The organism is Saprospiraceae bacterium, assembly GCA_016712145.1.
In the GTDB taxonomy this organism is placed as follows: Bacteria; Bacteroidota; Bacteroidia; order Chitinophagales; family Saprospiraceae; genus Vicinibacter.
Genome location: JADJRO010000001.1, coordinates 1,845,486 through 1,903,156, shown reverse-complemented (window position 1 = coordinate 1,903,156; position 57,671 = coordinate 1,845,486). Strand labels below are relative to the sequence as shown.

The window sequence follows — 57,671 nt, the reverse complement described above, 5'->3', positions numbered from 1 at the left end:
ACGGACTCAACAATGACAATCAATCATTTATTTATAAAGAAGAAACGCGTAAGGTATTCGATCAATATTGGTGCAATCCACAAGTAGCTGACCAGGGAGGGATTTATACCCGGTTTAGTTACAATGATGTTGATTTTTTTTTAATGGATGACCGCAGTTTCAGGACTTCGGATTACATGAAGGACAGTATCAACGGCCAACCAAATCCAAATAAAAAGATGTGGGGGAAACAACAGTTGAATTGGCTTAAAAATCAATTACTGACCAGTAGAGCGCCTTTTAAGATTATTGCAAATGGTACACCAATTCTGAATCAATACAACAACCATGATTGCATGGTCCATTTTGTTTTGGAACAACAGGAATTATTACAATTTATTGAAGACGAACAAATCAATGGGGTGATTTTTTTAACCGGTGACAGGCATCATAGCGAAATTTCCAGAAAAAAATTGAAAAATGGATATTACTTGTATGATATTGTCAATTCTTCCCTTACTGCAGGACCGCATATTTTAAGCGAAAGGGAAATTAATAATCCGGATTTATTAGCTGATAAAACGGTCAATCAAAATAACTATACCCGTTTTCTTATAAATGGAAAACCTAAAGAACGAACTTTAAAATTAGAATTTAAAGACCTTAATGGAAATGTATTAAAAGATTGGCTTGTAAATGAAAATGAATTAAAATTTATTACTGAATCTAAATAATTTTTAATTGTGTATTTTATTAAATAGCCTGCGGAAATTTTTCCTGATACATAATAAAACTATCCAGGATAATTTGTTTTGCCAGTGTATGGTCTAGAAAATCCTCTACCAAAACTGTTTTATGTTCTAATTTCTTATAGTCTTCAAAAAAATTGCGCAATTCAGAAATAAAATGTTTTGGTAATTCAGAAATGTCGTTGATGTGATTTACACTGGGATCACCCGCACACACCGCAATTATTTTATCATCGGCATCGCCCTGATCCACCATGCGCATGACTCCGATTACTTTTGCGGAAACCAAACAAAGTGGTACAAATTCTAATTGGGAAAGTACCAATATGTCTAAGGGATCTTTGTCTTCGCATAAGGTCCTGGGTATGAATCCATAATTTGCAGGATAATATACCGAGGAATACAATACACGGTCTAATTTTAATAACCCGCTGACTTTATCAATTTCATATTTTGCGCGGGTCCCTTTTGGGATTTCGATAATACCATTTACAAATTCCGGTGTTTGTTCACCAGGACTTACGTCGTGCCAAGGATTCATTAGTCAATTACGAATTTTCAATTACGGATTACGAATTATAAAGGTACATTTAAATTATTGATAAATAATACCTTGAAATAAAACTAATTGCAAAGTATAAAGATATATTTATAATAGTAATGGAAAGGAATCTTGAATTAATCCCCATTCGTAATTCGTAATTGAAAATTCGTAATTCTATTTAAAGGGCAGCAGCATCTGATATCCAATACTTTGTTTGGATTCATCTTTTAATTCAGTGAGGCCATATTGAATTGTTTCTGGGTTGGTCGGTTTCCAAGTGCCGAATATGCGATCCCAGAATGTAAAAACATCTCCAAAATGTGAATCCGTTAACGGTCGATCGTCACTGTGGTGAATTTTATGCCAGCCGGGTGTAGCGATAATATATCGTGCTGGTTGTTCGATCCAATCCGGCCATTTGACATTGCTGTGTTGTAAAATAATTAGAGGCAATGCAATGCTTCCATATACGATAAAGGTGGTCATAGATATGCCAAAAACAGCAACTGCCGTTGCTTGATAAATGCCTTGGGTTAATACGACTTCAAACGGATGAAATCGCAGCGAACTGGTAGCATTTAAATTGGGATCGGAATGGTGGACCCGGTGAAATCTCCACAACAAGGGGATCCGATGGGAAAGATTGTGCACGCCATAACTCCCAAGATCAATCAGAAGCAATCCAATCAGGATCTCTGACCAATTCGGTAAATTGACTTGATTTAATAAGCCGAATTGATGGCTGGCTGTCCATTCGACACTTGCCAATACGCCTAAACTAAGCAATCCATTAAATACAAAACTGATTAGACTCATTCCTGCATTTCTAAGATCATGTTGTTTTTGGTTGGGGGCTTTTTGTAAATAAGGACGCATGTTTTCAATACCATACATCAGGATTAACATACCTACGAGTATCAGCGGTTGCAAGTTTGCTAAAAGTTCTATCATATATTTTTATTTGATAGACAAACTTACGATGTAAAGATATTTTTGGATTTTTAGTGCTTATAAATTCACATGATTATGGGATGAATTCACGCCATTGCGATTGGCTAATTTCATACCAGTTTTCATGCACCTCGTTTTCAAGATATTGGTTTATTAATTTCATTCCACATTTTTTGAGAACCTTGTTGGAGGCGATGTTATCAGCTTGAGCAGCAGCACAAATGGTCTCTAAATTCATTTCGCCAAATCCATAGTTAAGAGATGCTTGAGCGGATTCAGTTGCATATCCTTTACCCCAATATTTTTGTATGAGACGATATCCTACATCATAATAATTGCTTTGTTGATTCCTGGTTTCTTTGACAAGTTTTAATCCTGACCAGCCTATAAATGCATTGGTTTTTTTCTCGATGACGGCCCACCGACCTATGCCATTTTCTTCATATTGCTTACGTACAAACTGAATGATAGGTGGGATCTGGTTTATTTCTTTTATTGGATTGTTTCCTAAATAACGATGCACTTCCGGATTGGAATCCAATTCATACATCCCTTCCACATCCGATTCTAGAAAATCACGGAGGATGAGGCGATCGGTTTCAATATAAAATTTCATAGCCTGTTTATCAGCTTGGAATCGATCCGTTGCGGGCTTAGGCTATGATTTCTTCTTCGGTAGCCATTTCAGTATCGGCACTGATTTTATCCAGATCGACTCGAAGATTTTCGATAATAAAATCCTGCCGATCCCCGGTATTTTTACCCATATAATATTCCAATATTTTTTCAATGTGTGAATCTTCATGAATGATAACCGGTTCTAATCGAATGTTTGAACCAATAAATCCTGCAAACTCATCCGGACTGATTTCTCCCAATCCTTTAAATCGGGTAATTTCTGCTTTCCCTCGAAGGGCATTGATGGCATCGGTTTTTTCCTTCTCAGAATAACAGTAAAAAGTTTGTTTTTTATCCCGCACCCGAAATAATGGCGTATCTAAAATAAATAAATGTCCATTGCGTACCAATTCTGGAAAAAACTGTAGAAAAAACGTCAATAATAAAAGTCGGATGTGCATGCCATCTACATCTGCATCGGTAGAAATCACCACCTTATTGTATCGGAGATTTTCGATTCCATCTTCAATATCCAGAGCATGTTGCAATAAATTGAGTTCTTCATTTTCGTAAACGATTTTCTTGGTCATTCCAAAACAATTCAGTGGCTTGCCACGCAAACTAAACACCGCTTGTAATTCTGGATTTCTGGATTTGGTAATCGAACCGCTGGCTGAATCTCCTTCAGTAATAAACAGGGTAGTGTTTTCAGCGAGTTCTGGTTTTAATTTGGTATCCGTCAGATGGTATTTACAATCGCGTAATTTTTTATTGTGCAAATTGGCTTTTTTTGCACGCTGGTTTGCCAATTTTTTAATTCCTGCTATTTCTTTGCGCTCGCGTTCGGACTGTAATATTTTACTGAGTAATTCTTTAGCAGTTTCTGTATTTTGATGTAAATACAAATCCAATTCTTTACAAACAAAATCTGCGATAAAGTTGCGCAGCGAAGCTCCTTCCGGACTGATCCCGGTCGAACCCAGTTTGGTTTTAGTCTGAGATTCAAATACGGGTTCTTCAATGCGAATGGCTACAGCCCCAATTGCCCCGGCATGAATGTCTTTGCTGTCAAAATCTTTTTTGTAAAAATCGCGAATGGTTTTAACAATGGCCTCTCTGAAATAATTGAGGTGGGTACCCCCCTGAGAAGTAAATTGACCGTTTACAAAACTGTAATATTGTTCGCCGTATTGATTGCCATGAGTCAACACACATTCAATGTCCTCGCCTTTTAAGTGAATGATTGGATATTGCAAATGCTCGCCATCTGTGCGGCGTTCCAACATATCTTTCAAACCATTTTTTGAAATGTAGGTTTTGCCATTAAAATGGATGCGCAATCCGGCATTGAGATACGCATAATTCCAGATGCGACTTTCTACAAATTCCTGAACAAAACGAAATCGGGAAAATATTTTTTCATCCGGTTTAAAACTGATGATGGTCCCATTGACTTCATCGGTTGATTTTAGATTGTTGTCCTTGATTAAATTACCACGCTCAAATTCTGCAATTTTGGTTTTACCATCCCGGATGGATTGCACCTTAAAATAATTCGAGAGTGCATTTACTGCCTTGGTACCCACACCATTTAATCCGACCGATTTTTTAAACGCTTTGCTGTCGTATTTTCCGCCGGTATTAATCTGGGAAACGCATTCAATTACTTTGCCCAATGGAATTCCACGCCCATAGTCGCGCACCGTTACAATGCCATCTTTGATATCAATATCTACTTCCCGGCCATATCCCATGACATATTCATCAATGCAATTGTCTATGACTTCTTTGAGTAAGATGTAAATCCCGTCATCAATAGTGGTGCCGTCGCCCAATTTGCCAATATACATCCCCGGGCGGAGGCGAATGTGTTCTTTCCAGTCGAGGGACCGTATGTTTTCTTCGGTATAATTATGGGCTTGAGCCATAGGATGCTATTTTCTGATAAAGGGTAAAGATAAAAACATATTATGATTAAAATTAATTTGATGATCGCAGTTGAATTTAACTTATCTAATGAGATTTCAGGGCGCTATAGCGTTTTCTATTATGGATTTTTGTATTAGATAAATGGTTAAAATTTAAATGCCGTCATTGTTTTTTCTAGACGTCTAGGTAGTAAATAGGTTTAAGTAAGCAATTTTTTCAAGGCTTGATGAATGATAGGCCCAATTGAACAAATCCAATTAGCTATTCTAAATTCAAAATCAGTACATATTATTTTATATAATATGTAAAAATCAATTATTTAGTTAAATAGATATTATATAAATATTAATATGTTAAAGTTTGAAAATAAATCATAACAAATATTCGTTTTTTTTTTTTTTTTTTGTTATTATATTTGTCTTAGTAAAACAATAACAATATATATATAAAGTCAATTGATAATTGACGGAATTTATGAATGATTATTCTTAGGAATAACCATTAATGCCTTTGTCGAAATTTTAATTTATTGAATATCAATTTTAAATTATTGAATTGATAAATAGAATAGCCATTGAATTCTAAATGAATTTGTATTTAAAAATGGTGTTCATGATATTCTGTCTTTGTTGAGCAATATTATTAACTATAAATTAGATATTATGCACTTAAAAATTCTAAAACTAAAAAGATTGTTCTCTTTAATGTTGATACTTTTGATAGGGCCTATAGCGGTTTTGTTATGCTCATTTATAAGCAGGATTAGTACTCCGGATATTCCATATATTAAACAGGTTGAGTATGATGAATTAATAACAACGGATTTTGCAATTTCAAACAATACAATTCTTGATTCATTTGAGAACCTCGATGTAACAAGAGTAAGGAATTTTTTGCAGTATAAAAAAGTGACAATTAGAATTGAACTTGACTCATCAATGACGGTTATAAATCAGTATTACGAACCGGCATTTAATCCTGATAATTGGTCAACAAAAGTATTCAAGAGTATTTCTAATAAATTGGGCACTTTTTTATACGATACTAATGATGTACTAATCTATACATCTTTAAATGAAAATGGTATTACTAATGTGTTTGATGATGAGCTGTTTGATTTAAATGGTTTTGGAAAAGAAGACTCAATTCCTTCGTATCAAACGGTAATTTCCAATGGGTATATGTTGGAAGGTTATAATTTATTGGAATTGGATAGCAATCGGTATATAGTGTCCAATGATTCGATTGAGTATGTTTTTGATCCAATAAATCAAACGGAAGAAACCAGATATTATATCAATGATAGTCTTGACAATATCTTTTTTGAAAGAAAAATGAAGCTTGAGAATGGTTTATATATTCCTTATCAAAAAATAAATTTCAGTTACATCCAATTAGATTATGGTGGTATACTTAGAAAGGCTGAGCGTTCAGAAATTTCAAACTATAAAATAAATGGGCTAAGCTTAGGAAGTCCCATGCAGTTGTTAGGAAAAGATAAATCTAAAGAAATTAAACAAGAAATTCCTTCAAATTTAAATATTCAAAGATTTTCAGATAATGAAATATTTCCAGTTTCAAAAATATTTGTGTACCCAAATCCATCGAATGATTTTATTTGGATACAGTTACCACAAATAGCCAATTTAATAGATGTAGGTGATTTAAAAATTAGTAATTCAGAGGGCAAACTATTTTATTCTGAAAGTAAATTGAATTTCATTAATTCTATTAAAATCAACATTCAAAATTATCCAGAGGGTATTTACTTCATTGAGTATAAAAATACAATGAATCAGTTCAATAGTAAATTTATTAAATTATGAGTATCATGAGAAATTTCATTCTATTTTATTTTGCAATAAATTTATTTAATAACAATTTCTTGTTTAGTCAATCTACACAAGGGAGCAATACTTTTAACAATAATGTTGGAATTGGCTCTAGTTCAAACCAGTCATTTGTGCCAAACTTATATAATAATGGAACTCCAGCAACTGAGAATGATCCCACTACTGATGACGAACGGTGGGTATTTTGGATTCATGGACTTAATGGTGATTTAGGCACATGGGCAAGAGCCAAAACGGCCTCTTCTGATTTTGTGAGTCCCTTATTAGATCCAAGAAAAATGAAGGGAGATCTTGCAGATTATGCCGATATACAGAATGGAGGTACATTATTTGAAGCAGGCGCATATGTAAGAGATCAATGGATGGAAACCAGAAGAGCTCAACAATTGGCATTGGGTGAAGACCCAACAAGGAATTTTATGGTTTGCCACAGTCAAGGCGGAGTTGTAGGCAGAGCAACTATGCATTTGGACTTATGCTTAGGTAATAAAAGTAAAGAGGATTTGGCTTATGGAGGTCTCGTAACTTTTGGATCCCCACATCAAGGGGCCAGATTACTTAATAATCAAGCTCAATTTTTTGATTTAGCAGATGATCTATGTAAAAATTTATCAGCGGGTCCAATCAGTGAAAATAGTATCCTTTCCTTTAAAATTTGGATATTCAGAATAAATATAAATATTTATGAGTATATAAAGGATTTAGTTCCAAAAATTTGTGAAAGTTTAACCCAGGATATTTTACCATATTTAACTGCTCAACAGACTCCTTTTATAACGGAAAGTTATAAAGTTGGGGCAGCTCAATTACAATCAATTAATGGATGTGAAGATCAGGAATTAGCTGAAATTCCAAAAGTAGCTTTTTATGGAGTTGAACAAAAGGATGGATTAATGTTTAGGACATTAAAATATTTTAATATACCAGTCGGGCAATCAGATTATTTTATGGCAGACCCTGATCAGGATGTAGTCGATAAATTTAATGATAATTACTTGAAGTATGTTGCAAAAGTAGAAGAGCATAATGCGAAGTATCTTTATTGGGATAAATTATATAAAGATGGGAACTGTCATACATTTTTCAGATACCCAAGTTATGATTGTAAACGAATTAGAACATTTAGAGATTATTTTTTAAGAAATCGCCAAGAATTTCAAAAGGGTGTAGAAGTTCTATCTCGCTTGGATGATGAATATAAAAAAATTATTGGAGCATTGGAGTTTGTAAGAACACAACAGTTATTTTGTCTTTGTCTAAATAAAAATACAAATGAAGAATCCAAAACTGCTATTTCTAATCCGTCACAATGCATTACACCTGGATATCCTTGGATATGCGGGACAGTTACAGAATCTACTTACAATCGTGTCGAGAAGGATTCCGATGGAGTCGTTTTAGCCGAATCCGCATCTAACCTTCCAGGAGGTATTACAAATGGTCCAACCCGATTAATGGACAAATCTTCTCATATGCAAATGCGGAATGACCATAATACCGCGGCAAAATTAAAGTTATTGTATAATGGAGAATTTGACAAGTTTTTTAAGACCGCTCCAAAGTAATTTTAAAAGATTATAGAAATTATTTTAATTTTGTTAAATGCATATATTTTATGAGCAAATTTATAATCTTATTTATTGTATTAGGGATTTTTGCAGGTTGCGAATTACAAGAGCCACCCATACCTCCTGGACCATGTATTTCTTGTCCGGGAAAAGATACTTTTAAATTAGATCCAAGTTTAAATTGGCAGGTTTCCATTCATCCAGATTCTGCTTCCGATTTTATTGAGTCTGGGATGGTAATTAGTCAAGGTAAGTTAATTTACATTTCAGAATTTTATTTACCAGTGCGCCCAATTGTTTGTAGAAATATTGCGGATGGTAAAGAATTATGGAGGTGGATTGATCCGGATGGAAGACTAGCTGGAGGAGGTGGTAGAAACAATACTGGACTTAGAGAAAATTTATGGGTCACCACAGAAGCTCACAATATTATTCTAATGAATTTAGAAAGCGGTCTGCTCCATAAAAAAATCAACATAGGTCAAGACAATGCGGGTTCTCCAAGAAGCAGAATTAATGGAAATTGTTTATATCATACATTCACTTCTTATCAGAATGGTGCAGATGAATATATGGTAAGAATCAATTTAGACCAACTTACACAATGGGATACAGTTTTTAAAGCCACGAAGGAGGATAAATTTGAACCATTTTTGGAGCCGCCCTCTTTATGGATTAATCCTCAACTAGATTCATGTTTAGTTTTTTCATTGGGATTTTATAATTTTAGTAATCATCAAGCACGCGAGCGGTTTATTGTTTATAATTTAAAAAAAGACGAACTTGAATGGACCATTGAAGATTATGTGGATGAAGGTCAATGTTCAACAAATCCAATTTTAATTCATGAAAATAAAGCCTACGTGCAGGGACAAAGGTCTTTTCATTGCATAGATTTATTGCAAAAGAAGGAAATCTGGAAACGTAATTTTTATAACAATGGTTACAATCTGAGTTTTTCAATCTGCAATGCAATTATTGCAGAAGGCATGTTAATTACTAAAAGTGAACAGGAAGATATCCGCGCTTTGGATTTATTGACTGGTCAAACAATCTGGGAAAACCTAAATACAGGAGGAGCAAGTCCATATAATATGGAATATTTTAAAGGCAGAATTTATTTTGCCGGAAGTTCAAAAATCTGGGGAATCAGGGCATCCGATGGGCATACCGATTGGGTGTACAGTTCTCCAAATGAAAAAATCAATTCAAATGCAGGGTTTATCTCAGGAGGCATTGTAATAGATAAAGAAAATGAAGCAATTATTTCTAATGATAGTTATTTTATAATGTCTATTAAATTACCCAAATAGACAAATAAAGTTAGAATCAAAATGTTAAATGGTATTTCCTTTTGCTAATTGAAAGAACATCTTTTTATTTCTTCCCCGTCTCCTTTTTCATCAATTCAATTTCCGCTTTCATTTCTGATTTGAAAGCTATAAAATCTGCGGCAATTTGCGGATAAATTTCAGGTTTGGTGTCTTCATCAAAACTGGCAATAGATGCCAATTTTGTGAGGATGTTTTTTTCATTCTTAACAACCGTAATGTAATTGCTTAAATATTCAGATTCTACTTTTTTAGCCATGATATCGGCTTTATTGACCCGGTTGATCTGATCTTTCAATTCGGGGTTATAAACTTTAGGTTGGTCTTCTGAACTCACTGTTGTTGGTGGCATCAGGGCTTTGCTTCTGGATGAAACCCGGTTGCTTAATTCGCTGTGTTCTTTTTGAATGCTTACCAATGTTTTACTAAACAGCGAATTCATATAATCCGGATTGTTGGATTTAATGGCCTTATTCCATTCCTTGATCTGTTTATCCAGGTTTTTTACATCCTGCATTTCTTTTTTAAGATCTTTCTTGCTGTATTTTATTTTTATAGCATAAGAAGAATCTTGAAAATTCGTATTCGCAACTAAATGACCAACAAAAATGCTGGCTAAAAGAAATGGGAGTATAAAACGCATGGTATATTAATTGCAATATTGAGAAAATGCAGCACTGAGGTTATCGGCAATCATTTGTGCAGAGCGACCCTCTATCTGATGTCTTTCTAACATGTGCACCAGTTGGCCATCTTTAAACAGGGCAATGGATGGAGAAGAAGGAGGATAAGGCAACAAGTATTCTCTGGCTTTAGCAACGGCTTCCCGGTCCACACCCGCAAAAACGGTCACCAACTGGTCTGGTTTATTTTCATTGTTAAGGGCAATGCGTACACCCGGACGGGCATAAGCGGCTGCACAACCACATACTGAATTGACAACCAACAAAGTGGTTCCTTTTTGTTCCTTAAAGGCCTGGTCCACAGCTTCAGCACTTTCTAGGGAATTAAAGCCGGATTCAATCAGCTCTCGGGTCATTGGGATGGTTAATTCTGGTGGATACATCATAAATTGTTTTATTCAGATAGCTTTAAACGTTAAAATGGGCTGCTTTGTTCTATTTTTGATCCATTATTTCTGCTCTAAATGGGACAATTTGAAGCCATGGAGTCCTAAAAAAAATACCAGAATTGCAGTTTTTGTCGTTTAATTTTCTAATGAATTTCGATCGTCTGTTGTCCCATAATAAATTGAATTGATGCGTTTTACCCTGATCCTTGGTTGCTTATTGGTTTGTAGTCTGATTGGAAATTCACAGCAAACAGAATTTGATTTGAGTCCGCAGGATACCGTTTATGACAATCGGGTAAAGACCATTCAATTTTACAGATATAAGCCGGAAGAAGAATTAATGCCTTTTCTTGTTCTGAATGTCAAGGAGCATTTGCAGTTAACTTTTGATATGCTGGAAGGATCTCCCAGTGAATTGTATTATTCTTTCTTTCATTTTGATCAAAATTGGCTGCCAACAGATTTGCGACCTGAAGAATACTACAAAGATTTTCAAGAGCAACGAATTACAGAATACGCTTCCTCCAGAAAGACCATCATTCCGTATATCCATTATACCTTGCGTGTGCCCAGTGATGGATTTTTGGTCAGTGGAAATTATTTAATCTGTGTATCAGATCGTTTTAAAAATGTTTTATTCACACGGCGTTTTTTTATTTCTGAAAATAAAGTTCTGGTGAGCTTGAAAGTGAAAGATCCTGTTAATGCAGAAATTTACAGAACCCATCAGGCATTGGAACTTGCGATCAATACGAATAAATTGGCCATTCAAAATAACGAGCAGGAATTGCAGGTTCAAATATTCCAAAATGGTGATCCCAATACACGCCTGGTGCGGAATAAACCAAACAGCGTATTGGGTGATTTATTTTATTTTAATAAACCGGATGATATTTTATTTTCGGGCAAAAAGGAATTTAGACACAAAGACATTCGTACAATTCAATCCACTACCCAGGATATTTTATTTTGGGACGAAATTGACCAGGTGTATCATTGTTGGTTAAAGACCGATGAGGTCAGAGCGCAAAAATTATATTTATCGGATGATGATATCAACGGACGGTTTTTAATTTTAAACAGGGATCAGGATCAGGCAGAAGTCACTTCTGATTATTTTAAAGCTCATTTTACATTAAATAGGACGATTCCTTTTGATGAGCCCGTCTATGTTTATGGTGGTTTGTCGGATTGGCAATTAAAACCGGAATTTAAAATGGAGTACGATCCCAGTCGCAAGGCTTATTTTGCTTATATCTGGTTGAAAATGGGCTATTATAATTTTATGTATGCCCTGGAAGATGACAAGGGTAAACCTGATACCGGTCCACTGGAAGGCGATTGGTACGAAACTGAAAACGACTATTATGTGTTGGTTTATTATAAAGTCTTAGGCAGCCGCTATGATCGATTGTTGTTTATTGGGGAATTTAATTCCAATCGATAAGGGCGGTCCATCCTTAAAAGCTGGTTTTTCGTCCGAAATATTCGTTAATTACTCGATTCTATGGACGAATGCTTGTAAACTCCTTTAATTTTGCTATCATTTTATATAAATGCGCTATACCTATTTAATCTTATTTAGTTTTCTGTTTCAGGGACTTCAAGCTCAGGAACAATGGAATCTCGCCAGCTGTGTTGAACATGCATTAAAAAACAATGTAGGCTTGCAACAAAGCAAAATTTCAGTCGATGAAGCGGCTTTGACTGTAAAAGAAAATAAACACAAGCAAATACCGGATTTAAATGGAAGTATCAATGGAGGGATCAGCTTTGGTCGAAACATAGATCCAACCAGCAACAGTTTTACAACCGAAAATATTATTTCTGCCAATTATACATTGGCCTCCGGTGTGACTTTATTTCAAGGCGCATTGATTCGCAATTCGATAAAACAAAGTAAACTGAGCCTGGATGCAAGCACCAAAGAATACCAGCAAGCAACCAATGATCTTGCTTTGACCATTGCGACCTATTATTTAAATGTATTATTGAATGAGGAGCGATTGGAAATGGCGGAAAAAAACACTGAGAATGTTAAACTGCAATTAATCCAAATGGAAAAAATGATCCAGTCGGGTGTTAAACCGGAAGCGGATGCCATTGAAATTAAATCGCAATTGGCCAGAATGGAACAAACACAAGTCAGTGCAGAAAATGGATTGGATATCGCTTGGTTGACTTTAAAGCAAGCGATGCGATTGGATCCTTCAAAGAAATTGCTTTTAGAACGTCTTACTGAAGAGCAATTGAATGGCGTTCAACTTGAAAATTATACTTTCGAGTCCCTATCCGAAACAGCTGCGCAATCCCAATCAGGCTTGCAAGCTGCCTATAAACGATTGGAGGCAGCCAGAATGGGCGAAAAGATTGCAAAGGCTTTGTATTATCCTTCGCTTTTTTTAAATGCAAGTATTGGTTCCCGTTTTTCAGATGCTGCCATTAGACCCTTAGATTACAGTACTTCCAGAATTTTAGTTCCAGGGATTTACATAGATGGAAAATCTGTATTATTCGAACAAGATTATCCAACAGTTAAATCAACCGAGGTCATTCCATTTAAAGATCAATACGATCAATTTTTGGGATATGGAGTCGGATTAAATTTGAATATCCCAATTTATAATCAGCGAAGTACAAAAACGAGGGTACAAAAAGCAGCATTGGCTACTAAGTCGTCTGAGCTGCAAGCTGAATTGCAAAAAGAAAAATTAAATCAAGATGTATACCAGGCGATTGCCAATGTCCGAGCAGCTAAAAAAGAGTTTGAAGCATCCAAACGCGCTCTGGATGCAACGAGCTATTCCGCTGACAAAACGCAAAAGCGATTTGAGCTGGGACTTGCAAATGTATTTGAATTAAATTTGAGTCAAACAAATTTGCAAAATGCACAAAGCACCCTGGTCATTGCAAAATATGATCTGGTTTTTAAACAAAAGGTTCTGGATTATTATGCCGGAAAACCAATAAAACTTTAAACGTATGAATCAGAAAAAAGGCCTGCGCTGGTGGTGGTGGTTAGCAATTATTTTAATTCCAGTTTTAATTGTTGCTGCTGTTTTTAAAGCAAAAAGCAAACCAAAAGGCGAAGAAGTTAATTTGGAAAAAGTACAAATCCGGGATCTGGTTGAGACAGTTACAGCAAGTGGTAAAATTTTTCCTGAAACTGAAATAAAAATTTCATCGGATGTTTCGGGGGAAATTGTTGAGCTGTATGTTAAAGAAGGTGACAGTGTAAAAGTGGGACAAATTCTGGCTAAAGTCAATGCAGATGCTTATACCTCAGCAGTGGAAAGAAGTTCGGCTGGTGTTAACATTGCACGTACACAAGCAAGTTCCAGTGGCAATTCCATTGAAAATGCGAAGCAACAAAAGACACAAGCAAAATTGCAATATGAGAATGCAAAAAAAATGCATCAGAGAAATCAGCAATTGTTTAAAGATGGAATTATTTCTTTAGCAGACCTTGAAAATTCGGAAACTACTATGAAAAATCTGGAAGCAGGTTTTAAAGCTGCAGAAATCATGGTTGAAAATGCAATCAAAGGATCGGAGTCTGCTGGATTTCAAGTAAAGGATGCTGAGGCCTTGTTAAAAGAACAGCGCACCAATTTAGGTCGAACGATTATTAAAGCACCTGCAACCGGTATTATATCAAAATTAAACGTTGAACGCGGTGAACGGGTCGTTGGAACCATTCAAATGAGTGGGACGGAGTTAATGCGCATCGCAGACCTGCATGCAATGGAAGTTCAGGTTGAAGTAAGTGAGAATGATATTGTGAATGTAAAAACGGGTGATGAAGCAACTATTGAAGTAGATGCATATCAGAATAAAAAGTTTAGCGGGCATGTGACCGAAGTGGCAAACAGTGCAAATAATATCAGTTCGATAGCAGGCAATTCTTTATCAACAGATCAGGTTACTAAATTTGTGGTTAAAATTCGCATTGAGAAATCATCCTATGCAGAATTAGTTGTAAATAATCGGGCACCGTTTCGACCTGGAATGTCTGCAACTGTAGAGATCAATACCCATGAAGTTAAAAATGTTTTGAGTGTACCCATTCAGGCAGTCATTGCTTATGATCCCAATGAGGAAGTGAGGAAACAAAAAGAAAAGAATGACCGGGAAAATAAAATTCAACAGCCAGCAGCTCAGACGGAAGCAAAGGAAGTTGATGATTCACCTTATCGGGAAGCATTGTTTGTGGTGCATGGCGATACGGTTTCACGAGTTGATGTAGAAATTGGGATTCAGGATGAAAATTACATCGAAATTAAATCAGGAATTTCTGAAGGAGATGAAGTGGTTATTGGACCCTATGTGGCATTATCCCGCAAACTTAAAAATGGTTCGAAGATTCATCGAAAAGTAGAAGACACTAAGAAAGAATAAATTGTCAGTAGGATCTTTTAAGTAGTTGTCTTTAAAATGAGATTAGATAAATTTTTTCAATTCGTCCAGATATTCCCGATGATTGGCAAGTCTGGGTACTTTTTGTTGAGCGCCAATTTTATTTCGTGATTTCATCCAATTAAAAAAAGTTGATTTGGGAGCTATTGATAATTTTAATCGTTCAAGAGCCAGATCATTGAAACGTTTGGCTTCGTAATCGGAGTTGACTTTCTTAAGATTTGCATCCAAAGCTCTGGCAAAAGCATCCGGATCTTTTGGGTCATTTTCAAATTCAATAATCCATTCATGTCCGCCTTTACCGGAACCGGTTAAGAAAATTGGTGCTACAGTATATTCTACCATGTTTACGCCAAATTCTGCGCAGGTTGTAGTTAATGCAGCATCGGTATTGGCAACCATCACTTCTTCACCAAATACATTGATAAATTGTTTGGTGCGTCCGGTAATCACAATTTTGTATGGATATTTTTGAGTAAATTTTACTGTATCTCCAATTTTATATCGGAACAAACCGGAATTGGTGGTTATGACCATTGCATAATTTTTATCCAATTCCACCTCTTCAAGAAAAATTGTTTTTGGATTTTCTTTATCCCATTCTTCCATTGGAATAAATTCATAAAACACGCCATTGTCTAATAAAAGCAACATGTCGTGTGTGGATTTGTCATTCTGAACAGCAAAATATCCTTCAGACGCGTTGTATGTTTCAATATAAGTAAAAGAATCTGACGGAAAAAATTCACGAAAAGGTTCGCGATACGGAACAAAACTTACAGCCCCATGTACAAAAACCTGCATTTTAGGCCATACTTCAAGCATGTGTTGTTTTCCCGTTTGTTCTAATATTTTTTTAAATAACACAACGGCCCAGGTAGGTGTTCCGGCTACCATTCTGATGTCTGCATGGATGCTTTCTTTGGCAATGATATCCAGTTTTTTTTCAAAATCCGGAAGCAGGGCGATTTCTTTTTCTGGAAACAGCCGATTCACTGCAAGTGGATTAATCCGTTGATAAATAATCGCTGAAACATCACCTACCGTACTTCCAGGAAACTCTGGTAAATCGGAGCTATAACTTCCAGAAAGTAAAATGCTTTTGCCTTCTATAATTTTGCAGTCTTTGACATTGTCATAAATGGCTGCAAGCAATCTCCACCCTCCTCTGGTGTGACAATCTTTATGATTTGGATCGGTTATAGGAATGTATTTGCTTTTATCGCTGGTAGTACCGGATGACTTTGCATAATATTTTATTCGCCCAGGCCATAATACATTTTGTTCTCCGGTCATCATCCGATGAATATCATGTTTTATGCTTTCATAATCTTGTAATGGAAGCATGTTTTTCCAGTCTGAAGTTTTTTTATACTTATTAAATCCATATCGAATTCCCCATTCAGTCTGTTCGGTTGCTTTGACTATTTTTTTAAGTTGATTACTTTGGACTTCAATAGGAAATTCCATGAATTTCTTCATTTCTGAACGTGGAAGTTTCAGATATTGACTCCATAAGACATTGAGAAGCTGACTCATTAATTTACAAATGCTGAGGGCAAAAATAGTAAATAGAGAGCGTAAGGAGAATGGTGTGCAAAAAAGAAACATAATTTATTGATAATCAGTAATGTATATCAAAGAGGAACGAATTCTCGCAGAGACGCAAAGACGCAGCGAAGAGGAATTTACTCAAAGGAGTAAAGACCCAGGGAAGAGGAATTCACGCAGAGACGCAAAGGCGCAAAGTGGATGAGTATAGAGTAAAAGCTTAGGAATTAAAGCTTGTTTACGATTTTTGAAATACCATATTTGAGTAGAGCTTCATTAAAATTAACCAAGAGGCCAAGTTTTATACCTGTTATCTTTAAATAAGTCAGAAGCTGTTTTTTATGGACAGGAGCTATGGTTTCAACTGATTTAATTTCAATAATTTTTTTATTTTCAATTATAAAATCTGCTCTAAAACCAATATCCATTTTTAAATCTTCTCAAAATACTGGAATTGATTTTTGCCTTTGAACATTTAAATTTAGTTTTGCGAATTCATAATCAAGAATTTCTTCATAAACAGACACAAATTAACCAGGACCCAATGAAGTGTGCAATTTAAACAGACATCAATAATTATCGAACTGATTTCATTTTCGTTCATAGTGTAATTATATTTTTAGGTATTAATAATTATATATAATTGGAACTCAGAAAGAATTCCTCCTCTTAGCGTCTTTGCGTCTCTGCGTGCAATAAACGCTTCGGATGATAAATAAAATTATTCTTGTTGTTTGTATAAATTCCGAAAATGCTTATTTCGGAATTTTAATGGAATATTTTTTCCATTGGCCACTTGTAAATCTGATTTGATCAACCAGGGATTATACAATTTTAGTTGGCGGTACGTAATGTTATGTTCATGAGCAAAATCCGCTAAATCTGGGATGGAAGAACTTACTTCCACCAAATCATATTTTGTCAATTCCGGATAACATTCATTTTTACGACTGTAGAATCCAAATTTTTCAGGATTTGCCATAATTTCTTTCATAGCAACAATACGAAAAACATAGCGATTGGTTTCTTCACTTAAATTCAAGTCGTAATAATTGTTTTCTTTTTGTTCGGCCAAAGCTTTTTGGAGTGCGGTTGGTCCCATATTGTAAGCAGCTGCAGCCAATGTCCATGTACCAAAGCGTTCTTTCATTTTTCGCAAATATTTACAAGCAGCCAGGCTTGCTTTTTCAGGATGATTGCGTTCGTCAACATAGGCATTTATTTCAAGGTCTAATTCCTTGGCAGCTTCTTCTTTAAACTGCCAGATTCCTTTTGCTCCAGCATAAGATACTGCATTTCGCAAAGAGCTTTCAGCAACTGCCAGGTATTTCATATCATCAGGAATTCCCTGTTCTGCAAAAATCCGTTCGAATAGTGGAAAATATCGTTGTGCCAATTTTAAATGCAAGAGTGTATGACTGTGCATATAGCTATTTAGCAATAACTCCCGTTCCAATCGTTCAGATACATCAAAATAATCTATTGGCATGTTTTCTCCAGCAAAGTCATACTTATCAGCCAATTTAATCGAATGAATGGTCTGTGGAAGGGGATCGTAGCGATTGTTAAAAGGCAAATCCTCTGAGCTGTGTAACATGAATACAGCCAGTGCTCCCAAGAGCATGCCTCCTGCTACAAGACTTATTTTAATCCAAACCGGTTTTTGCATAAAATTTAAACGTTGGGTTTATAAAGATAGGTATTTACCAATGAAACTAAATGTTGAGATCTTGCAATTAGATGGATTCCGGAAGGGTATAGCTTCTTCCTTTATTAACTTCTTTTAAATACGTCATCAATGGTTCAAAGTAGCGCAGCATCGCTTTCGCATTTAAATCCTCTCCTGTATTGTCTTTCAATAATTTTTTCCAGTCTTCAATTGCACCTTTTGAAAGAATGTGGTGTAAGAATTTGCCAATTTCTTTATTGCCAAAATAATTAGTAGCCTGCGGCTCTTGCTTTAATATAGTTTGAGCTATATGGTCGTGCATTTGAAATAATAACACAAAGGACAATGCATAATCATAATATTGAGCTGCATCATCATTGATATGTGTTTTCGTTGCGGCATCACAATAAATTTCATCACGTGCAGCAGGAGGCGCAATTCCCTGAAACTTTTGGACATAATCCCACCAACTTTTATTCCATTGATCAGGAGACAAATTGTTATGATATAAATCGTGTTCAAAATGCGTCATCACACCGGCACTCCAAGGAATAAACACAATGTAGTTTAAGGCTTCTTTTAATAGAATTTGCGTTTGATCAATTTTTGTTTTTTCATCTACCAGGCCCAGATTTTGGAGAAAGGGTTTTTGCATAGCAGCCAAACCCATCATGCTTCCAATTGCTTCATGATATGCGCGATTGGCTCCTTTCCGCAATACGAATGGAATACCAGGCTTTGCATATTCTAAATAATAATAGATATGACCTAATTCATGATGGGTGGTTTCATACCATTCGGAATTGGCTTCAATGCTCATTAAAGAACGAACATCTTGATTAAGATCCAAATGCCATGCAGATGCATGTGTATTTTTTTTGTATTGTGTACCGGGAGCTAAGGCATAGAGATCAGATTTTTGATAAAATGATTCAGGTAGGCTGTCAAAACCAAGACTTACATAAAAACGTTCTGCTTGTTCCACACACCATTTATCTCCTTTGGCTTTTATGATTTTGTCAAGATCAAATCCTTCCACAGCTACCAGTGCAGACCAATCCTGTCCCCAACGATTAGGAAGCCAATGTGCAGGCAAAAGATCCGGTACATTTTTTTCTTTGTATTTTTTTGCAAGCTCGTAACGTGCATAGGTATGCAATTCCCGATACAAGGGCCAGGCATCCCGAATCATGTTTCGACAATCAACCATCATCTGATCTGCATCCATGCCGTATTCTGAAACCTGATAATTAAAATAATCAGAATATCCAATAGCCTGTACCGTTTTATTTCTAAGATCCCTGAGATTAATCAATCCCGGCTTAAGCGCTTTACCCAGTTCTTTGCTTGCATTCCAGGCAGCGAGTCGTTCTTTGAGATTGGTATTATCTTTTAAAATATCATCAATTTTGTTAGGGTCAACTTCTTTTCCATTGAGTTGAAATTTAAACCCATACATTTTTTCAGTTTGAGCAGTACCCGCTGCAATTCGTTGTGCTACCAATTCTTTTGCAACAGCGGGATTATCACCTGCAGCATACAAAATGGCTTCTAGCTGTGTTATTTGTAGTGTTTCCAAGGAATCTTTTAATGCTAAATATTTTTTACACGCGTTGATGTTTTCTTCGCTCCCGGTAAATTTTGCTAATGCTTCATTGGCTGCTTTGGTCCGAGTCGCATTGGTTGTATCTCCTTCAACAATATGTGTTTGAGATATCCACTCTGCTTCAGACGCGATGGTATATAATTTTTGAAATTCTGTATTATAGCTATCTAAAAAAGACTGTGCTTCCTCTTTGACGGGAGGAGCAACAGGTGTCTGAACAGTTGGTTTGCATGAGCAGATTGCAAGAATTGCGATGACCGCGATTTGAAGTTTCATTTTGTTTGATTTAAAATCTAAAAATTGAAATAAATATAAATGAATTTACTAAATTATGGAACAGTTTCTTTCTCTTCGGATAAATATTTATTAAATAACAAGTAAACCTACCTTTAAATCCATTTTACAATTGCAGGAAATATCTTCAAGGTTCCTAATAATTGAAATTTGTAATTGGCTATTGGTTTACATGTTCATCTTTGCTTTCAACCTTTGTAAAAATGGAGAGGCAAAAATGAATCCCTGTAAAATTTCATTTTTACTGCTTAATACTTCTTCCTTTGTACCAGTCCAGGCTAATTGACCTTCATGAATTAAAATAATATTGTCACCTATTTCCATTACACTGTTCATGTCATGGGTATTGATTACGGTAATAATATTTTCCTCTTTGGTAATTGCATAAATCAATTCATCAATTACCAGGGATGTTTTTGGATCTAATCCTGAATTGGGTTCATCGCAAAATAAATATTTTGGTTTCAACACAATGGCTCGTGCAATTCCTACCCGTTTTTGCATGCCTCCGGATAACTCCGAAGGATATTTTTTATTATTTCCGGTAAGGTTTACCCGTTCGAGACAATAGTCAACGCGTTTGTCTTTTTCTTTACGCGTCATGTTGGAAAACATATCCAATGGAAATCGAATATTATCTTCCACATTCATAGAATCAAACAATGCAGACCCTTGAAACAACATGCCAATTTGCATGCGCAATTCACGAGTTTGTTGTTTGTTTAATGAATAAAAATCAATTTGATCATAAAATACATTTCCAGCACTGGGTTTAATAAGTCCGATCAGTATTTTTAGCAGGACCGTTTTTCCTGCACCGGACCGACCAATAATCAAATTGGCTTTGCCTTGTACAAATGTGCAAGACACATCATTGAGTACAACTTGTTCGTTAAAATTTTTAAAGATGTGTTCGGCTCGTATCATGAAGTCATCAGCATGGCAATGATATAATCTGAAAGTAAAATGAGAATATTGGAATATACAACCGCTCTGGTACTGGCATCTCCTAATTAAATGCTTCCCCCTTTTACAAAATAACCTTGATAGCATGGTACGGTTGTTAAAATAAATGCAAAGACAATGGCTTTAACAAACATCATCCATACATTATAGGGCACAAAAAATGAACGCAATCCACGAATATATTCTGCATGAGAAAACCAATTGGTAGGAACCACTGCAAGATAACCACCTATAATACTTATAAAAGCGCCAATGCATACCAACATTGGGATTACAATCAATGCAGCGATGACCTTAGGTTGCAATAAATAAGACGCAGTATTTACCCCCATGATTTCCATTGCGTCGATATGTTCTTTTTGACGCATGCCTCCAAGTTCAGCTGCAAGATTCGATCCGACTTTTCCTGCTAACAGCATACATGAAAAGGTTGGAGCCAATTCAATAATCGTCATGTCGCGAACGATGTAACCAACATAATATCTTGGGATCAGGGAATCACCCATTTGGTAAGCAAATTGAACAGCCGTAACTGCACCAATAAAAATTGAAATGATTCCAACAATGACAACAGAGCCGATGCCAATGCTATTCATTTGCCGAAGCGTTTCCTTCCAATACATGGAATAGCGTTCCGGTTTATGAAAGGCTTGTCCCAACCATTGGATATATCTCCCAAAATGATAAACAGCTGAAAACATTAAATGGGGTTTGAATTATAATTGATACAAACATTTTTAGGTTCGGTAAAAAAACGCATCGCTTCAAATCCGCCTTCTCTACCCACTCCGGAATCATTCATTCCACCAAAAGGAGTTCGTAAATCCCGTAACAGCCAACAATTAATCCAAACAATGCCCGTATGAATTTGTTCGGCCATTCGGTGGGCTCGGTTCAAATTAGTGGTCCAAAGAGTCGATGCCAATCCGTAGTCACTTGCATTTGCAAGCGCCAGAGCTTCTTCATCCGATTTAAACGATTGTAAGGTAACCACAGGCCCAAAGATTTCTTCCATGTTGGTTCGACAAGCAGGTCCCAAACCTTCGATTACACAGGGTTTTATAAAGGCTCCTCCTTCACACCTACCGGCTAATTTGATTTGATTTCCTCCAGTTAGAATGGTCCCGCCCTCTTGTTTTGCCAATTCAATATAATTTAAAACTTTATTCAGATGGTCCTTGGATATGAGAGAACCCATTTTACAATCAGACTCCAAAGGATCTGAAGGGAACATTTTATCAACCTTTCCTAGAAAATCTGTTTTAAATCGGTCGTAAATGCTTTCTTCAATTAAAATCCGACTGCCACATAGACAAATTTGTCCGTTATTTGAAAATGCCAAACGGACGACTTGCTTCAGGGTGTGTTCATAATCACAATCAGCAAAGACCAGACAAGGATTTTTACCTCCTAATTCAAGACTTAATTTTTTAAATCGGGGAGCTACCTGAGCGGCAATGTGGTTTCCCGTTTTTGTTCCACCGGTAAATGAAATTGCTTTTATTTCAGGGTGTTGAATCATGGCTTCTCCAGCTTCCGTGCCATAACCGTGAATTATATTTAAGACACCATCCGGTAAACCAGCCTCTTGACAAATTTTACCTAAAAGATAAGCAGTTGTCGGACTCAATTCAGAGGGTTTTGCAATTACACAATTTCCGGTAGCGAGTGCTGGAGCAATTTTCCATGTAAAAAGATAGAGTGGTAAATTCCAGGGGGAAATACATCCCACGATGCCAATAGCTTGTCTAAGCGTATAATTAATAGCCCGATTTGGCATTTCATGAGCTTCAGATGCAAATTGCATGGAAGCCGTTGCAAAAAATCTAAAATTGGATGCAGCTCTTGGAATATCTATTTGTAATGAATGGCTGATTGCTTTCCCGGTATCATTCGTTTCAGCCTGTGCCAATGCTGTTAAATTTGATTCAATGCCTTCAGCAATTTTGTTGAGAATTAAAAAGCGCTGTTCCTGTGGGCATGCAGCCCATGTAGGAAAAGCAGCGTTTGCTGCCTGGACGGCTCTGTCTAAGTCGTTTTTATTGCTTCTTGGAATTTTTGAAATGATTAATCCGGTAGCCGGATTCACATTGTCTAAATACGCTGAATCAGCAGGGGCACAATACGATCCATTAATAAAATTTTCAATAAACTGCATGGATAGCAAAGATAGTTAGCGACGCCGTTTCTTGCGCCACTTATCCCGCCACTCGTCAAAACGATCTGTTAAATCATCGATTTCTTCTTCTACTTTATTTGCAATATTGTGAATATTGATGGGTTTGCCTTTCATCGCAAGGCGATCCGCTGCGGTGACTGCTTCAGGCACAATAAGCATCAAGATAAGATAAGTCACAATTCCAAATCCGGCAAAACCTAATAAAACAAAGGTCAATCTTACCCAAACAGGATCATCAACGCCTATATAATGCGCAATTCCAGAACAAACACCGGAGATTTTTTTATCGTATGGATCTCTAAATAGCCGTTTACCAAGACGGTATTCACCATATGCAGAAGTCCGGGGTTCTTCATAATCAGGCTGCCCTTCAAAACGTTCTTCGGTTCCCATGACTTGAATCATTTGGTCTACATGCTGAAGGGTTACAATGGACATGCCTTTCATGTATTCTTTAAAAAGCTCTGCAATCCGGGATTCAATATCTCCCATGATTTCATGATGGCCTTCCGATTTTGAAAAATGGCGATCCAGCTGAACCAGGTATTGATCTAATTTGAAATAGGCATCTTCATTGACAGCAAATGGAAAGCCTCCGACATTGATGTTATGTATTTTGTTCATTTTCAGTTTTTATAATTGTAATAGATTGATTGACACTTTGTACAAATTGATGCCAGCTTTGTAGCAACACATTTAATGCTTGTTTCCCTTCTTCCGTAATGGTAAAGTACTTTCTGGGTGGTCCGGCATTGGATTCTTTCCAATGGTATTCCAGCAATCCGCTATTTTTTAACCTGCTTAAAATTGGGTAAAGGGTGCCTTCTACTACGATCAGATCAGCTGATTTTAAGCGATTAATCATATCAGAAGGATAGGCTTCTTCTTCATTGATAATGGAAAGAATGCAAAGATCCAGAACTCCTTTTTTCATTTGTGCGATGGCATTTTCAATTTTCATACTGCAAAATTAATATTATAACAGGTACTATGTATAACATAGTTCCATTTTAAGCACAATTTTTTTATTTTTTTTGAAATAAAAATAAAGTGCTGATATTCAATTACATATAAAAAATAAAACTTGCATTGTTCGTTTGGAAGTCTTTCTAAGTCCTTCAGCAAATACCTAAAAACTGCCTAAAATCTTGAAATTGAGTTTTGTAAGTTTATTAATTAGTTGCCTCAGCTTTTGTTTTTTAAGATAATTTTGACGCTCTATGCAATTTGAAGTCCGAAAATTTCTATTCATCATCAATCCAAAATCTGGTGCACAAAGACGCTATGATTGGGAGTACATGATTGAAAAACATTTAAAAGCAGATTTATTTCTCATTGTAGAATCGGTAAGTCCGGCTCATAGTGACGAATTGGTACGTCAATATTCAGAAGATACCAACGTTTGTGTTGTAGCAGTTGGAGGCGATGGTACTGTCAGCGAGCTTGCTAAAATGGTTTATAAATTTAATTTGATGCTCGGCATTATTCCAATTGGTTCAGGAAATGGATTGGCAAGGCATCTGAAAATTTCAACCAGTCCGGCAAAAGCACTCGCTCGATTGACAACTGGAAAACCAAAACATATTGATCTAATTAAAGTAAACAATCGGTATTGCTGCAATACCACTGGAATTGGATTTAGTGGATTGATCAGTCGTTATTTTGGAAATAAAGGCAAACGCGGATTTACGACGTATTTTAAATTGGCTTTCAGATTGCATAAAGAAAGCAAGTGCTTTGATGTGGTACTTAATGACAAATTATTTAAAGACGTTTGGTCCATCGAAATTGCAAATTCGTCTCAACTTGGAAACAATGCCATTGTATCTCCTTTAGCATCCGTAAGTGATGGAATCATGGATGTATTAATTATGAGCAAACCAAAATCCTGGCAAATTCCCGGATTAATTTACATGGTATTCAGTCGGAATATTTTAAAATCCAGTTTAAGTCATTTTATACGTGCCAGTGAATTAATTGTAAAACTACCTGTTGAACAGGAACATCATATAGACGGAGAACACCGGGGATTAATTTCTGAATTGGAAGTAAAAATACTTCCTTCTGTATTAAAAGTAATTTTATAAAACATGTCAGATTTACTTTGGGGAATTGATTTGGGCGGAACAAAAATTGAAGGGGTTGCGATTGAAATAAATCCCGAATTAAAAGTGGTTGAAAGATTGCGTGTCCCAACAGAAGCAGATCAGGGTTATGATCACATCTTATCTCAGATAAAAAAGCTAATTAAACAAATTGGTGAAAAGACAAATTCATATCCAGCTTTTCTTGGTATAGGGACTCCAGGCATTGTAGATCAGGAAACCCATCTCATTAAAAATAGTAATACGCTTGGTTTGATTGGCAGACCAATGAAAGAAGATCTTGAAAATCTTTTGGGTATAAAAGTTACGATGGCAAACGACGCAAACTGTTTTGCAATGGCTGAAGCACAATTGGGTGCCGTACCGGATTATGTTAAAAATCCGGAAGTCGTTTTCGGTGTTATCATGGGTACAGGTGTTGGAAGTGGCATTGTGGTCAATGGCAAAGTAATTCATGGCAAACACGGAATCGGTGGAGAATGGGGTCATAATGTGTTGGATGAAAGCGGTGATTTGTGCTATTGCGGCAAAAAAGGCTGTGTTGAAACGTTTATTTCCGGGCCGTCTTGTGAACGACATTATGAAAAACTCAGTGGTGAAAAAATAAAAATGGCAGAAGTCTATGCACGATATCTACAAGGAGATCATTTTGCAGTAGAAACCATGGAGCGATTCGTCTATTATTTTGGCAAAGCAGTTGCAGTAGTAATTAATATCATTGATCCAGAAATTATTGTATTTGGCGGTGGATTGGGAAATTTAGATATACTTTATAACCAGGGCCGTGAAGAAGTCAGAAAATATATTTTCAACTACGAATTGAAAACACTCTTTGTAAAACCCAAACTCGGTGACAGTGCCGGGGTTATTGGAGCCGCTTTGCTTTAATGCAATGCTGCGATGCTGCAATTTTCCAATGTTAAAATTTAAATGAATTAATAAAAATTTCAAATGATAAGCAATAGTTGCCGAAGGCGTCCCGCCGAGGCGTGAGGGGAGTTGCTCACACATGGGTAAAAAGAAAGGAAGTCTGTAGGTTTTATTAAACTCCAGACTTAATAGCCTAATAGCTTTTCAGCTTTAATCCTACAGTTTAATTATTTTTTCGGTAAACCGTTGATTCCCGATTCGAATATGAAAATAATACAAACCACTTGGTAATGTATTAGTAGAAAATTCAAATTCGCTTTGGCCTTGCAAGTCGTTATTTGAATTTATAACATGCTGTCCTACTGAATTGATTAGTTGAAATGAAAAAAGTTTGTCATTCGCTATTTTTAAAACGATGGATTCAACAAATGGATTAGGATAAATTCTGTATCCGTTATATTTTAAATCTTTGGTTAAAACCACGCAGGTATTTTCTTTATTGAAACTGGGAAGGCTGGTTGTAATCCAGTTAATTGGACAATAAGCATACGACTGATTATCTGGAATTTCCGGGAAACTAATTGAATCAACCAGGCTGCTGTCGGAATTAGAAATATAAACTTGTTCGCCGGATTTAGCCAATTTAAAATTTGCATGCAGTCCGGGATCTTTACCATCTTCATCTGCCCATATAATCAAATAAGATTTGGCAGGAATGCTGGTATCAGGAAAAGCCCATTTTAATTTATTATCTGCATTGTCTGAAAAATATAAACCTAAGCATTTGATTTCTGAATCAGTGGCATTGTATAATTCAATCCAATCTTCAAAATTACCAGATTCATCCGCTACAAAATCTGTATTTGAAGCCATAAGTTCGTTTATACGCAAAGCACCAGCTGGAATATTTGTTACCGAAACGTTTAAATTGTAAAATTCATATTCTGCACGAACCGGTGAAACACTTGCGATGAATTCATTTTCTGCATACAAATAATATTGGATATTCAAATGATTTCCAATATTCATGGTGGCGGCATAAATACCATCGCCGGCAGCGCCATCCAAATGCAAACCATCATCGTACATGGGAAGTTCGATAAATTTTTCTGTTTTATCAAAGCGGTAAAATAGAGAGGCGGCTGTGCGGTTTTGTATTCTTGCTGATATGGTCACTGGTGAATTTAATACAAGAACCGATGGGCTATTTGAAATTTCTGAAATAACCGGTTTAATAACGTTTAATGCAACATGAGAATTTAAATAATTGATACGCGCATTGGTCAATGAAATTAAACCCGGATAAGTTTTTGCCATTCCGGTACCTACTGAATAATCTGAGTACAAATTGGAACGGAAGGCTGCATCTGTAAAAAACTTATTCTTATCATTTGCAACAGACGATGCAATCAAATTTTGGTAAGCTAAACCATCTGATTCGTATCCATTGCTTGCTTTTGCTTCTTCGAGTATTGTGTATAAGTGTGCCAGGTAGCGTTTCTTAAATTTTGGAATGGAGAATAATTTCGAAATCAAAGGTCTTTCTGAATTTGTAAGATGAAGCAAAGGATCCAATTGTTGCATTTGCAATACGTTAAGTGAAGTGCCTGTACCGGCATTGGTAAATGCGCCAAAAAATTCATTGAAGTCCCAGGGAATGGTATTAAAACGTCCAATGGCATTTTGATACACCAAATAATTGTGTCCGGAACCGGAATAGCTATCCAGGTTGACATAAAAATTATTGAGCGCCAGCATCCATAAGGCACGGTCAACATCCAGTAAGGATTCGATGTTTGAAACATTTTGCCCCAGAACTTGCATCATTGAAATAAATTCTTTCCAACCGGAGGCAGATTCTTTTTCGTAACTGTTTGCATAACATTCGGAGTCAGGACTAACATATTTTAAAGCAGATCCGGTCATTCCCGGCGGACAGGTGCCAGGCAATTGAACCTGTTTGTCAGCCCGGTCGCATTGAAAAAATGAACCTGTTGTTGAATAGAAATGATTTGATAAAAAGGCATTGTCCACATCTTCGACATTGGTGTAGAGTCCTAATAAAACATCATTCACATAAATATTGATAAAATTAGCTTTAGGCGCAGGCAAATATTGACGTGCAATTTGATAACCCAATACTTCTCTTAAAAAACTAGGATCCATAAATCCGCTGGAAAGTTTGAGTGTATTGTAGCCTTCATATTTTTGATCAAGAATATAATCTAATTTAATATTAAACGGATTTTTAGCACGTGTTGGATTGTAACTGCTGTTTCCTTTGTATCGAATACCCACACTGTCAAAGGAAATTCCATTGAGTAAGACTTTTGTAGCTAACAATCGGGCATCTGAATCAGCAGCACGCAATGAATCCAGTTTTTGATCCCAATTGGAATACGGAAAATATATTTTTAATTCCTGGATTTGATTGGGGGCGTAAAATGACTGTGAATTTATCCTTAAAGCAATTAATAGGAGGAAAGTGAAGATGCATTTCATATTGGAAGATAAGTACATTGGACTTTATTTTTATATTGAGGTTTAAATTTTTTATTATTGGTATGATTAAAAAATAGGGGATCAGAAAATACGATAAATTAGTTTCTAAATATACTTTTCCGATTCCAAACAGTTTTTAAGACACGCAAACTTTCACCGCATTATACCCTACCAAACTGCATTACCTCTATCCTTATCCCATTTTCCTTAAAATTTCTGACAACGGTTTTCTATTTGGAACCGGAGCTTCATAATCCGACCAACCCATAAAAAACAAACCCAGGCAAAATTCATTTTCTGATAAACTCAGAAATTCCTTCATATGATGGATGGCATCCGGACTGCTCCAATAAGATCCAATTCCTAATGCGGTACAACTCAACCAAATATTTTGAACTGCACATGCCAGTGCTGCTGTTTCTTCCCATTCCGGTATTAGGGTTGCAGGACTTCTTTGGATACATATTGCAAGTACTGCTGCTGATTGCAATGGTTTTTCTCCGGCTTTTTTAAATTTTACCGGATCAAAATTTTCAGCACTCGTATTGAGTTTGTATCGATTCGAAAGAAATTCAGACAAATCTTTTAATGAGTCATTTTCAATCAGAACAAAGCGCCAGGGCTCTGTTTTCTTGTGATTGGGCGCCCAACGGGCATTTTCAAGAATGGACTCGAGGATTTCAGCTGAGATCTTGCCCGGTTTGTAATTCTGTGGAAAAATCGCCCGGCGGCTATGTATCAATTCAGTTAAAAGTTCAAATTTTTCATTCATCTTTAAAAATTAATTTGGTCTTATTTAATATTTATTTTAGTTTTGTCTAAAATTTCATTTTATGTTTACCCAGGCTGAAGAAAATTACCTGAAAGCAATCTATAAAATTACTCAAAATACTGCTGATCAAACAGTTAACACAAAGGCCATTGCAGATGAGTTGGGTACAACCAGCGCATCAGTAACGGACATGATTAAGAAACTAACAGACAAATCGCTCTTAAGTTATGAAAAATATTACGGGGTTAGTTTGACCAAAGAGGGTCAGAAAATGGCCATCAAGTTGTTGCGGAAGCATCGCTTATGGGAAGTGTTCCTTCATGACAAATTGGGATTTAATTGGGATGAGGTCCATGAAGTTGCCGAACAATTGGAGCACATTCAATCTCTGTTATTGATTGAGCGCCTGGATGCATTTCTGGATTATCCCAAATTTGATCCCCATGGAGATCCCATTCCCAATGAAAATGGAAATTTTACCTATCGCAATCAGGTTAGTTTGTCTTCAATCAAAGAATCCGGTAAACAACTAACCATGTTGGGTGTAAAACGACACCATTCCGAATTTTTAAAATACCTGGATAGCATTCACTTAAAACCCGGCGCCCAACTTAAAATTTTAAGTATCCAGGAATACGATCAATCGATCAAACTTCGTGTAGAAGACCGGGATGAAATTTTAATAACGCAACAAGTTTCCCAGGATATTTTAGTAAAACCTTGAATGAATTTAAAACATGAAAAAATAAGCATATATCTTTTTTTATTGTGCGTTTTCAGTGCACTTGATGCAAAACCAAAAATTCTGGCTACCGCTTCTATGTGGGCTGATATGTCGCGTGTTATTGGAGGCGCCTACATTGATGTAGAAACAATCGTTCCGATTGGATCAGATCCTCATTTGTATGAACCTACTCCAAATGATGTACGCAAAGTCAATGAAGCCGACCTGATTTTTATTAATGGATTTACATTTGAAGGTTGGCTTCAAAAATTAATTAATTCTTCCGGAACCAAAGCAAAATCTGTAATTATTACTGAAGGGATAAGTCCCATCACCAATCCACATTTTAAAAATTCTACCGATCCACATGCCTGGATGGACGCTTTGCATGGAATTATTTATGCCGAACACATTGCCAAATCCTTGATTGCATTTGACCCTGAACATGCAGCAAACTATCAAAGTAATTTTGAAGCATATAAAAAGAATTGGAAGCATTGCATCAATACATCCTCGATAAAATAAATTCCATTCCACCGCAGCAACGAATTTTAATTACCTCGCACGATGCCTTTCATTATTTTGGAAATCGCTATGGATTGCAAGTAGAATCTCTTATCGGGACTTCAACTGAAGCGGATGTTCAAACCGGTGATTTTATGCGGGTCAATCAGCTGATTAAAGATCGTAACATTCCTGCAATTTTTATTGAAAGTACCATCAATCCAAAATTAATGGAACAAATCAGTCGTGAAAACAATATCAGCATCGGAGGAAAGTTATTTGCAGATTCTCTGGGAGATGAAAATAGTCCTGCAAATACGTATATTAATTTATTAAAAAACAATGCCAATACCATTGCAGATGCTTTGAGTAAGAATCCGGTAGCGACCAACCTCAATAAGTCTGGTGAAAAATCAAAAACCAGCATTTGGTTTTTTCTGATACCCTTTGCAATCATTGCGTTGGCACTTTTTGTAGTTTTGAAAAAAAGATCGAACTGATGTATTCAATTGAAATCAATGGCTTATCAGTTGCCTACGAACACAAGCGGGTTCTCAGCAATATTTATTTAAAAATCGAACCTGGTTTTATTTATGGTTTAATTGGTCCAAACGGGGCAGGAAAATCAACTCTTTTTAAGTCAATTTTAAAAGAAGTCGAACCGAATGCAGGAGAAATAAAAATCTTAGGTTCTGTGTCAAAAGACATGCTGACTAAAATCGCGTATGTCCCTCAACGGGATGAGGTAGATTGGCAATTTCCTGCAACTGTTTACGATATTGTTTCTATGGGGAGATTTCCACATAAACGTCTTTTAGACCGACTCAATACAACTGACCGAACCATTATTCTTGAAGCATTGGATCAACTGGATATCATGAAACTCAAAGATCGCCAGATCGGAGAGTTATCGGGTGGTCAACAACAACGGGTTTTTTTAGCAAGAGCATTATGTCAGCAATCTGAGATCCTCTTAATGGATGAACCTTTTGTTGGGGTTGATATCAAGACAGAAAATAAAATCATTGATATTTTAAAAGATCTCGTTTCAAAAGGGAAAACTGTCTTAGTGGTGCACCATGATCTGGACAGTGTAATGATGTATTTTGATCGGGTCATTTTGATCAATCAAAAATTGATGGCCTATGGAGATACCAAAACCGTGTTTACAAAAGAAAATATTTCTGCCACCTATTCGAGTCAATCCAATTTATTGCAATTCTTAAAAACGGATTCATTTTAAGTCCAGCTACTAAAATTCCTGAAAGGCAGGGTTTAAACCTTGCCTTTCAGGAATTTTAGTAATTTCCTTGAATTGTCAAATTTCGAATTCTTTCTCTTCACTCTCTAAACCAACGGCGAAATTGCAGTATATTTCGACCTCAATTGGGATGTATGAAACAAAACCTTAATCTGGCTGTATTTCTGGTAAGTTCGCTGTTCTGTTCAAGTCTGTTTTCTCAAGATTTGCACTTTACGCAGTATGAATTTGCCCCTATTCATGTAAATCCGGCCAATACCGGAGGTTTTTTTGGAACGTTTAGATTAAGTGGCATCTACCGCGACCAGGGCGCTTCTATTGGAAGTGCGGGTTCTTTATACCGAACGCCGCTCTTTGGAATGGATGTCAATTTTGGCTTTGCATTCCGTGCAAAAGACTGGACCTCGTTGGCGATTTCGTTTTTTCAGGATCGTACCGGTGAAATTAATCTTGGAAAAGGTGGATTTCTAGCATCCGGAGCCTATCACCTTGGAATTGGAAAAGGGGATTTAGCAATTGGAGCACAATTTGGAGGAGTTAGCTTAAATGCTAAGAATCCAGAAAAAGCAAATTTTTGGATGAATTAGATTCTGGAGCATCCAGTTCTCCGGATGATTCTAAATTGCAATCCGGTAAAGCAAATTATCAAGATATTTCCGGTGGCTTGGTTTTTACAACACCCATTTCAGCTAAAAAACATTTATTTAAAGTAGGATTGTCGTCTGCGCATATTACACAACCTAATTTTAGCTTATCCGGCGGAACGGGTTCTTATAAATTAAAAATGCTTTGGTCTGCACATGGATCTTTAGAATATCACCTCAATGAAAAAGTGGATTTAACACCCATGTTTTGGTTGAGAAATCTGGATAAATTTAATGAAACGGTGGCGCAATGTATGGCCAGTTATTTATTTAATGTTGAAAAGAAAGTTCGTCTGAATGCCGGTCTTGGATATCGGTTTGGTGATGCACTCCAAATCATGGCTGGAATGAACTATGGTAAAATTAAAGCACAAATCGGCTATGATAAAACGGTCTCCGATTTGACAAAAGCGCAGGATCCATCTGGTTTTGGTGCTATCGAATTGGGGATTATGTACACGGGCAACATTACTAAAAAGCCAAATCCTAAGCCTAAAGTTTTCTGCCCACGTTTTTAATTTAGTTTATAATTGAAACCTATGAATCCAGTTAAAATATATTTCAGTTTAATTGTTTGTGGTCTGTTGTGGGCGGTCAATCCATCCTATGCACAACCTGCAACCGGAAATACTAAAGATGCATTAATCAAATCAGGAGACGAGCAAATTGAGAAAGGTCAGTATTACAGGGCATTGGAACAATATGAGAAAGCTTATAAAAATGCAAAAGAAAAAGAGATCGCAGTTAAAATAGCTTATGCCCATTTTGTGTTAAGAGATTATGCAAAAGCTTGTAATTGGTATAATCGGGTGCTTGCGCGTGATAAAACAAATAAGTTTTTGAATCTCGTTATCACTATGGTCGTGCATTAAAAATGAATGCATCTTATACGGAGGCTTCGGAAGAATTTAAAAAGTATATTGAATCCGGTGCAGATGAGAATTTGAAAATGTTATCTCAAAATGAATTAAAAGGGATCGAGTTATTGGCTACCCTAAAAGAAGATCTCAGCTTAGAAGTTAAAAACGCAGGAAATGTCATCAACACGCCTGAAAATCAAAACGGACCCGTAACGGATAATACCGGAGTATTGTATTTTAGTTCATTGGAAGGAAAAACAGCTAAGGCATCTGCAAAAGATGCAAAATCCGGAGGTGAAGGCAAAGAAAGTAAAGATGAAAAGAAAGAAGAACCCAAAGAAGAATCTGATTTTTCATTGGTTTATAGCAGCAGTTATACAGAAGGCAAGGGCTGGGATAAACCGGCTGCTTTAGGTGAATTAATCAATCGGGTGGGCTACCATACCGCCAATGTAAGTTTTTCAAAAGATGGCAATACGATGTATTTTACCCGTACGATATCCGATGGGGGTCATATGGAAGAAAGCAAAGTGTATGTTTCAACACGAACAGCAACAGACTGGAGTCCAGCACTGGAAGTAAAAGGCGTCAATGGAGACTATCTGGTACGTCATCCTGGTGAAGGAGAACTGTATGGAGCCAAAGTTTTAGTGTTTTCAGCAAATATTCCTGGGGGCAAAGGCGGGTTTGATTTATACTACTCCAATAAAATAAGTGATACCGAATTTTCTGCTCCTGTAAGTTTGGCCAGTTTAAATACACCGGGCGATGATATATGCCCTTTTATGCACGAAGGCAGCTTGTTTTTTAGTTCAGATTATTGGCCAGGTCTGGGTGGATTTGATATTTTTAAAAGCAAATGGAATGGATCGGATTGGTCAACACCGGAAAACATGGGGCTTCCAGTAAATTCCAGTACGGATGATCTTTTTTACAAACTAAGTCCTTCCGGAGATCGCGCATATCTTACATCCAATCGGCCAGATGCACAATCCAAATCATTAAAAAGCAAAACTTGTTGTGATGATATTTATTTTATCAGCAAACGCAAACTGGTTATTGATTTAACAACGGTGGTAATCGATGAGAAGAAAAAACCGATTAAGGGAGCCACTGCCCAGTTGATCGAATTTACCGGTGGAAAAGAAGGCACTGCCCAATCTAAAACCAGTTCGGAATCGAACGAAATTTCTCATCTATTGGATAAAGACAAAGCATACAAAGTGGTTGTCACAAAAGATGGTTATTTTCCAGAAGAGTTTTCTGTCAATACAGTGGGCATTGAAAAAGATCAGAGCATTAAAAAGCAAGTCGTTTTACGTGTAATGCCACCTGAATCAGATGTTGAAATTATTACCATCAACGAACCAATCCGATTGAATAATATTTATTATGATTTTGATGATGATAAAATATTACCGGATGCAGAGAAAGATTTAAAAGTGTTGAAGGACTTAATGGATAAATATCCGGATATGGTCATTGAATTGAGTTCGCACACCGATTCCAGAGGAGATGATGCGTATAATGAAAAATTGTCGCAGCGCCGTGCAAATTCTGCCAAGAAATTTTTATTGTCTAAAGGCATTGTTTCAGCCCGGATTGTAGCCAAAGGATACGGCGAAGAAAAAATATTAAATCAGTGTACCAATGGGGAAGATTGTACAGAAGAAGAACACCGGTTCAACAGACGATCTGAATTTAAAATTATCGCTGGACCAACCAGTATAGAAATTAAGAAAGAAGTATTAAATAAGAAATCAAAACCTGCTAAGAAGTAGTACAGATATATCTCGTTCACAATTTCAACAACAGCCTCAGCAATTCACTTTGTTGGGGCTGCGTTTTTTATAAGAGAATCTATTTATTAAAAATATTTATAAGAAGTATTAAATTATATAGTTGATCTCAGTGGATTTTAATTTTCAATTTATTATTTTTAATTTGGTTTAATCCGCTTCACCCGCTTACCTGTTTTATCAAACCACAATTCATCTTTGCAATCCGGATCGCCATGATAGTTGAAGGTGATTTCTTTTCCGGCTGGGATATCTTTTAATGCAAATACTTCTATTGAATCACTGGCTACATCAAACACATATTCTGCATTGGGTTTATACGAGTGATTGTATAGAGAACCGTAACCCAAGGCGATGGCGGCTTCTTCGTCGTGATCTCCCCAAACAAAGTAATAATCGTGTAATTCAGTTTCGTGGATAATGTCTACTTCATCCGGTGGTATCCGAATTACAGGACAGACCTCAATAATGGAGCCGGAACTGATATCATCCGCGCTAAATACTCCCCGTCCTTTATTTCGGACTTTCGCAACATAGAGACCCGGTATTCTTTGCATGGTTTTAGCTTTGACTGCAAAAGTATTAGCTTTGCCTTTGTTTTCATATTTTTTATGCAGGACGTTAAATTGTTTTCAGGTACTTCTTCCCATTATCTTGCGGAGAGTATTGCCGATTATTACGGCTATTCATTGGGTAAATTGGATCTTCAACGCTTTAGCGATGGGGAAATGCAGCCAGTCATTAATGAATCTGTACGGGGTATGTTTGTGTTTTTTATCCAATCAACCCATGCCCCTTCAGAAAATTTATTTGAATTGTTGTTGATGATTGATGCAGCAAAGCGGGCCAGTGCCAATTATATCTCAGCGGTTATACCTTATTTTGGTTATGCCCGTCAGGATCGGAAGGATAAACCGCGGGTACCGATCTCTGCCAAACTGGTTGCAAATTTATTACAAGCGGCCGGAGCCAACCGCATCATGACCATGGATTTACATGCAGATCAGATTCAGGGATTTTTTGACATTCCGGTAGATCACCTAAAATCCGAAGCCATTTTTATGCCTTATCTGGAAGGCAATCTCAATAATAATGTTGTTTTTGCATGTGCGGATGTAGGAGGAGTAAAACGGGCCAGAGCCTATTCCAAACATTTTGGACGCGACCTGGTAATTTGTGATAAATACCGTAAAAAAGCCAATGAGGTCGAAGGAATTACCGTCATAGGCGACGTCAAAGACCGGGAAGTAATCCTCATTGATGATATTGTAGATACCGCCGGCACGCTTGGAAAAGCTGCGCAAGCTTTGATTGACAAAGGGGCTGTTAAAATCAGATCTATTTGTACCCATGCCGTATTATCTGGCAAAGCAATAGAAACCATCGAAGCATCCCGAATTGATGAAATGATCGTCACCGATTCAATACCCCTTAAAAAACTAAGTCCGAAAATTAAAGTCCTGAGTTCAGCAAAGTTGTTTGCAAAAGCCATTCGAAATACGCATGAGCATCGATCCATTGAGGCATTGTTTGTAGATAAATAGTTTATAAATGCTGCAATACTGCAATGGTATAATGCTGCAATGAAAGTAAACTGCAATGCTATAAATAAATTGCTTAAGTTTCTTTAATTGATGTCTTGCTTCTTGGCTGTTTAGAAGTTGAAATAATTTTGGCAAGCAGTCGGATGAGCTCATTGACCTTAAATTGTAATGAGGTTGGATCTGGATAATTAGTACTTAATTGACAAATAGCTAACCAATAAGATGTTTCATCAGCCTCTTTCATCGCGATCACCATTTTAGAAATAAAATCAGCCCTACTATGTGGGTTCTGTGCCTCTCGAACATTGGCTCCAATTGAAGTTCCGGATTTTAATAATTGATTTGCAATTATATATTTTTATCCTTTTCCAACAATTCACAATAAGCCACAATTTTTAATGCAAAATCAAAGCTTAAATCTAATATAGGATTCTTCATAGGGTGTAAGTCAAAATTAGGTAAATCATGCTGATTTTAAAAAAGTTTTAGAACAATTTTATTGATTTTAAGTGATGTAATTCTATTTTTAATTTAATAATTGAGGCAACATCAATCCTTCAATTTATAAATTCATTAACAACATTTGAAATCCATTTTATTCGATTCAAGGATTATTCTCCTCTCTAAAATGGGTTTGCAAACCCATTTTAGAGAACCAATTGAAAAACATTGGAACATAGTAGCATTGTAGAATTGCAGAATTTATCTTAACTTTGCGCTCCCTTTTAGGAAATTAATGTATAGAATATGGAAACAGTAGTTTTAAATGCCAGTCCGAGAACCGCTTATGGTAAAGCAGCTTCAAAAGGCGAAAGAGATAAAGGTTTGATTCCCTGTGTTTTATACTCAAAAGGGGAGAATATTACCTTTAATGCTAATCCAACGGAGTTAAGACCTTTGTTGTATACTCCGGATTTTAAAGTAGCTGATATCCATCTAAATGGGCAGGTTCACCGCTGTATTTTGAAAGATGTACAGGCGCATCCGGTAACGGATAGTATCATTCACCTTGATTTTTTAAAATTGGTGAAGGGAACTACTGTTAAAGTTCAGGTGCCTTTAAAGTTGATGGGTTCTGCTGTAGGTGTAAAATCAGGAGGTAAGTTGATTCAAAGAATGCGTACCATATTGGTGAAAGCTAAATCTGAAAATATTGTTCCGGAAGTTACACTCGATGTTACAAAATTGGATTTGGGTCAAACGATGAGAGTAAAAGACATTAATCCTATAGATGGTATTGAAATTTTAAATCCAGGAAGTACACCGGTTGTCGGAGTTGAAATTCCAAGAGCACTTAAGAGTGCTGCTGCTGAAACTGCGGCTCCTGCAAAAGCTGCTGCACCAGCCAAAGCCGCTGCTCCTGCTAAAGCGGCCGCTCCTGCTGCTGCCAAGCCAGCTGGTCCAGCTAAGAAATAAGGAATCTAATTAAAGAAATATAAACAAAGCCGGGTCTTGATCCGGCTTTTGTATTTTTGACAAAATCCTTGTCATGTCCAATTTAAGAATCAGCCTCTGTCAAACAGATTGCATCTGGCAAGATGCTTCTGCCAATAGACATCATCTTGAAAAAAAAATAGAGGCATTAAATTCTTCAACAACAGATCTCATCATATTGCCGGAAATGTTTTCGACAGGTTTTTCAATGGAATCAGAAAAATTGGCTGAATCGATGACTGGACCAAGTATCGCGTGGATGCAAAATCTTTCAAATCAATTAGACCTGGCCCTTACCGGAAGTTTGATAATTGAAGCATTGGGCCACTATTACAACCGCTTGGTTTGGCTCGAACCAGGAATGTCAAGTCCTAAAATTTATGATAAAAAACATCTCTTTAGTTTGGCCAATGAGCACAAACACTATCACCCTGGTACCCAAAAATTAATTCTTGAATACAAATCCTGGAAAATAGCGCTATTTATCTGTTATGATCTTCGATTTCCGGTTTGGTCGCGAAATGTGGAAGGAGTGGATTTGATGATTTATGTAGCCAATTGGCCTAATAAGAGAAGTTTTGCCTGGAAAAGTCTGTTACCGGCACGTGCCATAGAGAATCAGTGTTATGTAGCAGGAGTCAATCGGATTGGAGAGGACGCTAATCAAATCCTCTATTCAGGAGATTCTGCAGTATATGATTTTGAAGGAAGGCAAATTATGGATCTTGGTAGCCAAGATGCTATTCAAACCATTGAATTAAACCAACATGAGTTACGGGTTTATCAACGGGCTTATCCATTTTTGAAAGATGCCGACCGCTTTCATTTTTAAAAGAGGGAATTTCCGGTTCGTTTAGGTAATTCAAAACAGGGAATTAAAATAATATATTACAAATTATTGTAATATATTAATTATTCGTATTTTGGCGTTTGCATAGAATACCTCCGGTATTTATGAAAACTACGACCCAAATACCGATCCTATTAAAATGGGCAGTGTGGAGCTGCTTTATATTGCTTTTTGTTCATTGCCAACCAGCTCGTCCGTCTTTACAAGCATATCGACTGAACAAATCAGGGCATTTAAACGAGGAGCAATTGCGAACTGAATTGGTATCCTATGCCAGAGCGTTTATTGGCTGCAAGTATAAAAGGGCCGGAAAAGATAAATCGGGATTTGATTGCAGTGGATTTGTAAGATTTGTATTCAATGAATACCAGATTCAAATGGCAGCAAGTGCACACGAACAAGCCTTAAATGTACCAGCTACCCGGACAGAGGAAGCCTTAAAAGGAGATCTCGTCTTCTTTAGCAATCAGAATAAAATTGTACATGTTGGAATCATCACAGAAAGTAAGAAAGACCGGCTTATGGTAATTCACAGTACATCTTCCAAAGGTGTTATAGAAGAAAATATACTTAAATCTGATTATTGGATCAGGCGGATGCATAAAGTATGCAGTTTAAATAGCTATCTTCATGAGGCCGCTGTTTCGCTTAAATGAGCTTATTGTATCTTTGCGGCTCAAAATTTTTTATGATTCAATTTATTTTGTTTGGACCTCCGGGTTCTGGAAAAGGAACCCAGGCTGCCAAATTAGCAGACAAATACGATTTATACCATATTTCAACGGGTGATTTGTTCCGTTCTGAAACTGCAAATAAAACCCCTCTGGGCCTCAAAGCATTGGAATTTATGAGCCAGGGTCAATTGGTTCCAGATGAAATTACCATAGGGATGCTTAAAAATAAAATGAGCTCATTGCAGAAAGTCAGTGGCTTTATCTATGATGGCTTCCCACGCACCAGTCCGCAGGCAGATGCCTTGGATTGCTTATTGGAGGAATCCAACCAGTCTATAGATTTACTATTATCCTTACAGGTGCCCGAAGATGAAATTGTGAAGCGCATTTTAAACAGAGGAAAAACATCGGGCAGAACGGACGATAATGATGAAGCAATTATTCGAAAACGGATTCAAGTTTATTTAGATGAGACTTCTATAGTTTTTGAACATTATGCTAAAACGGGAAAGTCAAAACATATCAACGGAATGGGTACTATTGATGAGATCTTTGAAAGATTGTGCCATGAATTGGATCAAATCTGCAAATAACCCTAATGGCCGAACAAAACTTTGTTGATTATGTAAAAATCTTTTTTCGATCTGGAAAAGGAGGAGCCGGATCTGTTCATTTTTTTCGCAGCAAACACAATCCGAAAGGAGGACCGGACGGTGGGAATGGTGGCCGCGGAGGAAATGTGGTCTTGAAAGGAAATGCTCAACTCTGGACCTTATTGCATTTAAAATATAGAAAACACATTTTTGCATCAGACGGTGTAAATGGCAGTGAAAACAATTGCACCGGTGCAGATGGAGAAAGTGCCATCGTTGAGGTGCCTTTAGGTACCGTAGCAATCAATCCCGATACCGGCGAAAAATTATTGGAAGTAACTGAGCATGACGAGGAAAAAGTGCTGATTCCCGGCGGTCGGGGTGGCATGGGAAATACCTTTTTTAAATCGGCTACACATCAAGCACCGGATTATGCACAACCTGGAGAAGCCGCTCAGGAAGGCTGGTATGTTTTGGAATTAAAATTACTGGCCGATGTCGGATTGGTAGGCTTCCCAAATGCTGGTAAATCGACCTTATTATCTGTTTTAAGCGCAGCCAAACCTAAGATTGCAGATTATGCCTTTACAACCATCGTTCCGAATCTTGGCATTGTATCGTATCGGGAAGGCAAATCTTTTGTAATGGCCGATATACCGGGTATCATTGAAAATGCACACCAGGGGAAAGGCCTGGGATTGCGATTCATTCGGCATATCGAACGCAACAGCGTTTTATTGTTTATGATACCCTGCGATAGTCAGCACATCAAACAAGATTATGAGGTTTTATTGAATGAATTGGAACAATTCAATCCAGAATTGTTGGATAAGCCTCGCCTTATAGCGATTACAAAAATGGATATTGTGGAACCGGAATGGAAGAATCTGATTCAAAAAGAAATTCCATCAGGCATACCGCATGTGTTCATTTCATCAGTTACCGGCCAGGGTTTAGATGAATTAAAAGACCAGATTTGGCAAGAATTAAACCGCACAGAGCATTAAACCGGCTTACAACTCTTTTTTTGGATTTTGATTTTCTTTGGGTAATGATTGTTCAACCTGATTCAAGGCATCCTGAGTTTTTTGCCAGAACTCAGAAAACAGGGGTTTGCATTTATCAATAGCCCAACGGGATTTGGCGGGCATGGCTTCCAATAAGGGATAGGTAAAAGAAGTCGATTTATTTTCATCGGTCAGAAGTCTTAGTTTATTGGTAAAATAAATAACAGAACTAAACAAAGCCAATGCAATGAGTGCTGATGCAAGTCCGCCGGCTAATTGGTTGATCAAATTGATGTGAGCCGTTTCGAGCACTCGTTCAAATCCACTGCCAGCCAATCTGATACAAACCATGACAATTAAAAAGGTAAATACAAATCCAATCAAAATGCTCAATCTTGGATCTGTATGCATCATGCGTTCAACAATATTGATGGTTACAAATGAAAATTTAAGTGTAAACAAAACGGCAAAGAGAATACTCAAAATTCCAAATACAGATTTAATGATGCCTTTTGAATAGCCCATGTAAAAACTGGAACCGACTATTATCAAACAAAGTATATCAATCACCATAGCTTGTTATTAATTTGAATTGGACTGCAATATTCTAAAAAAATAGCAATTTCTGAAATTGATTTTTTGAAGGGTCCTGGATTTAAAAATAGCAGTAGTTTTGTTTAACTATTAGTTTCACTGGTATATGTGTTTTTTTAATGGGCTGCCATGTTGATGTTTCGTATTAACTTGATTTCATTGCTATTTTTTCTATTTAATTCATGTACAAAACATGAGAGCCTGGATTTTCAGGACTTTATAAAAATTAGCGATAAAGAGTTGACAGGAATTTGGTTTACAGATTTAAATCAAGCGTTTGTGGTAGGTGGTACGACCTGGTCTGCAGGAATTGCTGCAAGCACAAAAGATACCTGGAAGAATTGGCAACTAGATTCACTTTCTGATAAAGAATTATTTTGTATTTCCGGTACTCCCAATGGTCAAATAATTGGAATGGGTATTGAATTGTGGGCGTATCATTTAAATGAAAGTCCACTCCGCATTCAAAAATTAAAACATAGTGGTCCATTTCGCTTTATTAGATCCATTGCTGCATATAGCAATGAACTTGTAATGGCGGTCAACGCAAATGGGAATGGCAGTATTGAGCGATTTTCCATTTATGCTGATTCTACGCAAACAGTATTTGAAAGCCGGCACGAACTAAATACCATTTGTTACTTAGACAGTTTGAATTGGTTGGCTGGTGGCTATGGTTTGGTCGTGCATTCAAAAAATGGAGGTAAAAAGTGGGATACACTGGATATTCAAGGCGATCAATTTGTAGATTTTTCGAAAACAGTTCAGGGATCCTTATTTATTTTAGGGGTCGCTGGAACGGTTTATAAAATTTCAATCAATCCCCTTCGATTTGAAAAAATTCGCAAGGGTGGGGTCATAGGATCGCAAGCGCCATTGCATGCAATTTGTTTTAAAGATGCAAGTGAAGGAATGATTGCAGGTGAAAATGGATTCATACAAATTACCAGAAATTCAGGAGATGACTGGATCGTTTTAGATGATTTACCAGTATTTGATGTCAAGGATATTTTTTTTGATGGGAGTTCCTATTGGCTATGTGGTTCAGAAGGAACGATTATGTCTTTGAAAATATAAAGCGAAGGATAATTTTCCAATTTTCCAATTTTGCAATGCTGCAATAAGGGATTATCCTATGAAGTGGACATTCATTATTCATTGCTCATTGAGCGTTGAATATTGAGCATTAGATTTTTCTTCGAAGCATGATTTTTAATGTTCAATGCTCAATGAGCAATGTTCAATAGAGGATTATCAGACATTTTTGTTATTAATTGCTGAGTAAAAGGAAACTCCTTTCTTCCGCAATAGATTTTTTCCTTTGACTTTTACCTTATCAAGGTCACGCTTCCGCGAAAACTTTTGCTGAGCCGCAATCTGTTTTCATGGTTGCATAATAGGTATAGGTATCTATGGGTGCTTGTGCACCTTTGTAGTCTCCATTCCAGCCTTCATCAATTTTATTGCTGGTAAAAATTTTCTGTCCCCAGCGATTGTAAATTTCAATATGGTAATCTGAAATGATTCCATTATATTTTACAGCTGGTTTGTAGATCTTATTGATTTTTATTTCTGAATTTGGAGGAAATACATTTGGAAATAATAAATAGGATTCAGAAAAATCTTTTACTTCAAAATCATGTACAAATTCTTGATTGCAATATTTCATAGTAACCCGATAGGTGCCGATCCGATTGACTTTTCGATTTCTGGACGTATCGCCATTTTCCCATTCATACGAATCTGCATAATCAATAAATGGTACCAATGCAATGCTATCTTCTTCAATAATTGCACAGGAATCTTGTAACACCGTAGATTGATTATTAAATTTTTCCAAAAAGATATTGTATGAATAGCGGAAAGAATCCCGGCAATAATAATTTACAACAGTATATAATCCCGGATTATTTATTGTCCGGACACCTTTGGAAGTATCTCCATCTGTCCATCGGTAGCTTACTCCATCCCGTCCTGTAAATCCATAAATTTGAAAAGGATATTTACAAACATTAAAATCAAAATTTTTATTGGGCATCGGATCCAATCCGACATCAAATGTAATTTTAAAATTAGACTGACAATAGTTCACATTGGCAGTGTATTTACCTGGTCCGCTAATGACTCTAAACCCGGTGGTATCTCCATTATCCCAAACAAAACGGGCTCCCGGTCCGACAAATTTATTTGGAAATAAAAAATCCGGATAGTTGCAAATCATAAATGGAATGGTTGTATCCCGGAATGTTTTTAATGTTACATTAAAACTAATTTGATACGGTGCTTCGCAGCGGGTAACGGTTACATTGTAAGTACCTGGACCATTAATATCTAAAAACGGAGTGGTTTCACCATTGGGCCATTTGTACGTTGCATCAGCTCCTTGATTAGACAGTAATCGGTATGGATAATCACATTGCTGTAAGGCAATCATTTGATCTGGAAAACTGATATAAAAAACCTTATAAGTTATGGTTACAGTCTTTCCACAATAATTTACAGTCAAAAAATAATCACCGGCTACTTTTACCCAGGTGCCTGGTTGGTTACTACCATTGCTCCAGGAATACGTTGCATTGGGTAACATAATACCTTGTAAAAAAACAGAATCCCCTTTGCAAAGCGGTGTAGGAACCTCCCCATCTTTTAAATCAAAGATTTCGCAATCGCGTGGAAACTTTAGGGTATCTACCAAACTGCGCAAGGCAAAATCCAAAGTAGAAATAGGAGCATCAGTTAAATCGCTCAAAGAATTGTTTTGAATTAAAATAGGAGCCCTGACAGAATCTTTGTATGTATCATTTTCGCAAGTTTCATAGGTCATGCTGGTTTTAGCATTGAGGATCCCACGATCCATGGCAATATTGACTGCAAAATTGCCATCATTTAGCAAGGCAGATTTATAATCAGTGACTTTGGAAGTTGTAGACCAATATTTAGATCCGGTTGCTTTACCCAAACCATTCCAACTGTGTGCAAAGATCGATGGAATGGAATCTCCTTTTATGGTATCAATTGTATTTAAAACAATGTTGCTTCTCCCATCAAACAATAAACGGCTGTTGTATTCAGCTAAAAATGTGTCATTCCGATATGCACGAATGCGATCCGTAAACCATAAAAATTTACCATCTTCATGCAATGCAATCACTTGCTTGTATCGCGGACGTTTGATTGCTGCAGTATCAGGTCTCGTATCTATAAAATCGGTTGAAAAAAACAATGCGGTATCATTGCTGAGTACACTGTTAAACATCAATTGATGGTTGGCAATGTTTTTTGACCATAAATTTTTTCCACTGGTATCAAATTTCATAACATTGGATCCTGCTCCAATATAAAAATCATTTGCCCCCGACATTTTAACCCATCGCATCGGTGTATTTAAGGACAAGTCTTTTGACCATCGACTGACTAAATTGCGATTCATCATAAAAATCCGTCCATTGGTGGAATCCGGATTGTTGCCATAATTAAATGCAATTAAAATATGGTCCTGATCAAAAATTGAAACAAGCGGTTGGAAATTCGAATTGCCAGTTGCCGTTCCAAATACTTTAGATGCTGGAATTGCACCGGTATTGGTATAAATAAAACTTAGAATTCTGGAATTTAAACCGGTTCCAACAGTTGCTAATACCAAATACGTATCTTGTCTTAGGTAATTCAATTGCACATTGCTGACTTTAACAGAATTGGGAATTTGAAGCGTATTGCAACCAACCACTTCACCACAATGATTAAATTCAGTCATTGTTAAACTGGAATCTACTCGCAACATCGCACACATCCATCCCCCTTTATTGTTGGTCACTACATCGACTTCTTTAAATGAAAGACTGTCGTGTTTGTCGATAAATTGCAGGGGTTGACTAAAACCAGCAATTGAAAAATAGACAAAACACAGTATAAAAGCTAGATAACGCATGATCCATTATTTTTGGAAGCTACAAAATTAGACAAATAAGGGTAGAGCAAGTGTTAAAATTTATTAATGTGCTTATCTCAAAACGTTCTAAATTTCGAATTCGTTGGCTTCTGGGTTAATATTTTAAGTTAAAATGCAGCGTCTTATACATAAATTATTTATATTATACATAATCATGCTGATTAGCAGCAATTTATTTGCACAACCAGCCTATCATATCCAATTGCTTTCTCAAGTCAAGATTGCAGAACAAGCGAGCAGCATTTGGGGTTACACAGATTCCAGTGGTTTGGAGTATGCTTTATTAGGTACCAGTTTAGGTGTAAGGATCTATTCGTTGGCCGACCCCTATAATCCAGTCGAATTAAAATTTATCCCGTGTTCTACTTCCATTTGGAGGGAATTGAAGACAGCTGGAGCTTATGCTTATGTGGTTACTGAATCCGGTGATGGTTTATTAATTATAGACATGAAAACCCTTGATCACCAATTTGTAAAAACAGTTTACAATACAGCAGGTGACAGTTTGCGGATTTTATCATCACACACACTTTATGTTGATGAGAATCAACTCATTTATTTGGCAGGCGCTTCCGGAGTGGGAGGGTTTATCATTTTAGATCCAAGAAAAAATCCCTGGCAACCGGAATGGTTGAATGCCACCAGTTTTGAATACATGCATGAAGTACATGTTTACAAAGACACTTTATACGGTGCAGCGATTTACAATGGAATTTTCAGTATATGGGATGTAAAAGATAAAAAAAATCCGAAACGCATTGCGGAACATGAAAGTTCGGGTCATTTTACTCATTCCGTTTGGATTGAAAAGAATCGTCCGATATTATACACTAACGATGAAACATCCGGAGCAGCTGTAGGAGCCTGGGATGTTTCGGATCCATCTTTCATTCGCAAAACAGATGAGTTTAAAATTGGCGGAGATCAATCAAGATTTTTAGTTCCGCACAATGTTTTTCATAAAGGCGATAAATTGTATGTTGCATATTACTCAGAAGGAGTGCGCATTTTGGATACAAAAGATCCATACAATTTATTGGAAGTTGCTTATTACGATACAGACACACTTCAAAAAAACAAAGCAGGATTTCGTGGATGTTGGAGCGTATATCCATTTTTTAATTCTGGTATTAGTATTGCATCCGATATTGAAAACGGGATGTATGTTTTAAAATACGATTCCAATCAACCTACATACCTGCATGCAAAAATTGTAGATTCCATTACACAAGAACCTATTTACAATGCCAGATTGACCATCGAACAAAACGGTAGAAATCAAGAAGCGCGATCCAATTTAAAAGGGGAGTTAAGAACGGGTTTTCCAGAAGCGGATAGTGTTACGGTGCATGTGTACTTTAAAGGGTATTTTGAAAAAACCATCCGGGTTTATTTGCAACGCAATCAGATTTTAAAATTAGACATTGCATTGGTAGAATTGCCAAAGCATCAAATACAAATACGCATACAGGATAAAGAAACGCATGAAGCCATCTCATTTGCAAAAGTTCTTTTGTCAAATCCAGACTATGAGTATGAGTTAAGTACAAATGATTCGGGTGTTGTAATTTTTAATAGCATCTATGAATCAAGCTGGGATCTTTATGCAGGAAAATGGGCTTACAAACAAGCATGGATTCCATCATTTGTCTTGCAAAATGATACCATCATTCACATAGCTCTTGAACCGGGTTACGAAGATGATTTAGTCCTGGATTTAGGTTGGCAACATTTTGGGGCAGATTTAAATGTGCGATGGAAACGAGGCGATTTTTCTGAAATACCCATTCCCTCCAGTAATTTTCCTTCAAAAGATATTGAAGGCGATTTAGGCACTAAATGTTTATATACAGACAATTTTGACAAGGACGAAAGCTTTTATCGATTTATAGACAGCTCATTTTTATTTTCACCCTTGATGGATCTTCGTCGCTATGATGCCATTGAATTAAGTTTTGCATCCTGGGCTTATGGAGGATTTAGTTCGAGTAAGGAACAGTTTTTGGTCTTTCCGGATACCAGTTATTTCTTGCAAACAGCTCCAGAAAACCTCAGCGGACTCTTTAACGAACCAGTTCAATTTAAATTGGATGTACATAGTTTTAGACGTGATTCAGTCCGATTTTTATTTCGATTGTACAATGATCCACAAACTGCGCAGCAAGCCATTCGCATGATGGCGGCATTGGATGGATTTAAATTGACAGGTACAAAAATGAATACACAGGTATCCACATATGATAATGCTAAAATTAATTTATTTCCAAATCCGGCAGGAGATAAAATTTATATTAAATCAGAAATTTCGCTTACAGGCAAGCTGCTCAAAATTCTTGATTTAAATGGGACTGTAATCTGGCAAGCCGATTTAACAGATAGGTCATTTCTTGATGTCTCTAAGTTGGAGAAGGGTGTTTATTTATTGAGCTGTGAAGGCAATCGATATCCAATTAAATTAATAATCCTAAAATAAAAAAGAGCTTACTTCACATGCTGCTCGACTTTTATTATTTTTTTTTCCATGTAAAATGTGTTAAACATTAATCTAGAGGATATAGATAATATTCCAAACAATTTTTTTAAACAATTAAAATGGCCCTCAATAATAATGACTAAGTCACATCGAATTTTAAATTAAATAATTGAGCGAGCAATAATAAATAAATAAAGAATAAACTATCAGAATATTTTTTAAAGTAGTTTTAAAACACAACATCATAAAACAAAAGTGGCGCCTTTAATTGCTTAAAGACACCACTTACACGCAATAATATTCATTTGCATTGAAAAATGGTTTAGGTTTATTTAACAATTCGTTTCAATATAATTCTTTTGTTTTCTAAAATAATTTTTACAAAATAAATACCAGATTGTAAATCATCCAGCTGGAGGGTTTGTTGTTGACTGGTTTGTATAAATGTGTTTATTTTAATTAGCTGTCCGGTTGAATTTAAGATGCTTATCGATTTTATTGTATTATTTGGTTCATAGTAGTCAATATGGAGTTCTTTTTTTACAGGATTGGGATAGATCAACGCATCATAAATAAACTCCTTTGGATCTCCAATAAAACTCATAACCAGATTGCTATCACAAACCGGTTCATAACCCAAGCGATAATTTACAAAATTTGGGATGCTGGCATGATTCCAGGCAGGCAGTTGGATCCCATGTTGTTGAAAATGACAATCCAGTCCTTTTTGATTGGGATCATGGATCACATGCATAACTTTATTACTGGTACCAGTGCGGATGTAAATTTTACAATCTGGCCCCAACATGGCTGCATCAAAACCTGCTGCCCAAATACCATCTTCTACATATCCATCCCAGGTATCTAAATGGACCAAAGCTGACTGAGGATCTGGATCTTGGGTATCGTATTGATAGATATCCCAACGATAACTCAAATACACAAAACGGGAATCGGGAGAAAATGCAACTCCAACGGTATGGTCATTGGTTTCGCTTCCCGTAATAATATTTCTAAAATTACTTAGCGTACCAGAACTTCTGTCAAAATCCATTAAAAACAAACCATTGCTGGGAGTCATTCGGGCATATTGTTTTCCATCAGGCGAAAAACAGGACTGCGAACCTCCATCATCCAAAAAATAAAAATCCAGTCCTATGCTTTGTTCTTTATATGGTAAAGGACCCAGTGCAGTCATCTGAACTATAAAATACTTATTGTTGGCCCTTCCGGGGCTAATTACCCACCAATCTAAATTATTACTATGTCTTGTAGCGGTAAGATCTGAAGAAGATTGGTATTGATCAATAAGTATTTGGTTTTTAATACTTAGATCACCATACCCATTGTTTAAATTCATATCAACTTTGGAAAACAATAACTTCGTAGATGCAATAATTGTTAAAGAATCCTGGACAAAATCCCAAAACTTATGTAAAATATGATATTGACTTTTGTCTTCATTAATTGGTAAAACTAAGGTTCCATTTGGAAGCAGATAATCTCCATATTTACAATTAAAATCATGTCCAGCTCCTTCATTAATAATTCCATTGGGCATAGGTCTGTACAATCTATCTGAAATCCAACAACCTGCAGTATACATCAATAAATTGCCATTCTCGTCACATATACTTGCGTTGTTTTGGCGTATAATTGGCAATGGTCTATCTTTAATTGAATATCTATTCTTGTTAGATTTGAAATCAATTTGAAATCCATGGAAAGCGGTATCGTTGGTGAAAGTTCTATTTCCGCCTAATAACCAAATAAAATCCCTTTTACCTTGGCAAAAGACCATTGATAAAGGCAAAAGTATAAGTATTAAAATTTTCATAAAATAAAATATGAGGTGGAGAATTGCTCCACCTCAACTAATAATTAAATTTTAAGTATTTTTCTATTTAGAATAATACCATTTGTCAATTCTATTTCTAGGAATAAAATTCCAGGAATTAAATCTTTTATATTTAATTCTAATAAGTTTTGAGCTTCATCTAGATAAATTGTACGAATAGGTTTACCTGATATATCTCTAACAAATAGTTTCTTTACTTTTTCAACCTCGCTGAATAATTTGATAGTCACACATTCTGAAACTGGATTGGGTTGTATAAAAACCTGAAATTCATTCATTTCTTGAATTTTACCTGAACCATATTGTTGTAATGCTTGAGCACAAATGCTATCATCATTAAATACAAATTGTGTAAATAGATTAAGTATTGCCCGTGCTCTATAAACAGCATCTCCACCTAATAAAACACATTGCGATGCAATATCACTCACAATTTGTTGGTCTGCTGAATCAAGAACCCAATCGTCAGATAGCAACATGTTTAGATAAATTTCATTAACCAATTGTTGATTTTCTTCGAAAACCGTGTCTGTTTCAATCCCAGCATTCAATTGGATAGCCTGGTTTATCGTTGTAAAGAATGCATTTTGTAATTGCAACTGAAGATAATTTTTAGAAATTGACAATGTATCAAACTCAGTTTGAATTGCGAATATCTCTGCTTGCAACTGCAATTTAGCCATAGAATCCGTTTCGATCATAAGACTATCTAATAATTCGAATAATTCAATCGAAAAACTGTCTGAAACAGCATTGATAGAATCCAATTCGAGTTGCATACTACTAGTTATTAAACTGGCTGAATCAATTATGCGTTCTACATATTCAAATTGACCAACACTGGTTTCATTCTGGTTATTATAAAAGTTCTGATAAACCATCGGTAAATTTGAAAATTCTTCTTGTTTTGCAATTTCCCGATATAATTGTCTTTGCGAAGTCCAGATTCTTGACCCGGCATCATTGCCATAATCAAACCCATTGCTGGCAATAAGATAATCCTCAGATCTTGGAAAAATACGAGGGTGATCACTAGATCCAACACCATTTGGACAAATTAAATTCAGTCCCGTCCCAGATTGATTTTCAAACCATCCATCACTTGTTAGTTCTAAAAAATTAGATGGTTTATACTCCGGATGCTGTTGATCCAATGCATTTATAATAAATTTTGATTCAACTCTATCACCTGCTCCACCATAATGCTTAGCGGCTTTTCCCGAGAAGCTTCCTGTCCATTTATTTCCTGTATGTTCCTGAACTCCGATTAATGCGCCACCCAATGGTCCAATATTGGGTATTCCCAGACACAAACCATGATTTGCATTGTCCATTACATTGCTCCCAAAGAGCGTTCCGCTGTTTGTGCCAACGTATTGATAATTGTAAAACCAATCATCCGCAGCATTACCCAAACACAAATTGTTTGCAGATTGAGAAACCAACAATCCCTTATTTGCGCATACCATTGAGGATGACAAATAATTACATAAAGCATAGGCATCAGATCCTCCATATATACCAATTCCAACATTTTCAATCGCATTGGTACTATTTGAAAATACTGAATTGTAGGCAATGGTAGTGCCTTTGCTGGCTAAATGTTCGATGCCAATCTTTCCAGGACCCAGGTAGATGTCATTATCTGTTATTAACTTTAAACTAGTACCATTGGTATGGTTTATTTCTATGCCAATAGCATTTGAACCTAACAAAGTAATATCATTTTCAGTTACACTGACCGTATTAACTTCTCCGGTCCAACAAAAATTGATGCCTAAATTTTCTGCTTCAATATCATTGTGAAACACTTTAAAGGACCTCCCCGGGCTATAATCAAACTGAATTCCGGTCAAAACATTATACATGTTATTTCGAATGACTTCACAATTTACACCTTTTGAGTAGATAGCCCAATTGCAATTATCAAATTGAGAAAGTTCAATCTTGCTGTTTTGTGCATACCCCTGTATATTAATGGCTTTTCCATTTGGATTGCCATTGTCGGGTGTTCCATAGTCACGAATCTCATTGAAGTAACATCAGTACAATTTCAACATCGAATTATAAGAAATAATTCCATTTAACAAATTTTCTGCATCCACATTATTTCCAATTATTTGAGAATTACCTAGATAAACACCAGCTAAAGTACGGTCATAGAGCCTTAACCCATTACAGCTGCTGCAGTTTTCTTTAAATGGCCCTGAATAATAAAAGTTAGTTGATGTTAAATTAGCTATTGACTTAGAATCTTCTAAATCATTATAAATTCCAATGTAGTTGTTATTATAACTTACATTATATTTAGTTGTCAAAATTGCATCATCCTTCAAATATGTTCCATATAAGGCATCGTTAAGATCTGTATTCATTATATTTAGATAGGCATTTGGCTCGACTTCAATTGTTTTCCACATTTTACCACATGCATCTATAGTAGTACGCAATAGACTTCCCAAATTTGGATCGTACCATCCAATATTACAAGTGTATCCAGGGTTCACCTGAATAATTGCTCCATCATCCATATATATTTTGCCATAAAAGCAATAGTCTCTATCGATGATAAGTTTACCATGTAAAATGAAATTTTGCACGTTATATTCTGCTTGTGGACCACCTGCACTATTGCAAGCTTTTGAAGGCCATAACAAGAGACCTAATAATGGCATTCCTGGGTCATTATTAATTGCAATACTTGATAAATAAGTAACTGATGCATCATTAGTCCCGATTTGGTTCATTAAGGTACTAATGATCCATGGAGAATCATACTCCAATTTTTGTTCATCTTGTGTGCCTTGAAAAATAATAATACGAACATGTACCCCGCCTTTAAAATTTGCTGTATTTAATTTGACCAATTTTAAACAAAAATATTCAAAGCCATCCGGCGTTTCTATCCAATTTGGATCATAGATAGACAACAAATCATGTTCAGCTTCGTAGATCGAATATCCTGAATTCGGATCCTGACCTACATAATCAAAAACACCCAGGTCTACAACTTCAAATTCAGCTTCATTCACTACCATTTGTATTTTAGTGTTGGTAAGCGTATAATACGGGTTTTCAGTAAAGTTATGAGCTCCAACACATACCGAGATTTCGCTGCATCCCGACAAAGGTGTTTCATTATCAATACTAATTTGAGAATATAATATATCAGGGATTTCATAAATCTGTCCAATCGTCTTATTGGTAAACGTACAGAATAATAGAAATGTAAGTAAAAACAGTAAATTTTTCATTGTTTTTAAATTAAAAATGATGTCCTACCTTGTTAAGGAGTGTTCGGATCAAATTTTTCTCCTAAGGTTTTAAGCTCGCTTGCATTTTGAATAGGAATGAGACAGTCCTTACATTGCTTTACTAAGCATGTTCATAGAAATTACATTTGTAAATTCCTAATAAAAATAAGTAAGGCTTATTCTTGAACTCCCAAATTCAACTAGAAATTAAAGGATCAGATGGGCTTAAATTGTTGTTGTTACCATACGCAAATATTTAGGGTTGATCAATTTTAATAAAAAAATTAATTTGCGTGTTGGATACAAAGATGAGACATCTATTTGTCTTACACATCAGGGTAAACCCTGAATTTTAAAAATCAGGGTTTACCCTGATTGAACTAAGGGTTTACCCTGAATATATTTTATTGAATAATATATAAACCACAGTATTTATTACTAAAATGATTTTTTTAATTCAAAATTAAATTTGCATATATTTAAATAGCTTAGAATATAATTGAGAAATAAAGTGAGGAATACTTATTGTGTTTTAATTACTTAATTTTCAAAAATGTAAATAAATTTTTTAACAAGTAAAACCAAAGACTTAATTATTAATTTCTAGCAAATAACATTCATTTAATTTGAAATCATGACAATCCGTCATTGGCCTTTCTTTTATAGTATCTTTGCATTTCAATAGAATATATATGCAATTTAGAAAGGAGAAAGACACCATGGGCATCGTTGAAGTTCCGGCCCATGTATATTGGGGAGCTCAAACACAGCGTTCGATAGATAATTTTAAGATAGCCCGGGATACCGATCGGATGCCGATTGAGATAATTTATGCCTTTGCTTTTCTAAAAAAAGCAGCAGCCTTAACCAATCGGGATGCGGGGGTTTTAACTGAAGATAAATGCAGTTTGATTGCCCGGGTGTGTGATGAAATTTTGGAAGGTAAACTGGATGATCAGTTTCCATTGGTCGTTTGGCAAACAGGCTCCGGTACCCAATCCAACATGAATGTAAATGAAGTGATTGCTAACCGTGCACATGTATTGCAAGGCGGTCAACTGGAGGATGAGAAAAAAGCCATCAATCCAAACGACGACGTCAATAAATCGCAGTCATCCAATGATACCTTTCCTACGGCAATGCACATCGCTGCTTACAAAATTTTGGTCGAACAAACTATTCCTGGAATTGAGAAATTGAGAGATACTCTGAATCATAAAGCAGCAGAATATTATCGATTGGTAAAAATTGGGCGCACCCATTTAATGGATGCAACCCCTCTGACGCTGGGTCAGGAATTTTCCGGTTATGTATCCCAATTGGATCATGGTTTGCGTGCAATTCGTTTTTCATTAAATCATCTTTCTGAGTTGGCATTGGGAGGAACCGCTGTCGGAACGGGCATCAATACGCCTCCTGGCTATTCTGAGCAGGTAGCCAAACACATTGCACAATTGACGGGATGTCCATTTATTACCGCTGAAAATAAATTTGAAGCGCTGGCTACTCATGACGGCATTGTAGCTGCTCACGGAGCACTCAAAGCAGTTGCAGTGAGTTTGATGAAAATCGCAAATGACATCCGCCTGTTGGCATCCGGTCCACGTTGTGGAATCGGTGAAATTTTTATACCGGACAATGAACCAGGTTCTTCCATCATGCCTGGAAAAGTCAACCCCACCCAATGTGAGGCCATGACCATGGTCGCCGCCCAAGTTATGGGTAATGATGTTGCTATAAACATAGGTGGATCGAATGGTCATTTTGAGCTCAATGTCTTTAACCCGGTCATGATTGCTAATTTTTTGCATTCTGCAAAACTGATTGCCGATGTTTGTGTTTCCTTTAATGATAAAAGTGCTTCAGGAATTCGTGCAATTCCAGAAAACATTAAGAAAAATTTGGATAATTCATTAATGCTCGTAACTGCTTTGAATACTAAAATTGGCTATTATAAAGCGGCAGAAATTGCCCAAACAGCACACAAAGAGGGACTGACTCTTAAACAAGCAGCTCTAAATCTTGGCTATCTTACAGAAGCTGAATTTGACCAATGGGTGATCCCTGAACTCATGGTTGGTCCCCTTGATCTCTTTTCTAAATCCTGAATCTGAGTTCTTCAGCCAACCTGTTAATTCCCCATTTTCAAAAATACCATTTGGACAATGGACTGACCGTGCTATTGCAACCGGATCCATCAACTGCTTTGGTCGCTGTATGCGTATTGTATAAAGTAGGATCGAGAGACGAACAAGAATCAAAAACAGGCATTGCACATTTATTTGAACATCTGATGTTTTCCAATAATGGTCCGGGCATTGATTTTGATTCCATCCTTCAAAATGCAGGGGGAGAATGCAATGCATTTACAACCACTGACACGACTCAATATTATTCTATAGCTCCTTCCAATCAATTGGAATTGCTGCTTTCTTTAGAATCCAATCGGATCAGTGGCTTTCATGTCAGTCAAAAGGATTTTAAAACACAACAGCGTGTGGTGATTGAAGAATTCAGTGAAATGTATCTCAACAATCCATACGGTGATTTTAACCACATCCTGATGCAGATGGCGTATAAAACACATCCCTATCGCTGGCCGGTTATCGGGTTTAATCAGGAGCAACTCAAGCATTTAAAATTAGAAGATGCGGAGCATTTTTATCATACGTATTATACCCCTTCCAATGCAATCCTTGTAATACATGGAAACTTTAATGTGGAAGAAACCAAAAACTTGATTCAAAACTATTTTGGAAAAATAAAATCCGGAGCTTCTGTCAGTCGCTATTATCCGGCTGAAGAAAAAATAATTGCCCATCGTTCTCAGACACTGCATAAAGAGTTGCCGGAAGAAGGATTTTATTTGGCATTTCCTTATTGCGGGCGAATGGATCCTGATTTTTATGCCGTTGATTTTATGACGGATATATTATCAGAAGGGAAATCTTCGCTGCTGTATAAAAAACTTCGGAAAGAATTGATGATTTGTTCAGGGATCGATTGTTACATTACGGCTACAACAGATCCGGGTCTGATCCTTGTCGAAGGGAAAATTAATCCCGGGCATACCATTGAAGAAGCAGAAGCTGTATTTTGGAATATCATCGCAGAATTACAATTCAAAGAATTAGACGACCGCACCTGGGAAAAGTATATGAATAAAAATGAATCGGCTTATTTGTTTTCACAAATGGGTGCCATGAATCAAGCATTGAATTTATCATATGCTGAGTGGTTGGGAAATCCGGAATTGATCTACACCGAACTAGAGAATTATCTCCAATTAACCAAAGAGCAAATTCAAACTGCAACGAAAAACTATTTTTCAAAAGAACATTCTTGCAGTTTGTATTATCGTTCGTCCAAATAAGTTTTACAAGCTATAGGAATTATTTCCGAATTCCTTTTCTAAATTTCAACACGGAATCAAAATGTATCTGTTGATTTAAATACATCTTGCATTCATCAGGGATGCTTTGAAGTTGCAATGAATGTGGATTAATTTTATAGGGCAGTAGCTGCCAAAAAACATTAAAGTCGTATATTCGTTGAAGGGCTTTACTATTTCTTAATGCTACGAGTTTTAATAGGACTTCATCTGACCAGAATAACTTTTCATGTCTTATAAACATCAGGAAAGCTTCTAAATCAATAGCATCCTGCTCTGCTTCGATCCATAGGACGCAACAACGATTGAATACTTTATGATCCATTGCATGTGATAAATTACCCAAAGCAAGATGTTCCGTTAATAATTTTTGTTCGAGTAAAAATTCAAAACAAGCAATGGCCAGTTCTGTATAGGCCTGTTCTTTTAAGGCAGTCAATAAAATTGGAAACAATTCTTTTTCCTGAATCCATTTTAAATAGGTATGGAAGCTTTCTTGAGTCGTCATAAAACGAAGCGGACTCAAGCGAATGGCGTGTTCGATCGTTGAACTGATTTTTGAATAATATTCATCCAGACTGCTTTCCGCTAAATAATATTGGAATTGAACTTGTTGATTTTTAAATGCAGTTTCGTCAATAGTAAGTTTTAAATAAAGCAATTCTTGGTGCAGTTGTACCTTTTTTGGATTAATGAGCATTTGCAATGCATTCCATTCCGTTTGTGATAATTTA

General features: G+C 36.4%; 49 protein-coding genes and 3 pseudogenes (2 of these 52 cut by a window edge). 27 read left to right on the top strand and 25 right to left on the bottom strand.

The window, feature by feature from the left end; genetic code table 11:
* Positions 1-713 carry the 3' portion of an alkaline phosphatase family protein gene (locus IPK91_08070; protein ID MBK8297218.1) on the top strand. It extends 640 nt beyond the left edge of the window, so 713 of the gene's 1,353 nt are visible here — the last part of the coding sequence; its start codon lies beyond the left edge, outside the window; its stop codon occupies positions 711-713.
* 19 nt (positions 714-732) lie between these two features.
* Here the strand turns inward: IPK91_08070 and IPK91_08065 are convergent, their stop codons facing one another.
* The 4 genes from IPK91_08065 to IPK91_08050 form a co-directional block, all read right to left on the bottom strand.
* Positions 733-1,269 (bottom strand): inorganic diphosphatase, encoded by a 537-nt coding sequence (locus tag IPK91_08065; protein MBK8297217.1) that lies wholly within the window; start codon positions 1,267-1,269, stop codon positions 733-735.
* A 177-nt stretch (positions 1,270-1,446) separates the two neighbouring features.
* A complete protein-coding gene (locus IPK91_08060) occupies positions 1,447-2,223 on the bottom strand; it encodes a sterol desaturase family protein (GenBank protein MBK8297216.1) in 777 nt (258 codons plus the stop codon).
* A 73-nt stretch (positions 2,224-2,296) separates the two neighbouring features.
* Entirely contained in the window at positions 2,297-2,839 is a 543-nt protein-coding gene (locus IPK91_08055; GenBank protein MBK8297215.1) for a GNAT family N-acetyltransferase, read from the bottom strand.
* A gap of 37 nt (positions 2,840-2,876) precedes the next feature.
* Complete coding sequence (locus IPK91_08050) at positions 2,877-4,769, bottom strand: type IIA DNA topoisomerase subunit B (protein ID MBK8297214.1); 1,893 nt, start codon at positions 4,767-4,769, stop codon at positions 2,877-2,879.
* Positions 4,770-5,432: 663 nt separating this feature from the next.
* On the opposite strand from IPK91_08050, the gene IPK91_08045 reads away from it, so the two are divergent.
* Genes IPK91_08045 through IPK91_08035 form a run of 3 tightly spaced genes read left to right on the top strand, consistent with a single transcriptional unit; the run spans position 5,433 to position 9,504 of the window.
* A complete protein-coding gene (locus IPK91_08045; GenBank protein ID MBK8297213.1) occupies positions 5,433-6,596 on the top strand; it encodes a T9SS type A sorting domain-containing protein in 1,164 nt (387 codons plus the stop codon).
* A gap of 5 nt (positions 6,597-6,601) precedes the next feature.
* A complete protein-coding gene (locus IPK91_08040; protein ID MBK8297212.1) occupies positions 6,602-8,188 on the top strand; it encodes a hypothetical protein in 1,587 nt (528 codons plus the stop codon).
* Between the two features lie 50 nt (positions 8,189-8,238).
* On the top strand, positions 8,239-9,504 hold the full coding sequence (locus tag IPK91_08035; protein MBK8297211.1) for a PQQ-like beta-propeller repeat protein: 1,266 nt from the start codon (positions 8,239-8,241) through the stop codon (positions 9,502-9,504).
* 64 nt (positions 9,505-9,568) lie between these two features.
* Here IPK91_08035 and IPK91_08030 read toward each other — a convergent pair whose 3' ends face one another.
* Entirely contained in the window at positions 9,569-10,165 is a 597-nt protein-coding gene (locus tag IPK91_08030) for a hypothetical protein (protein MBK8297210.1), read from the bottom strand.
* A 6-nt stretch (positions 10,166-10,171) separates the two neighbouring features.
* The gene (locus IPK91_08025) at positions 10,172-10,588 is read right to left on the bottom strand and encodes a BrxA/BrxB family bacilliredoxin (protein ID MBK8297209.1); all 417 of its coding nucleotides are present in this window, start codon (positions 10,586-10,588) and stop codon (positions 10,172-10,174) included.
* Positions 10,589-10,781: 193 nt separating this feature from the next.
* On the opposite strand from IPK91_08025, the gene IPK91_08020 reads away from it, so the two are divergent.
* From IPK91_08020 to IPK91_08010, 3 genes are all read left to right on the top strand, one after another.
* Complete coding sequence (locus tag IPK91_08020; GenBank protein ID MBK8297208.1) at positions 10,782-12,041, top strand: DUF5103 domain-containing protein; 1,260 nt, start codon at positions 10,782-10,784, stop codon at positions 12,039-12,041.
* Positions 12,042-12,150: 109 nt separating this feature from the next.
* On the top strand, positions 12,151-13,572 hold the full coding sequence (locus IPK91_08015; protein MBK8297207.1) for a TolC family protein: 1,422 nt from the start codon (positions 12,151-12,153) through the stop codon (positions 13,570-13,572).
* Positions 13,573-13,576: 4 nt separating this feature from the next.
* Entirely contained in the window at positions 13,577-14,992 is a 1,416-nt protein-coding gene (locus IPK91_08010) for an efflux RND transporter periplasmic adaptor subunit (protein MBK8297206.1), read from the top strand.
* A gap of 42 nt (positions 14,993-15,034) precedes the next feature.
* Here IPK91_08010 and IPK91_08005 read toward each other — a convergent pair whose 3' ends face one another.
* From IPK91_08005 to IPK91_07965, 9 genes and pseudogenes are all read right to left on the bottom strand, one after another.
* Complete coding sequence (locus IPK91_08005) at positions 15,035-16,549, bottom strand: GH3 auxin-responsive promoter family protein (GenBank protein MBK8297205.1); 1,515 nt, start codon at positions 16,547-16,549, stop codon at positions 15,035-15,037.
* A gap of 239 nt (positions 16,550-16,788) precedes the next feature.
* A pseudogene (locus tag IPK91_08000) lies at positions 16,789-17,165 on the bottom strand (GxxExxY protein).
* A gap of 117 nt (positions 17,166-17,282) precedes the next feature.
* The gene (locus tag IPK91_07995) at positions 17,283-18,230 is read right to left on the bottom strand and encodes a lytic transglycosylase domain-containing protein (protein MBK8297204.1); all 948 of its coding nucleotides are present in this window, start codon (positions 18,228-18,230) and stop codon (positions 17,283-17,285) included.
* 67 nt (positions 18,231-18,297) lie between these two features.
* Positions 18,298-20,112, bottom strand: coding sequence for a M2 family metallopeptidase (locus tag IPK91_07990; protein MBK8297203.1), 1,815 nt, complete (start codon positions 20,110-20,112; stop codon positions 18,298-18,300).
* A 186-nt stretch (positions 20,113-20,298) separates the two neighbouring features.
* Positions 20,299-21,057, bottom strand: a complete 759-nt coding sequence (locus tag IPK91_07985) for an ATP-binding cassette domain-containing protein (GenBank protein ID MBK8297202.1) — start codon at positions 21,055-21,057, stop codon at positions 20,299-20,301.
* Positions 21,054-21,797: pseudogene (locus IPK91_07980) on the bottom strand (ABC transporter permease). Before IPK91_07980 ends, IPK91_07985 begins: the two are co-directional and overlap by 4 nt.
* Positions 21,797-23,254: an aldehyde dehydrogenase gene (locus IPK91_07975; protein ID MBK8297201.1), complete on the bottom strand. Its 1,458-nt coding sequence runs from the start codon at positions 23,252-23,254 to the stop codon at positions 21,797-21,799. The pseudogene IPK91_07980 and the gene IPK91_07975 overlap by 1 nt, the downstream one beginning before the upstream one ends.
* A 15-nt stretch (positions 23,255-23,269) precedes the next feature.
* Positions 23,270-23,899, bottom strand: a complete 630-nt coding sequence (locus tag IPK91_07970; protein ID MBK8297200.1) for a PspC domain-containing protein — start codon at positions 23,897-23,899, stop codon at positions 23,270-23,272.
* Entirely contained in the window at positions 23,883-24,236 is a 354-nt protein-coding gene (locus IPK91_07965; GenBank protein ID MBK8297199.1) for a PadR family transcriptional regulator, read from the bottom strand. The genes IPK91_07970 and IPK91_07965 overlap by 17 nt, the downstream gene beginning before the upstream one ends.
* Positions 24,237-24,495: 259 nt before the next feature.
* On the opposite strand from IPK91_07965, the gene IPK91_07960 reads away from it, so the two are divergent.
* Both IPK91_07960 and IPK91_07955 read left to right on the top strand, forming a co-directional pair.
* Positions 24,496-25,362: a hypothetical protein gene (locus IPK91_07960; protein MBK8297198.1), complete on the top strand. Its 867-nt coding sequence runs from the start codon at positions 24,496-24,498 to the stop codon at positions 25,360-25,362.
* Between the two features lie 3 nt (positions 25,363-25,365).
* On the top strand, positions 25,366-26,268 hold the full coding sequence (locus IPK91_07955; protein ID MBK8297197.1) for an ROK family protein: 903 nt from the start codon (positions 25,366-25,368) through the stop codon (positions 26,266-26,268).
* A 198-nt stretch (positions 26,269-26,466) separates the two neighbouring features.
* Here IPK91_07955 and IPK91_07950 read toward each other — a convergent pair whose 3' ends face one another.
* Positions 26,467-28,770, bottom strand: a complete 2,304-nt coding sequence (locus IPK91_07950) for a CotH kinase family protein (GenBank protein MBK8297196.1) — start codon at positions 28,768-28,770, stop codon at positions 26,467-26,469.
* Positions 28,771-28,945: 175 nt separating this feature from the next.
* Positions 28,946-29,524 (bottom strand): nitroreductase, encoded by a 579-nt coding sequence (locus IPK91_07945; protein MBK8297195.1) that lies wholly within the window; start codon positions 29,522-29,524, stop codon positions 28,946-28,948.
* 61 nt (positions 29,525-29,585) lie between these two features.
* Here IPK91_07945 and IPK91_07940 point away from each other — a divergent pair, with 61 nt between their 5' ends.
* The 8 genes from IPK91_07940 (at position 29,586) to IPK91_07905 (ending at position 35,298) form a co-directional block, all read left to right on the top strand.
* Positions 29,586-30,248: a metal-dependent transcriptional regulator gene (locus IPK91_07940; GenBank protein ID MBK8297194.1), complete on the top strand. Its 663-nt coding sequence runs from the start codon at positions 29,586-29,588 to the stop codon at positions 30,246-30,248.
* Positions 30,249-30,773: a zinc ABC transporter substrate-binding protein gene (locus tag IPK91_07935; GenBank protein MBK8297193.1), complete on the top strand. Its 525-nt coding sequence runs from the start codon at positions 30,249-30,251 to the stop codon at positions 30,771-30,773. It abuts the gene before it with no gap.
* Positions 30,737-31,252 carry a zinc ABC transporter substrate-binding protein gene (locus tag IPK91_07930; GenBank protein MBK8297192.1) on the top strand — a complete coding sequence of 172 codons (516 nt, stop codon included), beginning with the start codon at positions 30,737-30,739 and terminating at the stop codon, positions 31,250-31,252. The genes IPK91_07935 and IPK91_07930 overlap by 37 nt, the downstream gene beginning before the upstream one ends.
* Entirely contained in the window at positions 31,252-31,995 is a 744-nt protein-coding gene (locus IPK91_07925) for a metal ABC transporter ATP-binding protein (protein ID MBK8297191.1), read from the top strand. Before IPK91_07930 ends, IPK91_07925 begins: the two co-directional genes overlap by 1 nt.
* 152 nt (positions 31,996-32,147) lie before the next feature.
* A complete protein-coding gene (locus IPK91_07920) occupies positions 32,148-32,600 on the top strand; it encodes a type IX secretion system membrane protein PorP/SprF (protein MBK8297190.1) in 453 nt (150 codons plus the stop codon).
* Positions 32,588-33,175 (top strand): type IX secretion system membrane protein PorP/SprF, encoded by a 588-nt coding sequence (locus IPK91_07915; GenBank protein MBK8297189.1) that lies wholly within the window; start codon positions 32,588-32,590, stop codon positions 33,173-33,175. The genes IPK91_07920 and IPK91_07915 overlap by 13 nt, the downstream gene beginning before the upstream one ends.
* A gap of 21 nt (positions 33,176-33,196) precedes the next feature.
* Entirely contained in the window at positions 33,197-33,529 is a 333-nt protein-coding gene (locus tag IPK91_07910; protein MBK8297188.1) for a hypothetical protein, read from the top strand.
* Positions 33,530-33,531: 2 nt separating this feature from the next.
* On the top strand, positions 33,532-35,298 hold the full coding sequence (locus tag IPK91_07905) for an OmpA family protein (protein MBK8297187.1): 1,767 nt from the start codon (positions 33,532-33,534) through the stop codon (positions 35,296-35,298).
* 158 nt (positions 35,299-35,456) lie between these two features.
* Here IPK91_07905 and IPK91_07900 read toward each other — a convergent pair whose 3' ends face one another.
* The gene (locus tag IPK91_07900) at positions 35,457-35,873 is read right to left on the bottom strand and encodes an SET domain-containing protein-lysine N-methyltransferase (GenBank protein ID MBK8297186.1); all 417 of its coding nucleotides are present in this window, start codon (positions 35,871-35,873) and stop codon (positions 35,457-35,459) included.
* A 54-nt stretch (positions 35,874-35,927) separates the two neighbouring features.
* Here IPK91_07900 and IPK91_07895 point away from each other — a divergent pair, with 54 nt between their 5' ends.
* On the top strand, positions 35,928-36,860 hold the full coding sequence (locus tag IPK91_07895) for a ribose-phosphate pyrophosphokinase (GenBank protein ID MBK8297185.1): 933 nt from the start codon (positions 35,928-35,930) through the stop codon (positions 36,858-36,860).
* Between the two features lie 73 nt (positions 36,861-36,933).
* Here the strand turns inward: IPK91_07895 and IPK91_07890 are convergent.
* Positions 36,934-37,298, bottom strand: a pseudogene (locus IPK91_07890) (four helix bundle protein).
* 309 nt (positions 37,299-37,607) lie between these two features.
* On the opposite strand from IPK91_07890, the gene IPK91_07885 reads away from it, so the two are divergent.
* From IPK91_07885 to obgE, 5 genes are all read left to right on the top strand, one after another.
* Positions 37,608-38,276, top strand: coding sequence for a 50S ribosomal protein L25 (locus IPK91_07885; GenBank protein ID MBK8297184.1), 669 nt, complete (start codon positions 37,608-37,610; stop codon positions 38,274-38,276).
* Positions 38,277-38,349: 73 nt separating this feature from the next.
* Positions 38,350-39,126 (top strand): amidohydrolase, encoded by a 777-nt coding sequence (locus IPK91_07880; GenBank protein MBK8297183.1) that lies wholly within the window; start codon positions 38,350-38,352, stop codon positions 39,124-39,126.
* 122 nt (positions 39,127-39,248) lie between these two features.
* Positions 39,249-39,800, top strand: a complete 552-nt coding sequence (locus tag IPK91_07875; GenBank protein ID MBK8297182.1) for a DUF1287 domain-containing protein — start codon at positions 39,249-39,251, stop codon at positions 39,798-39,800.
* Positions 39,801-39,832: 32 nt separating this feature from the next.
* On the top strand, positions 39,833-40,411 hold the full coding sequence (locus IPK91_07870) for an adenylate kinase (GenBank protein ID MBK8297181.1): 579 nt from the start codon (positions 39,833-39,835) through the stop codon (positions 40,409-40,411).
* A 5-nt stretch (positions 40,412-40,416) separates the two neighbouring features.
* Positions 40,417-41,418, top strand: coding sequence for a GTPase ObgE (gene obgE, locus IPK91_07865; GenBank protein ID MBK8297180.1), 1,002 nt, complete (start codon positions 40,417-40,419; stop codon positions 41,416-41,418).
* A gap of 6 nt (positions 41,419-41,424) precedes the next feature.
* On the opposite strand, the gene IPK91_07860 is transcribed toward obgE, so the two are convergent.
* A complete protein-coding gene (locus IPK91_07860; protein ID MBK8297179.1) occupies positions 41,425-41,991 on the bottom strand; it encodes a CvpA family protein in 567 nt (188 codons plus the stop codon).
* Between the two features lie 156 nt (positions 41,992-42,147).
* Between IPK91_07860 and IPK91_07855 the strand changes: the two genes are divergently transcribed.
* Complete coding sequence (locus IPK91_07855) at positions 42,148-43,089, top strand: hypothetical protein (protein MBK8297178.1); 942 nt, start codon at positions 42,148-42,150, stop codon at positions 43,087-43,089.
* 265 nt (positions 43,090-43,354) lie between these two features.
* Here IPK91_07855 and IPK91_07850 read toward each other — a convergent pair whose 3' ends face one another.
* Positions 43,355-45,940: a gliding motility-associated C-terminal domain-containing protein gene (locus IPK91_07850; protein ID MBK8297177.1), complete on the bottom strand. Its 2,586-nt coding sequence runs from the start codon at positions 45,938-45,940 to the stop codon at positions 43,355-43,357.
* A gap of 133 nt (positions 45,941-46,073) precedes the next feature.
* Here IPK91_07850 and IPK91_07845 point away from each other — a divergent pair, with 133 nt between their 5' ends.
* Entirely contained in the window at positions 46,074-48,434 is a 2,361-nt protein-coding gene (locus IPK91_07845; protein ID MBK8297176.1) for a choice-of-anchor B family protein, read from the top strand.
* 328 nt (positions 48,435-48,762) lie between these two features.
* On the opposite strand, the gene IPK91_07840 is transcribed toward IPK91_07845, so the two are convergent.
* The 3 genes from IPK91_07840 to IPK91_07830 form a co-directional block, all read right to left on the bottom strand.
* Positions 48,763-50,097, bottom strand: a complete 1,335-nt coding sequence (locus tag IPK91_07840) for a T9SS type A sorting domain-containing protein (GenBank protein ID MBK8297175.1) — start codon at positions 50,095-50,097, stop codon at positions 48,763-48,765.
* A 218-nt stretch (positions 50,098-50,315) separates the two neighbouring features.
* Positions 50,316-52,160 carry a T9SS type A sorting domain-containing protein gene (locus tag IPK91_07835; protein MBK8297174.1) on the bottom strand — a complete coding sequence of 615 codons (1,845 nt, stop codon included), beginning with the start codon at positions 52,158-52,160 and terminating at the stop codon, positions 50,316-50,318.
* 174 nt (positions 52,161-52,334) lie between these two features.
* Entirely contained in the window at positions 52,335-53,546 is a 1,212-nt protein-coding gene (locus tag IPK91_07830; GenBank protein MBK8297173.1) for a hypothetical protein, read from the bottom strand.
* Between the two features lie 692 nt (positions 53,547-54,238).
* On the opposite strand from IPK91_07830, the gene fumC reads away from it, so the two are divergent.
* Positions 54,239-55,654 carry a class II fumarate hydratase gene (gene fumC, locus IPK91_07825; GenBank protein MBK8297172.1) on the top strand — a complete coding sequence of 472 codons (1,416 nt, stop codon included), beginning with the start codon at positions 54,239-54,241 and terminating at the stop codon, positions 55,652-55,654.
* Between the two features lie 50 nt (positions 55,655-55,704).
* Positions 55,705-56,919 carry an insulinase family protein gene (locus IPK91_07820; protein MBK8297171.1) on the top strand — a complete coding sequence of 405 codons (1,215 nt, stop codon included), beginning with the start codon at positions 55,705-55,707 and terminating at the stop codon, positions 56,917-56,919.
* Between the two features lie 19 nt (positions 56,920-56,938).
* On the opposite strand, the gene IPK91_07815 is transcribed toward IPK91_07820, so the two are convergent.
* Positions 56,939-57,671, bottom strand: partial view of a hypothetical protein gene (locus tag IPK91_07815; GenBank protein MBK8297170.1) — the 3' portion only. The gene runs 611 nt beyond the window's last position; the window shows 733 of its 1,344 coding nt (coding positions 612-1,344); the start codon falls outside the window, past its right edge; it ends in the stop codon at positions 56,939-56,941.

Coding starts and splice junctions, on each gene's coding strand:
- IPK91_08065 (MBK8297217.1), bottom strand. CDS start 1,269: ATGAATCCTTGGCACGACGTAAGTCCTGGTGAACAAACACCGGAATTT.
- IPK91_08060 (MBK8297216.1), bottom strand. CDS start 2,223: ATGATAGAACTTTTAGCAAACTTGCAACCGCTGATACTCGTAGGTATG.
- IPK91_08055 (MBK8297215.1), bottom strand. CDS start 2,839: ATGAAATTTTATATTGAAACCGATCGCCTCATCCTCCGTGATTTTCTA.
- IPK91_08050 (MBK8297214.1), bottom strand. CDS start 4,769: ATGGCTCAAGCCCATAATTATACCGAAGAAAACATACGGTCCCTCGAC.
- IPK91_08045 (MBK8297213.1), top strand. CDS start 5,433: ATGCACTTAAAAATTCTAAAACTAAAAAGATTGTTCTCTTTAATGTTG.
- IPK91_08040 (MBK8297212.1), top strand. CDS start 6,602: ATGAGAAATTTCATTCTATTTTATTTTGCAATAAATTTATTTAATAAC.
- IPK91_08035 (MBK8297211.1), top strand. CDS start 8,239: ATGAGCAAATTTATAATCTTATTTATTGTATTAGGGATTTTTGCAGGT.
- IPK91_08030 (MBK8297210.1), bottom strand. CDS start 10,165: ATGCGTTTTATACTCCCATTTCTTTTAGCCAGCATTTTTGTTGGTCAT.
- IPK91_08025 (MBK8297209.1), bottom strand. CDS start 10,588: ATGTATCCACCAGAATTAACCATCCCAATGACCCGAGAGCTGATTGAA.
- IPK91_08020 (MBK8297208.1), top strand. CDS start 10,782: ATGCGTTTTACCCTGATCCTTGGTTGCTTATTGGTTTGTAGTCTGATT.
- IPK91_08015 (MBK8297207.1), top strand. CDS start 12,151: ATGCGCTATACCTATTTAATCTTATTTAGTTTTCTGTTTCAGGGACTT.
- IPK91_08010 (MBK8297206.1), top strand. CDS start 13,577: ATGAATCAGAAAAAAGGCCTGCGCTGGTGGTGGTGGTTAGCAATTATT.
- IPK91_08005 (MBK8297205.1), bottom strand. CDS start 16,549: ATGAGTCAGCTTCTCAATGTCTTATGGAGTCAATATCTGAAACTTCCA.
- IPK91_07995 (MBK8297204.1), bottom strand. CDS start 18,230: ATGCAAAAACCGGTTTGGATTAAAATAAGTCTTGTAGCAGGAGGCATG.
- IPK91_07990 (MBK8297203.1), bottom strand. CDS start 20,112: ATGAAACTTCAAATCGCGGTCATCGCAATTCTTGCAATCTGCTCATGC.
- IPK91_07985 (MBK8297202.1), bottom strand. CDS start 21,057: ATGATACGAGCCGAACACATCTTTAAAAATTTTAACGAACAAGTTGTA.
- IPK91_07975 (MBK8297201.1), bottom strand. CDS start 23,254: ATGCAGTTTATTGAAAATTTTATTAATGGATCGTATTGTGCCCCTGCT.
- IPK91_07970 (MBK8297200.1), bottom strand. CDS start 23,899: ATGAACAAAATACATAACATCAATGTCGGAGGCTTTCCATTTGCTGTC.
- IPK91_07965 (MBK8297199.1), bottom strand. CDS start 24,236: ATGAAAATTGAAAATGCCATCGCACAAATGAAAAAAGGAGTTCTGGAT.
- IPK91_07960 (MBK8297198.1), top strand. CDS start 24,496: ATGCAATTTGAAGTCCGAAAATTTCTATTCATCATCAATCCAAAATCT.
- IPK91_07955 (MBK8297197.1), top strand. CDS start 25,366: ATGTCAGATTTACTTTGGGGAATTGATTTGGGCGGAACAAAAATTGAA.
- IPK91_07950 (MBK8297196.1), bottom strand. CDS start 28,770: ATGTACTTATCTTCCAATATGAAATGCATCTTCACTTTCCTCCTATTA.
- IPK91_07945 (MBK8297195.1), bottom strand. CDS start 29,524: ATGAATGAAAAATTTGAACTTTTAACTGAATTGATACATAGCCGCCGG.
- IPK91_07940 (MBK8297194.1), top strand. CDS start 29,586: ATGTTTACCCAGGCTGAAGAAAATTACCTGAAAGCAATCTATAAAATT.
- IPK91_07935 (MBK8297193.1), top strand. CDS start 30,249: ATGAATTTAAAACATGAAAAAATAAGCATATATCTTTTTTTATTGTGC.
- IPK91_07925 (MBK8297191.1), top strand. CDS start 31,252: ATGTATTCAATTGAAATCAATGGCTTATCAGTTGCCTACGAACACAAG.
- IPK91_07920 (MBK8297190.1), top strand. CDS start 32,148: ATGAAACAAAACCTTAATCTGGCTGTATTTCTGGTAAGTTCGCTGTTC.
- IPK91_07910 (MBK8297188.1), top strand. CDS start 33,197: ATGAATCCAGTTAAAATATATTTCAGTTTAATTGTTTGTGGTCTGTTG.
- IPK91_07905 (MBK8297187.1), top strand. CDS start 33,532: ATGAATGCATCTTATACGGAGGCTTCGGAAGAATTTAAAAAGTATATT.
- IPK91_07900 (MBK8297186.1), bottom strand. CDS start 35,873: ATGCAAAGAATACCGGGTCTCTATGTTGCGAAAGTCCGAAATAAAGGA.
- IPK91_07895 (MBK8297185.1), top strand. CDS start 35,928: ATGCAGGACGTTAAATTGTTTTCAGGTACTTCTTCCCATTATCTTGCG.
- IPK91_07885 (MBK8297184.1), top strand. CDS start 37,608: ATGGAAACAGTAGTTTTAAATGCCAGTCCGAGAACCGCTTATGGTAAA.
- IPK91_07880 (MBK8297183.1), top strand. CDS start 38,350: ATGTCCAATTTAAGAATCAGCCTCTGTCAAACAGATTGCATCTGGCAA.
- IPK91_07875 (MBK8297182.1), top strand. CDS start 39,249: ATGAAAACTACGACCCAAATACCGATCCTATTAAAATGGGCAGTGTGG.
- IPK91_07870 (MBK8297181.1), top strand. CDS start 39,833: ATGATTCAATTTATTTTGTTTGGACCTCCGGGTTCTGGAAAAGGAACC.
- obgE (MBK8297180.1), top strand. CDS start 40,417: ATGGCCGAACAAAACTTTGTTGATTATGTAAAAATCTTTTTTCGATCT.
- IPK91_07860 (MBK8297179.1), bottom strand. CDS start 41,991: ATGGTGATTGATATACTTTGTTTGATAATAGTCGGTTCCAGTTTTTAC.
- IPK91_07855 (MBK8297178.1), top strand. CDS start 42,148: ATGTTTCGTATTAACTTGATTTCATTGCTATTTTTTCTATTTAATTCA.
- IPK91_07850 (MBK8297177.1), bottom strand. CDS start 45,940: ATGCGTTATCTAGCTTTTATACTGTGTTTTGTCTATTTTTCAATTGCT.
- IPK91_07845 (MBK8297176.1), top strand. CDS start 46,074: ATGCAGCGTCTTATACATAAATTATTTATATTATACATAATCATGCTG.
- IPK91_07835 (MBK8297174.1), bottom strand. CDS start 52,160: ATGTATAATGTTTTGACCGGAATTCAGTTTGATTATAGCCCGGGGAGG.
- IPK91_07830 (MBK8297173.1), bottom strand. CDS start 53,546: ATGAAAAATTTACTGTTTTTACTTACATTTCTATTATTCTGTACGTTT.
- fumC (MBK8297172.1), top strand. CDS start 54,239: ATGCAATTTAGAAAGGAGAAAGACACCATGGGCATCGTTGAAGTTCCG.